Origin of the sequence: Pedobacter sp. MC2016-24 (genome assembly GCF_015223055.1) — a bacterium.
Classification (GTDB): domain Bacteria; phylum Bacteroidota; class Bacteroidia; order Sphingobacteriales; family Sphingobacteriaceae; genus Pedobacter.
The window spans coordinates 57,672-115,342 of sequence record NZ_JADFBX010000017.1 but is presented as its reverse complement, the minus strand read 5'-3'; the positions used below and the strand labels follow the sequence as shown (position 1 = coordinate 115,342).

Annotated in this window: 53 protein-coding genes (2 of these 53 cut by a window edge); 19 read left to right on the top strand and 34 right to left on the bottom strand. The window is 41.5% G+C overall.

The window, feature by feature from the left end; all coding sequences use genetic code 11:
* A protein-coding gene (locus tag IM797_RS24910) for a bifunctional alpha,alpha-trehalose-phosphate synthase (UDP-forming)/trehalose-phosphatase (protein WP_194129934.1) crosses the window boundary here: on the top strand, nt 1-333 show its final stretch. The gene continues 1,851 nt to the left of window position 1, outside the view; the window shows 333 of its 2,184 coding nt (coding positions 1,852-2,184); the start codon falls outside the window, past its left edge; it ends in the stop codon at nt 331-333.
* Between the two features lie 189 nt (nt 334-522).
* Here IM797_RS24910 and IM797_RS24905 read toward each other — a convergent pair whose 3' ends face one another.
* Nucleotides 523-2,307, bottom strand: coding sequence for a glycoside hydrolase family 15 protein (locus tag IM797_RS24905; RefSeq protein ID WP_194129933.1), 1,785 nt, complete (start codon nt 2,305-2,307; stop codon nt 523-525).
* 133 nt (nt 2,308-2,440) lie between these two features.
* On the opposite strand from IM797_RS24905, the gene IM797_RS24900 reads away from it, so the two are divergent.
* The gene (locus IM797_RS24900) at nt 2,441-3,688 is read left to right on the top strand and encodes a sodium:proton antiporter (protein ID WP_194129932.1); all 1,248 of its coding nucleotides are present in this window, start codon (nt 2,441-2,443) and stop codon (nt 3,686-3,688) included.
* A 48-nt stretch (nt 3,689-3,736) separates the two neighbouring features.
* On the opposite strand, the gene IM797_RS24895 is transcribed toward IM797_RS24900, so the two are convergent.
* Nucleotides 3,737-3,997 (bottom strand): hypothetical protein, encoded by a 261-nt coding sequence (locus IM797_RS24895; RefSeq protein ID WP_194129931.1) that lies wholly within the window; start codon nt 3,995-3,997, stop codon nt 3,737-3,739.
* 185 nt (nt 3,998-4,182) lie between these two features.
* Here IM797_RS24895 and IM797_RS24890 point away from each other — a divergent pair, with 185 nt between their 5' ends.
* Nucleotides 4,183-4,707, top strand: a complete 525-nt coding sequence (locus IM797_RS24890; RefSeq protein WP_194129930.1) for a GAF domain-containing protein — start codon at nt 4,183-4,185, stop codon at nt 4,705-4,707.
* A 72-nt stretch (nt 4,708-4,779) separates the two neighbouring features.
* On the opposite strand, the gene IM797_RS24885 is transcribed toward IM797_RS24890, so the two are convergent.
* A complete protein-coding gene (locus IM797_RS24885) occupies nt 4,780-5,568 on the bottom strand; it encodes a DUF6515 family protein (RefSeq protein ID WP_228099112.1) in 789 nt (262 codons plus the stop codon).
* A 35-nt stretch (nt 5,569-5,603) separates the two neighbouring features.
* Between IM797_RS24885 and IM797_RS24880 the strand changes: the two genes are divergently transcribed.
* Both IM797_RS24880 and IM797_RS24875 read left to right on the top strand, forming a co-directional pair.
* Complete coding sequence (locus tag IM797_RS24880) at nt 5,604-6,470, top strand: SDR family oxidoreductase (RefSeq protein WP_228099110.1); 867 nt, start codon at nt 5,604-5,606, stop codon at nt 6,468-6,470.
* A 247-nt stretch (nt 6,471-6,717) separates the two neighbouring features.
* Complete coding sequence (locus IM797_RS24875) at nt 6,718-7,524, top strand: phytanoyl-CoA dioxygenase family protein (protein WP_194129929.1); 807 nt, start codon at nt 6,718-6,720, stop codon at nt 7,522-7,524.
* A 158-nt stretch (nt 7,525-7,682) separates the two neighbouring features.
* Here the strand turns inward: IM797_RS24875 and IM797_RS24870 are convergent, their stop codons facing one another.
* The 12 genes from IM797_RS24870 to IM797_RS24815 all read right to left on the bottom strand — a co-directional run bounded on the left by IM797_RS24870 (nt 7,683) and on the right by IM797_RS24815 (nt 20,548).
* Nucleotides 7,683-8,120 carry a tail fiber domain-containing protein gene (locus tag IM797_RS24870; protein ID WP_194129928.1) on the bottom strand — a complete coding sequence of 146 codons (438 nt, stop codon included), beginning with the start codon at nt 8,118-8,120 and terminating at the stop codon, nt 7,683-7,685.
* Between the two features lie 79 nt (nt 8,121-8,199).
* Nucleotides 8,200-8,517, bottom strand: coding sequence for a hypothetical protein (locus tag IM797_RS24865; protein ID WP_194129927.1), 318 nt, complete (start codon nt 8,515-8,517; stop codon nt 8,200-8,202).
* A gap of 91 nt (nt 8,518-8,608) precedes the next feature.
* Nucleotides 8,609-8,800 (bottom strand): hypothetical protein, encoded by a 192-nt coding sequence (locus tag IM797_RS24860; RefSeq protein ID WP_194129926.1) that lies wholly within the window; start codon nt 8,798-8,800, stop codon nt 8,609-8,611.
* Nucleotide 8,801: 1 nt separating this feature from the next.
* On the bottom strand, nt 8,802-11,228 hold the full coding sequence (locus IM797_RS24855) for a TonB-dependent receptor (protein ID WP_194129925.1): 2,427 nt from the start codon (nt 11,226-11,228) through the stop codon (nt 8,802-8,804).
* Complete coding sequence (locus IM797_RS24850) at nt 11,225-12,364, bottom strand: PepSY domain-containing protein (protein ID WP_228099108.1); 1,140 nt, start codon at nt 12,362-12,364, stop codon at nt 11,225-11,227. Before IM797_RS24850 ends, IM797_RS24855 begins: the two co-directional genes overlap by 4 nt.
* 58 nt (nt 12,365-12,422) lie before the next feature.
* Nucleotides 12,423-13,649, bottom strand: a complete 1,227-nt coding sequence (locus IM797_RS24845; RefSeq protein WP_194129924.1) for a DUF4374 domain-containing protein — start codon at nt 13,647-13,649, stop codon at nt 12,423-12,425.
* 18 nt (nt 13,650-13,667) lie between these two features.
* Nucleotides 13,668-16,058, bottom strand: coding sequence for a TonB-dependent receptor (locus tag IM797_RS24840; RefSeq protein WP_194129923.1), 2,391 nt, complete (start codon nt 16,056-16,058; stop codon nt 13,668-13,670).
* Between the two features lie 255 nt (nt 16,059-16,313).
* Nucleotides 16,314-17,507: a hypothetical protein gene (locus tag IM797_RS24835; protein ID WP_194129922.1), complete on the bottom strand. Its 1,194-nt coding sequence runs from the start codon at nt 17,505-17,507 to the stop codon at nt 16,314-16,316.
* A gap of 3 nt (nt 17,508-17,510) precedes the next feature.
* Nucleotides 17,511-18,170: a hypothetical protein gene (locus IM797_RS24830; RefSeq protein WP_194129921.1), complete on the bottom strand. Its 660-nt coding sequence runs from the start codon at nt 18,168-18,170 to the stop codon at nt 17,511-17,513.
* Nucleotides 18,171-18,237: 67 nt separating this feature from the next.
* Complete coding sequence (locus IM797_RS24825; protein ID WP_194129920.1) at nt 18,238-18,873, bottom strand: RNA polymerase sigma-70 factor; 636 nt, start codon at nt 18,871-18,873, stop codon at nt 18,238-18,240.
* Nucleotides 18,873-20,201, bottom strand: coding sequence for a short-chain dehydrogenase (locus IM797_RS24820; RefSeq protein ID WP_194129919.1), 1,329 nt, complete (start codon nt 20,199-20,201; stop codon nt 18,873-18,875). The genes IM797_RS24825 and IM797_RS24820 overlap by 1 nt, the downstream gene beginning before the upstream one ends.
* Before the next feature lie 131 nt (nt 20,202-20,332).
* Nucleotides 20,333-20,548 carry a hypothetical protein gene (locus IM797_RS24815; protein WP_194129918.1) on the bottom strand — a complete coding sequence of 72 codons (216 nt, stop codon included), beginning with the start codon at nt 20,546-20,548 and terminating at the stop codon, nt 20,333-20,335.
* A 298-nt stretch (nt 20,549-20,846) separates the two neighbouring features.
* On the opposite strand from IM797_RS24815, the gene IM797_RS24810 reads away from it, so the two are divergent.
* Nucleotides 20,847-21,728, top strand: a complete 882-nt coding sequence (locus IM797_RS24810; RefSeq protein WP_194129917.1) for a DUF6694 family lipoprotein — start codon at nt 20,847-20,849, stop codon at nt 21,726-21,728.
* A 91-nt stretch (nt 21,729-21,819) separates the two neighbouring features.
* Here IM797_RS24810 and IM797_RS24805 read toward each other — a convergent pair whose 3' ends face one another.
* From IM797_RS24805 to IM797_RS24740, 14 genes are all read right to left on the bottom strand, one after another.
* Entirely contained in the window at nt 21,820-22,371 is a 552-nt protein-coding gene (locus IM797_RS24805; protein WP_194129916.1) for a TerD family protein, read from the bottom strand.
* Nucleotides 22,372-22,407: 36 nt separating this feature from the next.
* Nucleotides 22,408-23,454, bottom strand: a complete 1,047-nt coding sequence (locus IM797_RS24800) for an NAD(P)-dependent alcohol dehydrogenase (protein WP_194129915.1) — start codon at nt 23,452-23,454, stop codon at nt 22,408-22,410.
* A gap of 103 nt (nt 23,455-23,557) precedes the next feature.
* Complete coding sequence (locus IM797_RS24795) at nt 23,558-24,475, bottom strand: bestrophin family protein (RefSeq protein WP_194129914.1); 918 nt, start codon at nt 24,473-24,475, stop codon at nt 23,558-23,560.
* 42 nt (nt 24,476-24,517) lie between these two features.
* Nucleotides 24,518-25,714: a nicotinate phosphoribosyltransferase gene (gene pncB / locus IM797_RS24790; protein WP_194129913.1), complete on the bottom strand. Its 1,197-nt coding sequence runs from the start codon at nt 25,712-25,714 to the stop codon at nt 24,518-24,520.
* Nucleotides 25,715-25,798: 84 nt separating this feature from the next.
* The gene (locus IM797_RS24785; RefSeq protein WP_194129912.1) at nt 25,799-27,064 is read right to left on the bottom strand and encodes a YeiH family protein; all 1,266 of its coding nucleotides are present in this window, start codon (nt 27,062-27,064) and stop codon (nt 25,799-25,801) included.
* Between the two features lie 26 nt (nt 27,065-27,090).
* A complete protein-coding gene (locus tag IM797_RS24780) occupies nt 27,091-28,533 on the bottom strand; it encodes an NAD(P)/FAD-dependent oxidoreductase (RefSeq protein ID WP_194129911.1) in 1,443 nt (480 codons plus the stop codon).
* 4 nt (nt 28,534-28,537) lie between these two features.
* Entirely contained in the window at nt 28,538-30,049 is a 1,512-nt protein-coding gene (locus tag IM797_RS24775; protein WP_194129910.1) for a hypothetical protein, read from the bottom strand.
* 5 nt (nt 30,050-30,054) lie between these two features.
* On the bottom strand, nt 30,055-31,485 hold the full coding sequence (locus IM797_RS24770; RefSeq protein WP_194129909.1) for a hypothetical protein: 1,431 nt from the start codon (nt 31,483-31,485) through the stop codon (nt 30,055-30,057).
* Nucleotides 31,486-31,489: 4 nt separating this feature from the next.
* Nucleotides 31,490-32,815: a DoxX family protein gene (locus IM797_RS24765; RefSeq protein WP_194129908.1), complete on the bottom strand. Its 1,326-nt coding sequence runs from the start codon at nt 32,813-32,815 to the stop codon at nt 31,490-31,492.
* A 32-nt stretch (nt 32,816-32,847) separates the two neighbouring features.
* Entirely contained in the window at nt 32,848-34,236 is a 1,389-nt protein-coding gene (locus IM797_RS24760) for a RagB/SusD family nutrient uptake outer membrane protein (protein ID WP_194129907.1), read from the bottom strand.
* 12 nt (nt 34,237-34,248) lie between these two features.
* Nucleotides 34,249-37,335 (bottom strand): TonB-dependent receptor, encoded by a 3,087-nt coding sequence (locus IM797_RS24755; protein WP_194129906.1) that lies wholly within the window; start codon nt 37,333-37,335, stop codon nt 34,249-34,251.
* A 392-nt stretch (nt 37,336-37,727) separates the two neighbouring features.
* Nucleotides 37,728-38,381 (bottom strand): YceH family protein, encoded by a 654-nt coding sequence (locus IM797_RS24750; protein WP_194129905.1) that lies wholly within the window; start codon nt 38,379-38,381, stop codon nt 37,728-37,730.
* 44 nt (nt 38,382-38,425) lie between these two features.
* A complete protein-coding gene (gene mgrA, locus IM797_RS24745) occupies nt 38,426-39,421 on the bottom strand; it encodes an L-glyceraldehyde 3-phosphate reductase (protein ID WP_194129904.1) in 996 nt (331 codons plus the stop codon).
* Nucleotides 39,422-39,484: 63 nt separating this feature from the next.
* Nucleotides 39,485-39,664, bottom strand: coding sequence for a histone H1 (locus tag IM797_RS24740; RefSeq protein ID WP_194129903.1), 180 nt, complete (start codon nt 39,662-39,664; stop codon nt 39,485-39,487).
* 202 nt (nt 39,665-39,866) lie between these two features.
* Here IM797_RS24740 and IM797_RS24735 point away from each other — a divergent pair, with 202 nt between their 5' ends.
* The 4 genes from IM797_RS24735 (at nt 39,867) to IM797_RS24720 (ending at nt 41,977) form a co-directional block, all read left to right on the top strand.
* Nucleotides 39,867-40,247 (top strand): response regulator transcription factor, encoded by a 381-nt coding sequence (locus IM797_RS24735; RefSeq protein ID WP_194129902.1) that lies wholly within the window; start codon nt 39,867-39,869, stop codon nt 40,245-40,247.
* A 47-nt stretch (nt 40,248-40,294) separates the two neighbouring features.
* Entirely contained in the window at nt 40,295-40,780 is a 486-nt protein-coding gene (locus tag IM797_RS24730) for an antitoxin Xre/MbcA/ParS toxin-binding domain-containing protein (RefSeq protein WP_228099106.1), read from the top strand.
* A gap of 1 nt (nt 40,781) precedes the next feature.
* Nucleotides 40,782-41,231 (top strand): RES family NAD+ phosphorylase, encoded by a 450-nt coding sequence (locus tag IM797_RS24725; RefSeq protein ID WP_194129901.1) that lies wholly within the window; start codon nt 40,782-40,784, stop codon nt 41,229-41,231.
* Nucleotides 41,232-41,599: 368 nt separating this feature from the next.
* Nucleotides 41,600-41,977 (top strand): GreA/GreB family elongation factor, encoded by a 378-nt coding sequence (locus IM797_RS24720; RefSeq protein ID WP_194129900.1) that lies wholly within the window; start codon nt 41,600-41,602, stop codon nt 41,975-41,977.
* 43 nt (nt 41,978-42,020) lie between these two features.
* Here the strand turns inward: IM797_RS24720 and IM797_RS24715 are convergent, their stop codons facing one another.
* Nucleotides 42,021-42,791: a queuosine precursor transporter gene (locus IM797_RS24715; protein ID WP_194129899.1), complete on the bottom strand. Its 771-nt coding sequence runs from the start codon at nt 42,789-42,791 to the stop codon at nt 42,021-42,023.
* Nucleotides 42,792-42,859: 68 nt separating this feature from the next.
* On the opposite strand from IM797_RS24715, the gene IM797_RS24710 reads away from it, so the two are divergent.
* The 4 genes from IM797_RS24710 to IM797_RS24695 all read left to right on the top strand — a co-directional run bounded on the left by IM797_RS24710 (nt 42,860) and on the right by IM797_RS24695 (nt 47,651).
* Nucleotides 42,860-44,005: a methionine aminotransferase gene (locus tag IM797_RS24710; protein ID WP_194129898.1), complete on the top strand. Its 1,146-nt coding sequence runs from the start codon at nt 42,860-42,862 to the stop codon at nt 44,003-44,005.
* Nucleotides 44,006-44,029: 24 nt separating this feature from the next.
* On the top strand, nt 44,030-44,827 hold the full coding sequence (locus tag IM797_RS24705) for a nitrilase family protein (RefSeq protein ID WP_194129897.1): 798 nt from the start codon (nt 44,030-44,032) through the stop codon (nt 44,825-44,827).
* Between the two features lie 101 nt (nt 44,828-44,928).
* Nucleotides 44,929-46,716, top strand: coding sequence for a translation elongation factor 4 (gene lepA / locus IM797_RS24700; protein WP_194129896.1), 1,788 nt, complete (start codon nt 44,929-44,931; stop codon nt 46,714-46,716).
* Nucleotides 46,717-46,769: 53 nt separating this feature from the next.
* Nucleotides 46,770-47,651 (top strand): bifunctional 5,10-methylenetetrahydrofolate dehydrogenase/5,10-methenyltetrahydrofolate cyclohydrolase, encoded by an 882-nt coding sequence (locus IM797_RS24695; protein WP_194129895.1) that lies wholly within the window; start codon nt 46,770-46,772, stop codon nt 47,649-47,651.
* A gap of 7 nt (nt 47,652-47,658) precedes the next feature.
* Here the strand turns inward: IM797_RS24695 and IM797_RS24690 are convergent, their stop codons facing one another.
* Nucleotides 47,659-48,000, bottom strand: a complete 342-nt coding sequence (locus IM797_RS24690; protein ID WP_194129894.1) for a Rieske (2Fe-2S) protein — start codon at nt 47,998-48,000, stop codon at nt 47,659-47,661.
* A 78-nt stretch (nt 48,001-48,078) separates the two neighbouring features.
* Here IM797_RS24690 and IM797_RS24685 point away from each other — a divergent pair, with 78 nt between their 5' ends.
* Together IM797_RS24685 and IM797_RS24680 are read left to right on the top strand one after the other, a co-directional pair.
* On the top strand, nt 48,079-48,702 hold the full coding sequence (locus IM797_RS24685; RefSeq protein ID WP_194129893.1) for a 7-carboxy-7-deazaguanine synthase QueE: 624 nt from the start codon (nt 48,079-48,081) through the stop codon (nt 48,700-48,702).
* Between the two features lie 52 nt (nt 48,703-48,754).
* Nucleotides 48,755-50,650, top strand: coding sequence for an OmpA family protein (locus tag IM797_RS24680; RefSeq protein ID WP_194129892.1), 1,896 nt, complete (start codon nt 48,755-48,757; stop codon nt 50,648-50,650).
* A 13-nt stretch (nt 50,651-50,663) separates the two neighbouring features.
* Here IM797_RS24680 and kdsA read toward each other — a convergent pair whose 3' ends face one another.
* Both kdsA and recQ read right to left on the bottom strand, forming a co-directional pair.
* Nucleotides 50,664-51,479 carry a 3-deoxy-8-phosphooctulonate synthase gene (gene kdsA / locus IM797_RS24675; RefSeq protein WP_194129891.1) on the bottom strand — a complete coding sequence of 272 codons (816 nt, stop codon included), beginning with the start codon at nt 51,477-51,479 and terminating at the stop codon, nt 50,664-50,666.
* Nucleotides 51,480-51,492: 13 nt separating this feature from the next.
* Nucleotides 51,493-53,682 carry a DNA helicase RecQ gene (gene recQ, locus IM797_RS24670; RefSeq protein WP_194129890.1) on the bottom strand — a complete coding sequence of 730 codons (2,190 nt, stop codon included), beginning with the start codon at nt 53,680-53,682 and terminating at the stop codon, nt 51,493-51,495.
* Between the two features lie 89 nt (nt 53,683-53,771).
* Between recQ and IM797_RS24665 the strand changes: the two genes are divergently transcribed.
* The 3 genes from IM797_RS24665 (at nt 53,772) to IM797_RS24655 (ending at nt 57,205) form a co-directional block, all read left to right on the top strand.
* Complete coding sequence (locus IM797_RS24665; protein ID WP_194129889.1) at nt 53,772-54,737, top strand: SIS domain-containing protein; 966 nt, start codon at nt 53,772-53,774, stop codon at nt 54,735-54,737.
* A 16-nt stretch (nt 54,738-54,753) separates the two neighbouring features.
* Entirely contained in the window at nt 54,754-55,845 is a 1,092-nt protein-coding gene (locus IM797_RS24660) for a mannose-1-phosphate guanylyltransferase (protein ID WP_194129888.1), read from the top strand.
* 88 nt (nt 55,846-55,933) lie between these two features.
* Nucleotides 55,934-57,205, top strand: coding sequence for an Hsp70 family protein (locus tag IM797_RS24655; protein WP_194129887.1), 1,272 nt, complete (start codon nt 55,934-55,936; stop codon nt 57,203-57,205).
* 22 nt (nt 57,206-57,227) lie between these two features.
* Here the strand turns inward: IM797_RS24655 and rlmB are convergent, their stop codons facing one another.
* Nucleotides 57,228-57,671: the 3' portion of a 23S rRNA (guanosine(2251)-2'-O)-methyltransferase RlmB gene (rlmB, locus tag IM797_RS24650; protein ID WP_194129943.1), read on the bottom strand. The gene runs 321 nt beyond the window's last position; 444 of the gene's 765 nt are visible here — the last part of the coding sequence; the start codon falls outside the window, past its right edge; it ends in the stop codon at nt 57,228-57,230.

Here is a 57,671-nt window from a genome sequence, read left to right as displayed (position 1 = left end):
GAAGGACTTGGAGAATTGCGGGCCAATGAGATCATCAACCACCTGCGTGTATTTATTGCCGATAAGGGACTGCAAATGATGCCGGGAAATAAAGTGATCGAGTTCAAAAACATTGAGGTCAATAAAGGCAAAGCGGCGCAAAACTGGCTTTATGAAAACAATCCCGATTTCATACTTGCTTTAGGTGATGACCATACCGATGAAGATATATTTAAGGCTCTATCTCCGGAAGCCTACACCATCAAAGTTGGCAGCAACATTTCGGCAGCACGTTATTACCTGAAAGATTTTCGGGAAGTACGGGAATTATTGAAGGAACTGATCGGTAAATAGCTTAGTGATTATTGATTTTTGAAAATTTAATGAAGTAAACTATTCATGATCAAAAAGAGAAAGCTGAGAAAAGACCCTGGTTCTTTTCTCAGCTTTCTCTTTTTTACTGTAATCTTAGGGCTTTGCCAAGCCGCCGTATCAGTTCTCCTCCATACCAGGTACATCATTTTACAGCTACGCCACTTTCTTTTATAAAAATGCAGGCCTGTCTAGTTTAATTGCGATCCGGTGTGCTGCATTCATTAAGCCGACATGACTGTAAGCCTGAGGAAAATTACCCCACTGACTGCCATCTTTTTCATCAACATCTTCACTGAAAAGCAGTAAGTGATTGGCATATTTAATGATGGATTCGAACTCCCTTACTGCATCATCAATTCTGCCCACACAAGCCAGAGCTTCAATATACCAGAACGCGCAGATTAAGAACGTGGTTTTGGGTTTACCAAAATCATCAGTATGTAGATATCTGTAAAACAATCCTGTATCTGTCTTGAGCTCACTTTCTAATGCAGTTAAATGATCCTTCGCTTTTTGAGAGTTGGGATCAAGATAATTCATTAAAATTAACTGTAAGGTACTGGCATCCAGATGCGGGCTACCTACAGCATGTGTATACACTTTACGTACCGGATCATAACAGTCTTCGATGTGTTTACTGGCTTTATCAATTAAAACCTGTGCACGTTCTTCGTAGACTGTATTGCCGATTGTCTTTGCTATTTTTAGCGCCGCGTTTGCGCCTGCCCATTGGAATAAATTGGTATAACAATGGGTATTTGCAATATTCCTAAACTCCCAGATTCCAGCGTCTTTTTCATCAATGGTACGCTCGATTTTCTGAAGCAAATAATCCAGCCATTTTTCTGAGTCTTTTCGTTCAGAATAAATAAACCGGAAATCCGTATAAAGTGGCAGCATCGAAACCAGAACCTGACCATAAATATCGTTCTGAATGTGTTCATAAGCCTGATTACCTACACGTACCGGCTTATTACCAAGATAGCCATCGATATTGGTCAAAATACGTTCTGTAAGCACTTTCTCTCCGGCAATACCAAATAAAGGCTGGTAGCGCTCGTCATCCCTGAATGAAATGTCCGTGACATATCCAAAGTACTTCTCCATTTCTTCGAAATGTCCAATGTGGTTTAAGGCGGTAATGACGTAATACGTATCCCGCATCCAACAATAGCGATAATCCCAATTGCGGGTACTTCCAGGCGATTCAGGCAAACTCGTTGTGCTTGCTGCGATGATGGCGCCGGTATCTTCATACTGATGTATTTTAAGTGTTAGCGCAGAGCGGATGACCAGCGACTGGTAAAAACCAGCAATCGTACTATGTTTGATCCAGGTGCGCCAGTACCGGATGGTTTCAGTTAAAAAACGTTCCGCGGTACTTTCAATTGGCGCCCCCAACTCATGTCCGTAAGTCAAGATTAAATACTTAGGCTCATTTAAAGCAAAATACTTCTCATCTTCAATATAGCTTAAAGAAATATTGGTACTCAATTGCATGTCTTCATCTGCACCATCAAATTCTATGTGATTACTTCCGCGATGCCCTTTCTGTTCTATCTTGCCATAATCATAAACTGGCTTACAAATTACCCTTACCCTGGGTTCGCCTTCCAGTGGTTCGATTTTGCGGATCAGCATCAGGGGTTTAAAATACCGTTCATGCTGGCGAAATCGCGGTGCATAATCGATTACGCGATATTTGCCTTCATCATTACAAATCTCCGTACAGAGTATATTGGTATTCTCCAGATAATATTGACGGGATACATACTCACCATGTGGCAGGATCGAAAATTCTCCCCCTTGCTGTTTGTCCAACAAACCACCAAAAACAAAGCTGCTGTCAAATCTTGGCCAGCAAAGCCAATCAATATTCGTGTTTTTGTTCACATGGGCGAGAAATGCGCAATTGCCAATAATTCCGGTTTGATAGCTGTGTCTTTCTGTCATTTTAAATCAATTGTTGTATAAATTACAACAGGAAAGCAGGCTTTTTGTTCATTTTTTCATGTCATTTTTAGTATTTTAGGAGCATACCTTATTTATAAATACTTATTTCACATTTAATTTAGCCGTTGCTTATATGGAATTGTACTACTCCTTTTCAGTCTTAATTGTACTCGCTTCTTTCTTTTCGTATCTCAATCTTCGCTACCTCAAATTGCCCTCTACCATTGGGATTATGATCATTGCTATGATCACATCCATTCTGTTGGTTATTACCGGCAGTCTTTTTCCGAAAACATTTACACACTTCTCGACCCTACTCCAGGATGTTGATTTTACCGAGGTACTTATGGGTGCCATGCTTAACTTTTTACTATTTGCAGGAGCCATCCACATCAATTTGAAGGACCTGAGGGAACAACGCGGACCAGTGATCATTTTCTCAACTGTCAGCGTGGTGATATCCACTTTTGCTGTCGGATTTATGTTATTCTATATCGCGCCTTTACTTGGCTTAGATATTCCATTCATCTTCTGCCTCCTGTTTGGTGCTTTGATTTCGCCAACAGATCCCATTGCCGTAATGGGGGTATTGAAAGAAGCAAAGGTTAAAAAGTCGCTGGAGACAAAAGTGGCTGGTGAATCTCTTTTTAATGATGGTGTAGCCGTCGTGGTTTTTGCTGTTATCCTGCAATTGACAGAAGGTAGCAACATCGACATTTCTTTTACCACCATCTCCTGGCTATTGATTAAAGAAGCACTCGGCGGATTCCTGCTCGGAACACTGCTTGGAATTGGGGCATCCAATGCCATCCGCAAAATAGATGACTATAAAGTATCGGTACTGATCACACTTTCTGTAGTGATGGGCGGTTACCTGATTGCGCATGCCATGCACATATCCGGGCCATTAACCATGGTTGCCGCGGGTATTGTGATCGGGAATTACGGTAAGATGACAGCCATGTCAGAAACCACAAAAGATTACCTGAACAAGTTTTGGGAACTGATTGATGAAATTCTAAACGCCATTCTATTCCTGTTTATCGGATTTGAACTACTGATCATTAAAAACGTCACCTTTTACTGGCAAATTGGTATGGTTAGCATTCTAATTGTTCTATTCGCCAGGTTCATTTCCATTTACATTCCCGTACTCGTTATTCCTTTCAAAAACAAATTTAGCAACGGAACCATTAAAGTTCTGGTTTGGGGCGGCTTACGGGGCGGCGTTTCCATTGCCCTGGTATTATCGATGAACGAAGGTCCATACAAAGCAACCTTGGTAGCCATCACTTATTTCGTAGTGGTGTTCTCCATCATTGTCCAGGGCTTAACGGTTGGCAAAGTAGCCACCAGAGTCCTGTCTAAAGAAGAGGTATAATCCAGCAGGAGCGGAATAGATAGTCTGTTCCGCTCCTGCTGAATTGCATTATTCTTCCAGATAAATTTCATGCACCAGAAATTTCACTTTCTTTTGCTCCTCCAATAGCTCTGTTACATCTTCAGAATCGATGTTGTAAATGGTTTCACCAGAATCCGGTATTTCAGAATTTGGTACCAGTTCAAAAAACTGTACCGGAAGATCCGTTTCCAGTTGTACCAGTTTCACGTAATTCACACCGTTCGCTTTCCAGTCAGCTAAAATCTGCGCATTAAATTTTACATAAGGATTTCTGTTCTCATCTTCCATGCCCTAAAACTAAACTATTTCCTGCAAAGAAAACCACCAGCACATCATGTTTTACAACAAAATTGACGTATCTGATTCACAATCAACTGCCAGCGCAAATACTTTTAGCTAACAATTGATAAAAAGCTTAAAAGCAACACGTATATTTGCGTAACAAATTGGCGCTCTGTAAGTCTAAAATTGCAATGGTGGATAATACATTCGGAATAAATATTATTCCAGAAAATGATGAACAGCGTGTTGAAGCGCTTAGAAATTATAATATAATTGATGGCATTTCAGACACGGCCTTTGAGCCTGTCGTTAATCTCGCCTCCCAGATATTTGATGTACCTATTGCTATTATGTCACTAGTAGATGCAGAAAACGTATATGCCAAGGCTGGCATAGGGATGGCTGATACAAGAAATGCACCAAGAGGCACCAGTTTATGTTCCATAACGGTTCTTGAAGAAGGCATCACAGTTTTCGAAAATACAGAAATAGAACCTTGTTTGCTGGTCAATCCATGGGTAGCTGGCGAATTTGGACTCAGATTTTATGCTGGCGCACCATTGACTACACCACAGGGCCTTAGAATTGGTACCATTTGTTTACTGGATAAAAAATCAAGGTCATTTTCAGAGAAAGATAAATCTATGCTGCAACGCCTTGCGACAATCGTCATGAACCTGATTGAATTGGGTTGCGTAAAAATGGTACTTGTTTAAAGATGAGCCCAGAATCACAAAAGCCTGCAGTATGGATTAAACCAATACAGCAGGCTTTCTTATTTTTCCAGATTAATTTCCTAATCCAATGACCTTATAGCTGACCTTGTCATTAGTGATAACTTTTTCGTAATACACCCCGTCTTCGGAAACGTAATACTGCTCTCCCTTAATAAATACTTCACGATATCCATCAGGCAACTGATCTACCACATCGCCAACCTGCGGACCGACATTGTTATCTGTCGCATTGTTATCCGTATTCAGGACCCCGTCTTTTCCGGCAACCACATAAACGGTCTTACCATTGGCATCCTGAACCGAGTTGTAATAAACCCCTTTATACTCGTAAAAAGTCTGCCCATTGATCACCACTTCTTTTGCGTCCGAAGGAATACTTGGCACCTGTGCACCAACCGGTGGTACCACTACCTTATAGCTGTTGTCGTATTGTCTGTAAAACAGACCGCCAGAATAGTAAAACTGATCAGGTCCGAAATAAAATGGATAATAGCCATACGGCAACACATTGATGCTTAAACCCAGATAAGGTCTGTAAAAGTTATAATATCCGTAATACGGTCTATGGTAAGGCCTGTAGCCAGGACGATAATAACCAAAGCCCGGGCGTCCAATTACCGGTGGACGTCCGATATGGCCATGAGCAGGGCCTGAAGGTCTGGAAGGAGGTCTCATGCTCGGTCTGGAAGGTCCGTGACCACCACCACCCATTGATGGCCTGCCGCCCCCACCCCCATGACCTCTTGAAGGCCGTTGAGCCAGGGCCTCGTTTACCGAAAACAGACTCATGAGTACCATACATCCGGCAACTATAGACAATTTGAAATTTAAAGTTTTCATAATGTATTCCAATTTTAAAGTAAGACGGCAGATTGATGAAAAAGATTATTCTGTTTTTCAAAATGGCTCAAAGCTTACAAATTGATGATAATTTATTGTTAATTTACAAAAAAAACAGTTTACACATGGAGCAGTATGCTTTAATCACCGGAGCAAGTAAAGGTATCGGTAAATCAATGGCCATTCAGCTGGCAAAGTCAGGATACCAGCTTTTGTTGATTGCCCGCTCTGAAGCCGAACTCCAGTTGCTTTCCACCCAGCTTAAAACAGATTTTAAAATCAAAGTGGGTATCCTTGCGATTGATCTGTCCATAGCCGATTCAAGCAAGACTGTAGCGGACTGGTGTAAACAGGAGACCAGCCAGCTTTCTATATTGATCAATAATGCGGGTTTTGGCTTGTGGGGAGACTTTGAAAACCTGGAGCTACAGGAACAAATGAACATGCTGCGGTTAAATATTGACACAGTGCTTAGTCTGACACACCACCTTATACCGCTCTTAAAAACTCAAAAGCAAAGTTTTATCCTGAACATTGCCAGTACAGCTGCTTATCAGGCCGTACCCACCCTGGCGCTATACGCTGCAAGCAAAGCCTTTATACTCTCCTACAGCAGAGCCTTACGATATGAATTGAAAAACACCAGCATATCTGTCAGCTGCAGCTGCCCCGGGCCTACGAACACCGGCTTTGCCAGTCGCGCCGGACTCGATGTATTGGCCGATCTGGCGGAAAAGTTTAACATGTCGCCGGATCAGGTTGCCAAATTCAGTCTCCATGGGATGTTCCACAAAAAAGCTGAAATTATTCCGGGTTTCTTAAATAAGTTATCTGCCGTTGGTGTATGGATGCTACCTAAAGCTTTAATTGAATGCATCACAGCCGGTTTATACAAACGTTAAAAATTTATTTTAAAATATTCTTGTATTTCAAATATTTTCCTACTTTTGTAAAGTCTAGTAATTAAGTAGACTTTATTTAAATGAACATACACAACCATATCATATGCACATTCCCGATGCGCATGCCCCTGAACCAGGGGGCCGGTTGTTGCTGTTGTTGTTAATCACCATTTTTTCTGATTCTTCAATAATACCTGTTGCGTTACCTGCACAGGGGGTTTTTCTTCACAACTTTAATTTCATTACAATGAACTACGAATACACTAAATTCGACCTGGGTCGTACCATTACTGCCGAACAACAAGAATTTTTCAACGCCAATGGATTTATTCATTTTAAAAACTTTATTAAACCAGAAACAGTTAAAGATGTCATTGAAGCATCTTTAACTGTTCAGCAAGAGTGGTTAAAAAACAAAACCATCAAGGTGAACGGGGTTCCGGTGAAATACGGAAAAGACCTGGATGGCAGCGATATTGTACAACGTTTTGCTTTCATCAATCAACACCACCCGGTATTTTCCGAGCTTAGTCAGGACCCGCGATTGAACATTTTGTTAAATCTGATCGGGCCTCACGCGCGATTGGGAACGGAAGAGAAAGACGGCATGGTGCTCAACCATTATGTAAACGGGGCACAGAGCAAATTCACGCAAATGGGCTGGCATACCGATGGCCTGAGAGATATATTTCATGGTCAGCGGTTAAACCCAATGCTTAATGTTGGAATTCATTTAAGCAGCTTAAAACCTGAAAATGGTGGGTTAAGGCTCCTTGCGGGTACACATAAACAAAGCCTGTATCAAATGTTGTTCAGAAAAAAGTACTTTTTAGATAACAAAGCAGACCACAAAGAAATAGCCATTATACCTGAAGCCGGAGATTTAACCATTCACGATGGCCGCTTATGGCACCGGGTGGCACAATCATCTGTAATTGGGGAAACAAGTCGCAGAAGGGTGATTTATTTGCCGATTATTGCCGGCAAATACGAGCCTAAACATGAGCATAGCCCAACTGCTTTCTATCAACGTTTTGCTGAACTTGTCAAGTAAACTGGCTAGATGTTGATTGCCTTGCTCATCACTTATCTGGCCAGGTCGGGTAAGCTGGAACCTTTGCAAAAACGGTTGGACAAATACAGCTTTTATCAAACGATAAAAAGCCATCCGAAGATGGCCTTTCTTTCAAAACACTAAAACTAAAAAAACTATTATTTTGAACGCTCTTTTAAGAGCATCAATTCTTTTTTGAGACTTTCTATTTCTGCCTGTTGCTCTTTTACAGCAGCAACAAGTACAGGAATTAAGTCCTGTGATCTTACTTCGTCGTACTTGGCTACCCTGGAATTGTTTTTTCCGGCGTTATAGATTTTAGAAGCCTCGTAAACCATACCAGGATATTGCGACTGCAAATTACTCGCTAAAAAGCCATATTGGTTGCCATCAGGCAACTTTAAAGCTTTGTATTGATCCTGATTGTAACTAAAAGTAACTGGATCTAAATGTTGTAACTGTTGCAGTGGATTAGAAATCTTACTGACGTTTAATTTGAGTTTTTGCTCATCAATTTTCTGAGCATTAACGCTTAATGATGCACAAGCCAATATAATGGCAGGCACAGCAGCTTTGAATATCAAAGTGTATTCCATAACATTAAAATATATAATTGAACAAAGAGCCTGAAAGGCTAATGATTTACGCTGATGAAATCAGGCGTATACAAGAGGTTTATCCTACTAATGCGATACAGTCGGGAGGCGGATTAACCGACGAAATATAAATGGGCATCAACTGAAGCGCCGCGTCGTGATTGATTCTTTTGGCACTTTCAAAAGGAAGCAGCTCAAATGCATAATTTGGAAGAAAGTCATCATCGTGAAATTCAATGCACTTGCCGGACTTGTCACCTGCAGGCTTTTCTTCAGATTCCTGATCTGAAGTAAAATAACTTAGCGCATGTTTATCCTGATCAGTAATACATAACGAAGTACCTTTCACCAGCAAAAAAGCCATCAGGATAAAGATACTTGTTATTTTTCTACACATAGGATATTCGCTTCGTTTAACTCAATGTTTGCAAATATAGTAGATTCAGACTTTTTTTGGTCTGTCTAATCACATTTTTTTACAAATGCTGTCAACGCAACAAACCAAATAGGGCTTTCTTTTCCTCACCAACCTGCTTATCCAGGATGCCACAGCTATAAAACCTGTTCAGAATGAGCTGCACACTGGAGATGCTAATCTTTATATCCTGATTTCTCAATTTCACCCATAAGTCATCGATACTGATAAATGCGTATTCTTTATATAAATAATCATCACTCATATTACTTCAGCCTACCTTTTAAATCTTCGCTTCCGGTACTTCTTGTTTTTACCGCATTGGCATCGCCACCAAACCGGTAGCTGAAACTCAGGAGGATGGAACGACTATCTGGTCTGTACAGGTTACGGGTAACCATGCCACCGTAATTTGCATAGTGCTTGTATTGTTTACTTTTAAAGATATCGTTTACCAAGACACTCACATTGGCTCTGCCTTCCATCAATTCTTTTTGGACACCGGTCGAGATTACGTAATAGGCTTTGGTTTTAAACACTCCTGACCGTTCGTTTGATTTGTACAATCCGTTCAATTCCCCTTTCCAGCCTTTACCCATTTTAAAGGTATGCTGACTGTCAAATGTCAGTGTTGCCCCTTTGAAATGGCGCTTTACACCTTGTTCTTCAACTGCGAAATCATTGTTAAATAAATTTAAAAACTGTGTGCTGCTCCACCAGTTATTGTAATTGACCTTACCGGTCAGACTCATTCCGTAATTGTTGAATGTTGCCAGGTTTTCGGCGCGTTCTACACTTAAGTTTCCATCAGGAGACACGCCAACAACATTACTGATTACATCGCTGGTCCGGTTAAAGCTAAATGTCAGGTGATATTTAGACAGGTAGCTATAGCCCAATTCAAAAGCGTTGACCAATGCAGGTTGCAAATAAGGATTACCCTCCGAATAACTAAAAGGATCGTCATATATCCTAAAAGGATTTAAGTCCCAATATCCGGGCCTTTCAATACGCCTGCTATATCCCAATTGCATCTTGTGTTCTTCGTTGAGTTCCTGCCCCAGGAACAGGCTCGGAAACAACTTGGTATAATTGCGGCTCACCAAGGAATCTGTCGTTACCTGATGTCCTTCGGTATGCGTATATTCTACTCTTAATCCGGCTTGTACACTAAACTTACCAAAGTTCCTCTTTAGGTTAAGGTAGCCAGCCTGTATCTGTTCTTTATAGATAAAATGATTCCTGGCTTCCTGATCCGAAACAAAGACTTCATTCTGCAAAGTATCATATTTCAGGTTATTTTCCGTTCTCACATAACTTCCTTTCCATCCGGCTTCTAACTTTCCGAGTTTGCCTAATGGGAGCGTATAGTCCAATTTACCTACATAAATGTCGTTATTGGAGGGCAAGTCTCCCCTTCTCGAAGTGTTTGCCCTGCTTGTCAAACCAGGTTCAGCAATATAACGTGTATCCAGATGCTGATCCATTTTGGAAAAGTGGCTGACATAATCGAGGTCAAAATTAAGTTCATGCCCCTGATCATTGAAGCGGTGCTGATAATTCAGGTTATACAACATGTCTTCCCAGCGTTCCTTACCTGTATTTACAGTTCTCGCATCCCAAATGGGGTTGTGTTGAGCATCTGATCGTAAATTCTGTGTATGTTGTACGGAGGGGTATTTACCAATACCCCCGTTAATCAAAAAGCCAAGCGTATTCTTTTCATCGAGGAACCAATCTATACCCGCTCTGAAATTTTGGGAGCGCAATTTTGCAGTCTCCCTACTTTGCTGAACACTTTGATAAGCGAGTTCACCTTGTGTTGTGAAAAACTGACGATCGGCAGCATTGGTATATTTCAAATCCTGGTAAAAGTAATTGTAGCTTCCAAAAATATTGAACTGCTCATTTTTATAATTTAAAGAGCCACCACCGCCTAACCGGGCTGCCCGTCCGACACCACCATTACCTGTTAAGGTGCCGTTTAAACCCGTTTTAAGACTTTTCTTCATCACCATATTGATGATCCCACCTTTTCCGGCAGCATCATATCTGGATGATGGATTGGCCATAATCTCAATTTTAGAGATGTCATTTGAAGTCGTGCTTTTCAGTAAATTAGACAATTGGTTTTCGGACAAATAAGTCAGCTTTCCATTGATCATGATGGTAGTTCCGGACCTGCCTTTTAGACTAATGGCCCCACTTTCATTAACCGATACTCCAGGTGCTTTTGCTAAAAGTTCCAAGGCATTACTTCCCTGACTGAGCACGCTGTTTTCAACGTTGATGACCATTTTATCTAGCCCCTGAACAATCAGCGGTTTATTACCCGCAATTTCTACGGTATTTAAAGCACGGCTATCTTCTTTCAATTGAATATTGCCAATAGAAAAGATTGAACCTGCGTCATTCAATTCAAAAAAACTGCTCTTGTAACTCTGATAGCCGATATAGCGTACCTGGATGTGGTATTTTCCTTTTTGCGTTGCAGCCAAATGGAAATAACCCAGGCTATCGCTTTGCACTGCTTTTTTATGAACAGAATCGGTTTCAAAAAAAAGATAGATAGCGGCATAGCTTACCGGTTGATTTTGAACATCAACCAACCGACCGGTTACACGATGTGTGTTTTGCCCATGTACCTGCAGGCAAAAGGCTAAAAAACTCAGGACTATGATATTGAACTTCATATTACAGCTTGTATGCTTGGATTATTTTTCTTCTTCGTTTTCTTTTTCTTACCCCACCAGATATAAAACCCGGTAATTGGTAAACTGGCACAAACCAGACTGCATATAAAATAAATGATTTTGCTGGTCAGGCCTAAACTCGCCCCCACATGCAGGGAATAATTCAGTTTGCGTACCTGATCCGGAAAGGACAGATCTTCCAGACTTTTACCGCTTCTTGCCGAGAGCTCCAGTGTAGCTGGCTCAAAATAGAGATCGCGCCAAAAACCAGAGAACATATCTGTACAAGCATAAATAAGTTCGTCAGGTGCTTCAGGGATACTGACAATCACATCGTTTTTATTGTGTTTTGCAATTTCATTGCGCACCTTGTACCAGATATTATCGGCAATGACCAGGGCCGGATCAGTGGATGGAGCAACTACCATTTTAGGCTGTCTCCCCCTGCCGCCTTCTTTATATTCCCCACCAGTTGCCCAATATACTGTTCTGGAAAACCAGGAGAAGCTCATGACCAATCCAGTGATGGCCATCAATAAAGCAATAAGCAAAGTATAAAAGCCCAATACATTGTGCAAATCGTAATTGACCCGTTTAAACTTTGCCTTCCATTTGATCTTGAAACTCTTATGGCGGTTGCTTTTGTTCCAGCGTTTTGGCCACCACAAAATCAGCCCACTGATGAGCAGGAAGAAAAATATAAAGGTAGACCAGCCCACAATGGGCTTACCTATTTTTCTTCCCAGCATCAGGTTTCTATGCAGCTCATCTACTTCGTGGAAGAAATCTTCATGATCCTTAAAAGCAACAATTTCAGCAGTATATGGATTGACAAATACAGTAGAATCCGAATTCATGCTTACAGCAATGGTCTTTTCCAGCCCGTGATACCACATAGAATGGATCTCCTTACCCGGAATAGCCTTGGTTACTGCCTGGTGGATTACCGACGGCGGAAGCAGTTTATCTTCATGCTGCGCCACCACATTCAGATTGGCATTCATCAGGTCTTTAACTTCATGCTCAAAGACTAAAATGCAGCCTGTAATGCTGATGATAAAGACAATGATACCGGAACCTATTCCCAGCCATAAGTGCAGCCAGGCATTTATTTTGGATAATTTGGATTTCATCATTTAGAATAAGCTAAAGAGGCAGCACGACGGCTGCCCTTTAGTGATTATTGAGCCATTGTTAGTTTAATTTATAAAGAATTGGTGTATTGTCACTTCCGCCTTCGATTTTCAGGCCCTTTTTGAGCGTATCTGCAATCGGATCATATTCCCACACATAAATTGCGTCAGCGGTAGCGTCATTTACAGCGATGTAAGCCTTTCCATCATGCACAACTGCTGAGCGCGAGTTTAATAAAGGAGGGAAATTAAGTTTTCTAACCACTTGTTGCGTATTGATATCCACAATCAGGTATTCCCACATCGAAGCATACCACCAGTCATCTTTCGTTTTCACTTTGTTTGCAGCGTCATGAGCATTGATCATCAATACTTTTCCGTTGCCCAGATAACACACACCCAATTGGTTGTCCTTATCTTGTTTTGCAGATACGTTGAAGAAATAATTCTGATCCAGTTGCTCACTGTCATCTTTTACCCTGAAAAACCCTGTAGGCATATTCGGTTTACCACCACCCAGCATTGGCATAGGATTGGTCAACAGGTAAGTATATCCACCTTCGGTGAACTGGCTGAAATAGCCATTTCTAAGTGTACCCAGTGGTGCCGAGCGCTCATCTTCACTGGTCACCTTAAAATTGGTCAGACTTGGATAATCCAATGTAGCCAGGTAAGATCTGTCATAGTGTACCAGCGTCTTATCGTTGTACAAACCATATCCGATTAACAATTTACCGTTTCTTGGTGTTACCGAAAATACCCTTCTGGAATGATCTGCAGGAATAGATGTTTTATCAAATTCGCCGGATTTCACTAGCGTCATCGTAGCGGTGTTTACTATGGCATACAAATTACTGCTCCTTGGGCCAAACATGAGCTGATTTTCATCCAGCCATACATGCCATCCTAAATACGGACTTGGAAAAGAAGAAAAAGGAAATTCTTTTACTGTGGTTAATTTTTCATTTTCAAACAGATATTTACCGAATTTACCTTCATTCGGATCCAGGTGATAGAAATTACGACCTTTCTGGATCACGTTCTCACCCCAGGTAAAGATATTGGATACATTTACACCCTTCCCTACAATACCAATGGTACCAGAAGTCAGATCGCTGATGTTCAGCAGGTAATTGCTTTGTCCTACGGTGTAAATAACTGCATACTCACCGTTTGGAGTTTGTTTGTTATCAGAAGGTTCGCTGTTTTTTTTGCATGCGCTGAAGCTGAAAGTCAACGCAATAACAGTTGTTAAGACTAATAGTCTTCTTTGTAATTGATTAAACATATGATTTGTATTGATGAATTAATTTTGTTGAATGGCGTAACGTAATTTAATGAAGAACGACCTGCCCGGTTTTTGCAATTTAAACTGATCATATGCAATCCTATTGGTCAGGTTTCTGCTTTCCAGCGAGACATTGTATTTTCCGGATTCCATGGAGTAAGTAAGGGTTGCATTCTGGATCCACTGACGTGGGATGTAAGTATTGCTTTCCGGACTGCCCAGTTTGGACCAGTCGGTCGAATAATCATTCACAAATTGTGTGTACCAGTTGAACTGTAGTCTGGTATTCTTCCCAATCATATTGTCCTTGCCAATGTTGAAATCAAAGTTTCCGTAAAGCCATGGCTGATTGGGGATACGGCTTAAGTAGCGGCTATCTTCCCTTGTGGTACCCCTTGCATATTTTTGTCTGTTTACTGCATTTTGATAAGTCATGTTGACGATGACAGAGAAAAGCCTGTCATACTCATAGCGCAGTTCCGCATCAAGACCATTTACAATGATACCATCTGCATTAAACGATTGGGAGTAACTGCCATCACTACCGGCAGAAGATGGTGTAGAGGTAATAAAATCATTGGCATCGCGGTAATAAGTAGAAGCTTCAGCCCAGAATCTGCCTTTACCTATCGTTTTATTGAAAAAAAGTCCCAGATTATAATTGTCACTGCTTTCGGGCTTGAGGTTGGGATTGCCGAGAATTTCTACCCGGTTTCCGTAAAGCTCTATCAGTGAGGGTAAACGATAGGCATGTTCAAATGACGCTTTAACGCCGATGTTCTCGGTTAGCTTATAGCTGGAAGCAATTCCATATCCGTAATATTGTTTATTCTGTTTTGAAGGAACGTCGTTTTCATCGTAAACCTCTCCGCTCAGATGATAGGACTTGCCAAAAATATTGTTACTTAATCTGCCACTCCATAATGATTGTTGATAGCTCAGACCTGTAATGTTTTTATTCAGTGCATTTGACCGGTCGAAAGTCTGGTCATAAGGATCAATCTCATTATAACTTTCTCTATATGCCCTGTTGTAATTATGGTTTAAACTAAAAGTATGGTTCTCATTGATGGCATAGCCCAAATTCAGTTGTGCCAGTGCATTGTGGCCCGTTAGATGACTGATCGATTTCTTTTCGCCAGACAATTCACTGCCCATATTTACGTTGAGACCTGTTCTCGGAATTGCCCTACCGTCCCAGGCATACATGGCACCTGCGGTATCGGTCACAATGTTTTTATTCGCTGAAAAATTAGCAAATACACTAGCGGATAAGCCTTTGATGAATAAATTTTCTTTACGGTAACGAATGGAAGGGATCAGGTTATTCCCTTTTTCTGTTATTTTACCAATGACGCGTTCCTGATTTGCACCGGTCTGCCGCTCTTTAAAATTATTGGTGTAGGTCAGGCCAACAACCAAAACATCGGCCCATTTTTTCCCGTTTACACCGGATTCGATCTGTCCCATGTAGGCTTCGTATCCATCGTGAAAACGACGTATTTTGTCCAGGTTAATGTAGTCTTTCAGGTCTTCGGTAGGTACACGCAACTTCACATTCGCTTCCGGATTGTTATACATGTAGTAGTTGTTGTCGGAAAAGTTATAGTAGGAATTGACATTTGTAGTAATTCCTGTCTTTTTATCTGTGAAACTTCCTGTCAGCGCAGCTCTGTGGGTGTTGAATGAACCCAGGCTATAGCTTACATCCAATGATTTTCCTTTGTTCTTTTTCGTGACAATATTCACCGCACCGCCCAGGGCATCAGCGCCCAGAAAAGCAGGAACAACGCCCTTATATACATCCACGCGCTCTGCCAGGTTTACAGGGATATTGTTCAGTGTCATCCCACTTCCGTAGGATTCGAGTGGGATTCCATCGATAAAAAATTTGATGTGTCCACCAGATAAACCGTTGATCATAAACTGGAAATCAGAGCCTAGCCCTCCCTGTTCACGGACTTTAATGCCCGAAGACCTGTTTAAAATCTGGTTGAGGTCATTGGTAGTATTTGCATAATGTTTAAGCTCAATAGAATTTACGGCAAAGCCGGATTCTTTAATCTTAGCCACTTTTGTTTTGCCATTGATGGCTACATTTTTCAGTTCGTTCTGTGAATCTTTCAAGGAGAAATTCAGTGAAAGCGCTTCTGATTCTTTAAGGACGATTTTCTGTTCAGTTTTTCTAAAGCCTACTGCGCTGATTTGAATGATATAGCTTCCGGCCGACAAGCCGGTAAAATGATAATTGCCCTGCTGATCTGTAGCCACCGTTTTGTTCCCGGCAACCAGTTTCACCGTAGCGTATGGGATGGCTTTTTTTTGATCATCAGACACCTGTCCTTTGATGCTGCTTTTGTTTAGTTTCTGTCCTTGCGCACAAAATATACAGGCACATAGTATGCCCATTAGCAAGATTTTCTTAATTTGCATTGCTTTTAGATGATATACGATTTAGAAGTAAACCCTTTTTGGGCTGAGCCTGACAGGTGCGAACTGTCGGGCTCTTTTTTTGAAATACGGCAGGTAATGTTATGTCATCAGTTCTCGTCCTTTCTATTATGGTCAAGCAGATTTATTGTCGTGCTTTCATAATAGTATTATCACAACTGCGATCTTACCCCTACAATTATTTAGAATTAATTTAAATAATTTATAAACAACTTATAATGAATCAGATATTTTATCCAGGCGAATAATTTTCCCAACAATTTCTGCCCCCTCAGTAAGCGAAGCAGTTCTTAAGTTATAAATCCAGAATTTGGTATTGCCATTATCCATATCGACAGGCAGGTATACCAGGTCAGCATCAGCAACCACATCTTTAAAGAAGTCAAGCTCAATTTTAAGCCCGGGAATTTTGATGCGTTTTCGATTTCTGAGGTCAAGCAATTCGTAATGGCTGGTTTTGCTTTGAATGTAATCGTCAAATTTAGCGACCAGATCTGTATTCACGACTTTAGTGATGGCCAATCCATTTTTTACCGCCTGCAGCGAATACACCTCTTCATTTTTATGTCCACCTAAATCGAAGAAATAATCCGGATCAAATCCTTTCGCATCCGGCTTTACACGCAATACGGCGGGCCTGAGTCTGGGATGTACGGCCATCCGGCCTCCAGGTTGCCCCAGTACGTACACGGTATCCTGATCGGCTACCGCATTAGTAATCCAGATGCCATAACTTCCCGGCCAGGTGGTCCGCCCATCTTCATAAGTCCTGATGCGTTTCATCCCGGGATAATTAAATATCGCGGCATACATGAAATCCCCTGCAGGTGTAATGTGGGCGCGCATATATCCTTCCTGAAAAGTATAAAAGAACAGCAATTGATTGCGTACAAACTGAACCGATATCGAGGGATAGTTTAAGTTTTCTGCAGGCGGAGGCGGAACATCCATTGTTCCCCTTCGCAATACCTTCATTGCCACCACATCAATCTCTGTATAATAGAACACTTTCTGCTCCCTGCTCCCCAACATCATCTTATTGGGGCCAGTCCAGACCACCCAACCTGAATAAGCCTCAAAATGGTTGTCAGGCATGTTCAGTTTTTGCTTTAAATGAAGTCCATTGGCATCCGCTTTGTACTTCAGTAATGTCCGTTCAGGAAATTTTAAAAAATAGAAATCAGCACCTTTGTTGGTCAGCATAATTCCATCATTTAAATTACCGCCCTTTCCTTCCAGAAGTCCCTGACGCAGGTCGGCTGCCGGGATAAAACGATTGGCGTCTCTGATACTGTCGTACACCACGATACCAAAAGCCGGTTCCAATGCTGCCCTATTGCAGCCTGTGAAAAACAGCAAAGTAATCACAGCCCCGCATAAGGTAAGAACAGACAGGTATTTTAGCATGGGTTAAAGATAGTTAAAATCATTTGTGATGTTTAAAGCCAAAGCAGGTGGCATATTCATCAGGTCACGTTCTTCTACTATCATCAGATTTTCCGACTTAAACGGATAATAAGCTAAAAAATAAGTATGTCCCTTTCTAAGATTGACTTCTTTTTTAGTTTGCTTACCATCAGGCATGGTATATGAAATTTCCGTATACTGGTCGTAGGCAGATTTATTACTCAACATCATGTTTCCTGAAAAATGAATGGCAACCCGGTCGTCTGCTGCATTTTTCAACAAGGCTTCGCTATCGTTACCCAATCTGAAACGCAAACCTTGAAAAGTTTTTTCCTGGAAAATTTCATTTCCATCGTGCTTGACCGCCATCTCTTTAGTTGAATCGCGTTTATCGACACTGTATAAGCCAAGGCAAAACAGGCCAATGACTAAAGTTGCTGCTACAGCGATGCGACCCAACCAGCGTTTTCTAAAACGATTTAACTCAAATTGTGCATTCTCATCTTTAATGTGGGTCCATAGTCGCTGTTCCACCTCAGCTTCAATCTCGTATTCCTTATCAAATTCCTCCTCAGTACTCCCCTCAAGCCAATGGTGATAGGCTCGCATTTCTGCATTGCTGGCTTCGCCTGATAAACATTTTTTAAGTAATTCTGGATTCATCTATTTAAAGGGTTACTATTAATTATCATGAACTGAGCTTTCCCCCTACGTGTCCTGTTCATTTGGTTTAAATCGGATACTCTTTCAAACCTTTTCTAATGTAATTTAAGGCTTTGGTCAATTGGTTTTCTACTGTTTTTTCAGAAATCAGCAGGTTTCCGGCAATCTCCCTGTTGTTTAAGCCTTTATTCCGGCTCAGCTCATATACCGCTTTACAACGTTCCGGCAAATGGCTAACCAGTTTATCGACCTCTGATCTTAAAAAGCGATATAACACTTGCTGTTCCGTTTGATTTTCAGTCTCAGTTTGCCGGATATAAAGCTCCTCTATTTTTTTTGCTTTTCTAAGTTCATCCTGATAGCCTCTGGAAACCCGAAATCGAATTGCCCTGACCAGGTAATTTTCCACAGTATCTGCTTCCAGTTCCATTTGATCTTTGCGTTGCCAGAGTGAGGTAAATACTTCCTGCACCATACCTTCAGCCTTATACACATCCCCTACATATTTGTAGGCCATGTGGTATAATTTTTTCCAATAGGTCTCATATAGATGGAGAAAGCTTACCTCATCAATTTTCAGTGTTTTTTTAGAAGAATCTGAAAATATTCGCACGCAATTTTGTTTGATTGCCCAAAGGTAATATAATTTAGAATCATTCAAAACTACAAACTGCGATTGAGCAAAAGTTAGCCCTGTGCTCATTAGTTTAACAAACCTTTGGCCTTTTCCAGCAAATGACTTCCTTCTTTTTCCAACGTTTTTTTACCTGCTGAGATCGCTGATGGTTTACCATAGGCAGCTACCTGATCGGATATCTCCCTGAACCTGCGCAGCGTAGCAAAAAAGGTCTCGGTGTGCGGTACCTGGTTCTTTTTCAACAAAGCCTCCCAATCAATTTTTGCAGCGACAGAAAGCATATACCTGGAAGCGATTTTACCAATAAACACTTTATCGTATACGCCGCTTAAGGCAGATGCAGGTTTCCGGTCCTGAAGATAAACAATGGCCTGATCCAGTGCTTCTTTTTCACTATTGCTACATAAGGGACTTGTTTTCAATTTGGTTAAAGAAGCAATGGCCTGATCTGGCTTGTCCTTTTTCAGGGCTACAAAGGCCTCTGTAGCCCAGATCAACTCATTTTGAATTCCCAAATGCTGCATACTGGTCAAAAAGTTTTCAAAATCTTCCAATGCGCGCGCTTCATCTATTTCCCGTTCCATCATTAGGCGATCGAAACCTCTAAATGCGTAATTTAAACCAAGAAAGGCTGTATGGGTCTGTTCATCATTCAATTTACCCCAGTTAAAAAAAGCTTTGGTCAATGGTAACGGAATTTCTTTATTTTTATTTAGCCAGGTGATGTTTCTGCTGATTCCGTCCTCAGATAAATAATAAAGCTTGTTGCTAAAGAATAAAAGTCCACGTACATATTCCAGCAATGTTTTCTCTTCAGAATCGGCCAGGAGTTCAGGTTGCGTTTTCCCAGATTCATACAAAGCAAACTCCTTTCCCAAATCCCTTGTCGTGAGCACCAGCATACTCAATACCGCATGCTCTAAATTTTGCAAATAAATCTTGTCTGCTTTCGAGGTGTTCAATTTTAGTCCGCTTGTACCTCCATACATACCGGATAAGCCTTCTGTGAGCAAGGGAAAAATATCTTCGTCCGTTTCCTTCACAAATTTTTTGACCGAACGGTAATCGTTATACATCAATAAAGCATCAATTACACCAGGACTTTTACCACTATCGACATTGACCTTACTCAGGCTCTGCAATAAATGGCCTGATTTTTCAGCAAATAACAGGTAATCCGGATTTAAGGTATCCTTTACCGCCGAGGAGCGAATGGCAATTTTGGTAAATTTATAAAAAGTGATTTTTTCGTAATTGATGTTTTGAGCCAGTGTTTTCTTATCTTGTTCCAACAGGAACTCATCGGTTTCGGGATCACTACAGCCTGCCGCAGATACAGCAAGCAAGCCCAGGATAGATAAGGGCCTAAGAAGCGTTAGTACTTTTCTTTTCATTAGAATATCGTTTGTTTTTCAATTTAAGGTGGCTTAAAATAAAGAAAGACCTCATGAATACCAAATTCAAGAGATCTTTCCATTCGTCTGCAAGACGAATTATTGCTCATTTTTGTTTTTTTAACCCACCGTTATTTTTTTACACGGATCGGTTGTAATTTCTTTGCGGGAGGCATCAAGCTGATCAAGCCCACTGTACCCAGGCTAAACGTTGCTGCCATGTATAAAATGGAAGTTAATGCCAAATTCATTTCAGCACCACCGGTGATCAATATCATCATAGATACGATTGCTGTTAACACAGCCAATGAAAGGATTATATTTTTTTGAAATGTTGACTTTTTCATAATCTTGATTTACATGTATTTTAAATATATACTTTTTTATTGTTAATCTACGCTTGGCGTATAAATGTTACAATAAAAGGTGTAATTGATACACTTACTTAATGAAACGAAAAAATGTATCATTTGTTTTACTGGTATTCAATTAGCTGGGATGAACTATAGTTATTGACTAAGGAATGACATCTGGTTACTGAAAAAATCACACATCCATAGATTTCATGAATTATTATGATATTTTTAGCAAAAAAACACTGATCACGATCAGCATGTTTAACCCATAAACCAAATACATATTCCTATGAAAAGACTATCCCTGATTTGCGGCGTAATGCTCTTATTTTTTGCCAGCTGTGCTGAGAAAATTGACGGCAGCTCTGAAGCCGCATTTAAGGCCTCGACAGAAAAGATCAAAAACAAGCTGAGTAAAGAAGAACAAAATACATTTGATGTAGCTATGCGGGTTATTATCGCATCGGCCATGAAACATAAGTTTGACGACGCGGCTGCAGACCAAGGCAAATCCTTTGATGAAATTACAAGGCAAATGGTAAGCGGCAAAAGTTATGGAGACCTGACCGAAATGGCGGAAGAGTTTATCAAGACAGACCATCAACATAAAATTGACGAACTGAAAAAAGATATGGTAGATTTAACCGCCAGAAAAGCTCAGGAACTTGCCCTAAAAAAGCAATTGGACATGCTGAAGGGCAAATTGCTTAAAATTGACCTGGTCAATGGCGAGCCGACAATTTTTGCTGAATTTAAAAATCTTTCCAAAGATACCCTGTACCGCTTTACCTGTTCGGTTTATTTAAAAACGGATTCGGGCAAATATATCACTTCTTCGACCTCAAATTCGCATACCGGAAAAAACAGCGCTTTGGGTACGGTAAATCCCAATGACACTTTTGTTGCGACTGCTGGTATCAGCCAGAATGTGATGAAAGATTATCCTCAGGTACCCTGGAAAAGCCTGAAATATCCGGTTGAAAGTTTAACTTATTACCACCTGATTGCGGGCGGCATGACCAAGCAACTGCGGATGTATGAACAGGTATATGATCTGGATGAAGTGAAATGGGAATACTGGGACGAGCAAAAACTAAATGAAATGACCGCAGCATTGAAAAAGCTGCAGGCTTTTAAGCCAACGCTGGATGATCTGGAAATCAAGAAATAAAAGTGTGTAACATCAATGGGATCATCGTACTTAACATTATCCGATGCTATAATGTCATCCTGAAATAAATTCAGGATGACATATCGTATAACTACTGGTATTTATTGACGTAATCTTGTAAGCCGCCTCGCATACCAACGCCTACTGCTTCAAATTTCCATTCTCCATTGCGTCTGTAAATGCGGCCAAATTCGACTGCAGTTTCAATAGAAAAATCTTCTTCAAGCTCATATTTCATAATTTCGACACCATCGGTATCAACAATACGTACGAATGAATTTTTGACCTGACCAAAGTTTTGCCTTCTGTTATTGGCTTCATGAATGGTTACCACAATGCAAAGCTCAGAAACTTGCGGGTTAACGATAGACAGGTCGACATTGATTGCTTCGTCATCCCCATCTCCTTCGCCGGTCAGGTTATCACCGGTATGTACCAGTGCTCCGTCAGGCGAGCTCAAATTGTTGTAAAAAACAAAGTATTCGTCTGCAATCAATTTTTTATGCTCACCCAGCATAAATACAGATGCATCGAGGTCAAAATCGGCCCCGCTTAATGAACTGTTGGTATCCCAACCTAATCCTATAGTGAATTTAGGGGCTTTGAGGTTTTCACGCTGCCCTTTTTGTAAGTTAATAGCCATGTTGTTTATTTCTGCTAATTATATAAAAAGTATCTGCTAATTTAATGATGCCATGTCAATTACAAACCGATAATGTACATCACCTGTCAGGGTGCGCTCATAAGCTTCGTTGATCTGATCGATGTTAATCAATTCTATGTCAGAGGTGATGTTATGTTCAGCACAGTAATCCAGCATTTCCTGAGTTTCTTTAATACCGCCAACCAACGAGCCAACCAGACTTCTGCGACCACCGATTAAACGGGATGCAGATACAGCCGATGGTGTAGGTGGAACCCCAAGGAGTACCATCACACCATTGGTACGCAGAAGGGCCAGATAGTCATTGTAATCGTGCTCTGCCGAAACGGTGTCGATAATGAAATTGAAGCTACTTTTCAATCTGTCCATATTTTCCTTTTCGGTGGTGAGCTCAAAATGATGCGCTCCCAATTCCTGTGCATCCTTTTCCTTGCTTTTAGAGCGACTTAAAACGGTAACTTCGGCACCCATAGATGCGGCAATTTTAACGGCCATATGCCCTAATCCGCCTAGTCCAACTACAGCAACCTTATCGCCAGCTTTAACGTTCCAATGTTTTAAAGGCGAATATGTAGTGATGCCAGCACATAATAATGGTGCAACTTTTTCTAAAGGAAGTTTATCAGATACGCTCAATACAAATTTCTGAGTAACGACAATGTGTGAGGAATAACCCCCGTAAGTGATGGTTTTCTTGTCTTGTAAGTGGGAATTATAGGTTTGTGACGATCCATTTTCACAGTATTGTTCAAGATGTTCTTCGCAGTTCTGGCAATGTCCGCAAGAATCTACAAAACAACCCACACCTACCGTATCGCCAATTTTAAAACGGCTTACATTTTGTCCCACACGGGTTACTTTACCTACAATTTCATGACCTGGCACAACCGGGTACATGGTGCCACCCCATTCATTTCTGGCGGTGTGGATATCGGAGTGGCATACGCCACAATATAAGATCTTGATTTCGACATCATCCGCTCCCGGTTCGCGACGATTAAGTTGAAAGGGAGCCAATGGTTTTTCTGCACTTTGCGCAGCATAAGATTTTACTGTTGTCATTTTTCAAGTATTAATGTGATAACAAATGTAAAACAATAATTATGCGCAGATGTTTAGCAACATTAGTTTTACTTTGCTTGCTTAAATTATTGCAAACAGCTGATTAATCCAAATACCAGTGTGCAGACTGATTTGTTGCCGGCAAAGGCTGTTCTGCCAGTTCAAGAAGCGTGCTCTCGATCATTTCACTCATGGCATTTAAGGCCAAATCATTTGGCTCAGTACCAAAAGGATCAGCAATTTCATCTGCGATAGCTTCCAGGGCAACAAAGGTATAGGCAATGAAAATGACAATAAACGGGGTTATCCAGCCCAGGCTGTCAACGAAACCAAAAGGTAACAAAAAACAATACAAATATACCGTGCGGTGTAACAAAACCCGGTAGGTGTATGGAATTGGCGTTGAAGCAATTCTTTCACAGCCCCCAACAATGTCTGACAGTTTATTGAAGTTTTCATCAAAAGAAGTTTGTATAATGGTATCGATATGCCCCTTTGTACGCGCCTCTTGTACCCATAATCCCATTTGTTTCATGATCATGATGGGTTTAAACCTGGCTAACTTCAAGCTACCAGCCAAATCAGGGCCGAGTCTTTTCTGGAGATCTGCTGCAGGATCTGTATGCCTGAGCTGATGTTTTAAAGCATAGGTAAAAGCAATCAGGTAATTGATGAAAGTTTTAATCTCTTTGCTGTCTTTCGGATAAGCAGTTAAAGTCAGCGCTTGCCGTGCCAGCGACCGCGTATCGTTAAGCAGAGCTCCCCATAGTTTGCGGCCCTCCCAGAACCGATCGTAACTCACTGTATTCCTAAAGCCCAGAAATAAGGCCAGCGCAACGCCAAATATGGTAAAAGGTGCCGGGTTGAGTGCTACTTTATAATCAAATATTTTACCTTTCAGAAATACAATGGCCACAGATAACAGGAAGAGCAGGATTAAACGGGGAAGGATTTGTGGCAATACAGATCCCTTCCAGATGAAGAGCATTTTAAACCAATTTTCGTTCTTTCTAATAATCATAACCTTGATCAATTCAGGTAAGCGCAACAAAGTAAGACAGAATTATTGAGTTTGTTGAGGAATACTCAGAATAACTTTTGCCAGTTTGATGGTGGCTTCGGTACCGGTATGTTTACCCGGCTCGTCAGATAGCTTTACCACTTCTGTCCATTCACCATCTTTAGGTTGTGCCTCGGTCATTTTAATCACGATGTTCATAGCTTTGGGCCCGGCATCATTGGTAAAATTGGTACCAATGCCAAATGACATGCCAACCCTATTACGGCAGTACCTAGCTATGCGGGCAACTTTTTCATAATCCAGTCCATCAGAAAAGATGATGGTCTTGCTTTTTGGATCTATGCCCATGTGTTCATAATGTGCGATGACCTGATCTGCAAAATCCAGGGGATCACCACTGTCATGTCTTACACCATCAAAGAGTTTAGAGAACATTTTATCAAACTGCCGGAAGAATACATCAGTGGTATAGGTGTCCGACAGCGCGATTCCGAGATCACCGCGATACACCTGCACCCAATGCTCCAGTCCCATGGCATTGGCCATTTTAAAACCATACTGTGCAGCATGAAACATAAACCATTCATGTGCGTGGGTGCCAATTGGCTTGGTTTGGTGCAACATAGCCAGGTGTACATTGCTGGTACCGATAAAAGAGCCCGCACCATAATCCGTTAAAGCCTGTAATACCAGGCGTTGAACCTGATATGAATGACGCCTGCGTGTACCGAACTCTGCTACGGTGATGCCAAGTTCCCGGTATTTCTCAATTTTCTCCCGGGTTCTGTTCACAACCTCTTCATTGCTGATGCGTTCTGCATGATTCATCGTATAAAAAAGTTCACAGATCAGGCTCATCAGCGGAACTTCCCATAAAATGGTTCGGTACCATAAACCTTCAATGTGTACAATGAGTTCTTCTCCCGTTTGTTCGATATGCACTTCATCGGGATTGAAACGGTAACCCGCTAAAAAATCCAGGTATACCGGATCCAGATAAGGACAGGTAACCTTCAGAAATTGTTTTTCTTCTTTACTGAGTTTGAGCAGTGCCATTTCATTAACCGCCTGTCGAAGTGCGGCAGAAAAGCCCTCCGGGAAAGCATGTTTACCACGGTTGATGAACTTATATTTTGCCTTAGCAGCAGGGAATAAACGAATTACGCCCTGCTGCATCGTGATTTTGTAAAAGTCGTTGTCGAGAATTGAATATATCAGGGCCTTCGGCGTAGTTTGCATAAGCGTCTATTAGGTTCTTTGAAGATAAAAAGTATATCCATGTAAACAAAGAATGTGCCCAAAGCAATTTCATTCGGGTATCTTCTATTGCTGATTCCTGAACAACAGAAAAGCAATGATTAAGGTGATGATGACATTAAATCCCTGTGCAATCAGGAAAGCATAAAATGGCGTTTTACTGTTTTTGCCAAAAAGCTCTTTAAAATTGGTCTCCAGACCAATGCTGGTAAATGCCAGGGCGAACCATAATCCCTGTAGGTTCTTTAAGCTGCCTTTTACCTGGGCATTGGTTTCCGGACTGATAAAAAATGAAAACAAGAGGGATGCTGCGATAAAACCGATTACAAATTTTGGAAAGCGTTCCCAGATTACCTTGAGTGTAGGTTTGGTAGCTTTATCCTGTCCCGCGGGATGTTTGGTATAAGTCCAGTACACAGAAATCGCAAATGCAGCGATACCGAGTAATACATTCTGTGAAAACTTGACGATGGTACTGATTTTCAGGGCTTCCTCTCCGACCAAACTGCCGGAGGCTACCACCGCACCCGTGGTATCAATACTGCCACCAAGCCAGGCACCGGTAACTGCCTGTGGGAAATTGAAATAATGGGCAATGTAAGGCATAAAGATCATCATCGGAATTGCGGTGATGAGTACCATAGAAATGACATAAGAAAGCTTTTTGGAATCGCCTTTAATGGCTCCTGAAGTTGCGATGGCAGCAGATACACCACAAATAGAAACTGCACTGGAAATCATCATGGTCAGTTCATCGTCTACCTTTAGCTTTTTACATAACCAGAAAGCAAAATACCAAACAGACAAAACGACGACCAATGCCTGAATGAGTCCCAATGAACCGGCTTTAAGTACATCGGCAAAAATGACGGTTGTGCCCAGCAGCACCAATCCGATCTTAACAAAAAGTTCGGTAGACAGTGCAGATTTAAACCAGTCTGGCAGTTTAAAAAAATTGCTGATGAACAAGCCGATCCCCAGACTGAAGATCACCGCTTCGAGGTTTAAAGACTTCACCTGGCTGTTACCAGCAAGTATGAGTGCAATAATGGTCAGTGCATATACTGCGGGAAAAGTAAATAATGCATTTTTGATAGACTTTCCGGTCAATACCGCACCTAAGATTGCGATAAAGATGGTAAATATAAACTGAATGATGATGTGCTCAAAATTACGGAATGACAACACGTTACTGAACAGATCTGAAGTGTTGGTCCAGCTGAAGCCTGGCACAGGAAATAGCATCCCGGACAGTGATAGGACAATGCTTAACCCACCCAGGATGACGACCGCCCAATCCTCGTGAATGCTTAATTTTTTAATTGTTGACATGGAGTTAATGTGTAAGTATTTTTGGTTTAGGGTATTTGAATCGAGAATATATCTTTTAAAGCTCTTTTAGCAGCATGATAGCCGCACATGCCATGGACGCCACCACCGGGAGGTGTAGATGAAGAACAAATGTATAATCCTTTGGCAGAAGTACGATATGGAGAACTTCGGAGTGCTGGTCGCGTAAAAATCTGCCCGATGTCGATAACGCCGCCATTGATGTCGCCACCAATATAATTTGGGTTGTAAGCTTCAATCTGAGCGGTATTCATGGTCCGTTTGGCTAAAATCCGATCCTTAAATCCCGGTGCGAAACGTTCCACCTGTTGTTCAATGATGTGGGTCATGTCCTGAGTTGATCCGGCAGGTACATGACAGTACGCCCATGCCGTATGTTTTCCTGCTGGTGCACGGCTGTCATCAAACAAACTTTGCTGAGCCAGCAATACAAAGGGCTTCTCTGCATGTTTACCTTGCCAGCTCAACTGCTCTGACAAGGCAATTTCGGCTATGGTATTACCAAGGTGTACTGTACCGGCTTTACGGGCTTCGGGGTTGCTGAATGGAACCTGTCCGTCCAGAGCCCAGTCGATTTTGAAAACCCCTACTCCGTACCGGTACCGCTCCAATTGCCATTTGTAAATGCTGGAAAATTTATGTCCGGCAATCTGGAGCAGTTGTTTAGGTGTTACATCAAACAAAACGGTTTTTGCTGTAGGCAGTTCGTCCAGTGATTTAATATAGCGACCAGTTTCAATTTTACCACCAAGGGAAATGAAATAAGAAGCCAGAGCGTTGGCAATTTCCTTTGAGCCACCTATGGGTATCGGCCATCCTTTAAGGTGGGCAGCAGTCATGAGTACCAAACCTATGGCCGAGGTACTTAAATTGGTTAAAGGCTGTATGGAATGTGCGGCCATGCCTGCCCACAGGCCTTTTGCGGCTTTGGTTTTAAAGCGCTTGGCCAGGTAGCTGGCAGAGGTTAGTGCGTTTAGTCCAAACTTAGCCATAGCAACCGGGTGTTTCGGAAAATGCAAAGGCCCGAGCACGTCGGCTGCAATGTTTGGCCAGTCGCGAACCAGTGGTTCAAATAAGTTGAGGTAAGTTTGCTGATCCGCACCAAGTGCTGCAGCCGTTTCGGCAAGAGATGATTTTAACACTGCTGCCGTACCATCATCAAAGGGATGTGCCGCAGCGATATCCGAAAACGCATAATGCAATCCATGTTGCTCCAGTGGCAATGTATTGAAAAAAGGCGAACCAATTGCCAGGGGGTGAATTGCGGAGCAAATGTCATGTACAAAACCTGGCAGGGTAAGCTCAGCCGATCTTAAACCACCCCCAATTTCAGCTTTTCCTTCGATAAGCAATACCGAAAGACCTTGTTGTTGCATGGCAATTGCTGCGGCAAGGCCGTTTGGGCCTGAGCCGACTACTACCGCGTCGAAATCTGTTTTTTCTAAAATCATATTTTTAGGGCTGCGCATCGTTTGCTTGTGAAGGTAGGAAATGTAATGGATATTTCTTTTTTGAGCGGTCTAATATCACCTCGATGCTGTCGTGAAATTCATTAGTCCCTTTAAGTACAATCCGGTCTGGGCCTGGTCTGCTGAACTGCAATACCTGTCGTTGAGCCCGATTGTGTTTGTTCTTATTCTGAAGATATAAAATGTGGTTCAACGTATCTGCCCGATAAAAATACCATTGCCTGCCAGCCATACCAGATGCTTCCCAGGTAATATTGAGGTCTCTTTGATCCGGACCGGACTTTTTACGTTTATGAGATTTTCCATACCTGCGGACATCTCCTTTCCAGTCAAAATGCCACTTACCATCATAAACTTCCTCGTCCCGTGGGTAACTGCCAGCTGCAAACATTTCAATATGTTGGGGGCGATTGGCCACCTGGTAACTGAAGGATGACCAGTTTTCAAAATTTGCATTTTGCCACCTGATGGAATCCAGAGGTGAATATGGGAGTACCTGATGGTTTAGCTTAAACTGCGTTACATGGTAGAAACCTTTGGCTCCGGCAAGTCCCGGTGTATTGGGAATTTTATAGAAATCATTGTGGGTATATCCATAAACTTCATAAATAAAAAACAGCACTACAAATATAAAATTGGCCGTGTATTTAATCAGCCATCGGGTATATCTTTGCCATTTTATATTGAATTTAGGATAGTAATACCGGATTTTTGTGTCACGCTCCTTAATGATGAGGTTCCAGATCCCGGGGATGTCATACCAGATGATGAAAGCAGAAAGCATGGCCATACAGGCACTGGGTACTTGTTCGCCAATGTCATAAGCGTGATTGGATATGGCAATGTTCCCGAAAACGACGAAGGTAATGATTGCACCAATGCCGGTTGTACGTCTGAAGAGCAGTAAAAATCCACTGATAAATTCAGCAAATCCGAGAAAGACCTCATATCTGGGTACCACACTAATGGCTTCCCAGTACAGTCGTTTTGCGAAGAAGTCAATCAGCTCGGTATTCCATAAACCTTCATTTTGTACAGGCATTTGCATGACAAACAGTTTTTTATAACCCCAACCGATTCCTGCATAGGCTACCCTATAGCGAGCCAATACCCGCAGCCAGTAGTATAGCTTATCATAATGCGTTCGGTTTACATCCAGCTTTTTCCAGACAAAAGCACCAAGTACTGCAATGAGCAATACGAGTGGCAGATTGACATAACTTGCCGGACCAAAAAAGCCACTTTCAGAAAAGACATTGATGAATTGTGGATTGAAAAATGCGACCACCTCAGTTAGGTGGCGGTAATTCAGGTTGGGGTAATCAAAATGATAAATCATTTGATAAAAGCCAACATCAAGCGGGATGCAAAAGACACCAAAAAAGATAAATGCAATGCGGAAAGCTGTCTTTTCTGTTTCGCTCCAATCGTGCCTGCAATGGTATACTCCTGGCTGATCTGCCGGATCCGCGGCTATTACGGTTAATTCTTCTGCCATGTGATTTAATTTTCGGATAGTAACGGATATGTTTTATCACGTTTATCCAGTACAACGTAAATGGAATCTTGCTGGTCATTTTTGCCCCAGAGCACAATTCTGGAAGGAATGGGTCTGGCGTAGTTCAGGTCAAATTTATGCGCCTGGTAGACTTTGTTCTTATTTTGTAAGTGAAGGATGTGGGCTAGCGTATCGGCTTCATAATAATAATGCCTTCGCCCTCCACCTGTACCTGCAGATTCAAAGGTTCTGTCGACGTCTTTATATTGTTTTCCCCTTCCTGCCTCGCCATGGATCATAAAGGTATTGAAAACACTAAAAGAAAGGGTCGACCATTTTTCGAAGGTTACATTTTGCCATCTTATGGAATCTGTACCTGCATACGGTATGGTACGGGCATTTAATTTAAATTCACTGACGCGGTATAAGCCCTGTGACTTTGCCAGTCCTGGTCTGGAAGGAACTTTATAAGAATCGAATTTATAATTCTGCCAATGCAGGTAGGCACTGGTGATAAAGAAAAACCCAAAGATAAGCATCTTCAAAGCCAGGCGGCTCCACCGTTCCCAGGGCCTGGCAAAAGGATATTGGTAAACTGGAAACTGGGTGTCTTTTTCCCGAACAATTAATTTCCATATTGCGGGCAGGTATGCCCAAAGTACAAAAGCACCACCCAATGCGTAGAAGGCTGCAGCTAAATGAATACCGCCATCATATGCATGGTTAGCAATGGCAATATTTCCGATCATGGCAATGGCCAATGCTGCGCCGAAAGCCCGCGTTGGTCTGAAAAATAGAAAAAGCATGATCAGCAATTCTGCGAGGCCTGCAAATATTTCGTATTTGTGTACAAAACTAAATTGTATGCAATACAGTTTCTGTGCCGTAAAGTCGCCAAATGGTGTATTCAACTGGGTATAGGCCAGCGCCGGCATTTGCGTTGGAAAAACCTTGGAAAAGGTAAGGCCCTGCAATTGAATCAGCATGGCATAGCTGACCATAACGGTTAAAAAGTAGTACATTCCTCGGTAATGCTTTCTTTTCCTGTCCAGGAAGGTCCAGATGAGCCCCGCGACAAGGCCAATCACCAGGGCCAAACCCCAATTGACATAACTCGCTAAGCCGAATTCGCCACCTGGCACATCAATTTTTAACAAAGAAGATTTGGTAGCTGGTATGGCACCGATATCACCGGCACCGGCGAACTTTTGATTGAGCTTAATCGGGTTAAAAGACGAGCCACTTAGTTTCCCAATGTCCCTGATGTGAAGGTGTTTCCAGTCTGTACTGAACCATTGTTTGTAATAATCGCTGGTTAGCGGTACGATGAGCAGGAAGAAGAAAATGAACGCCACCCTGAAGCTGTACTTCTCATATCCTTTCCAATCGGAATAGTGCTTGTAAATACCCCTTTGATTTATGATTTCCTGAGCCATAATCCTACAGTTTAATGGGTTTTCTGCGACCTTCTAAAAGCATATATTTTCTATTGATTTTTTCAAGTACCGCGTATACTGAATCTTTTTTTTCATTCACACCATTTAAGATAATGGTTGAATCGTTAGGCCTTTGATAGCTTAAACGATAGCGTTCGCTGCTGTATTTTTTATTTTTATTGATCAGGCTGATCAGATGTCTGGTGCTATCCTGTTCGTAGGAAAAGTAACGCCTGTCGCCAACCCCGGCAGATTCATAATTGCGATCCAGATCATCTGCATGAAATCCATCTCCTCTGCTCCGATCAATGTCAATGTGTCTGGCGGTTTTTATACTGATTGTGGCCCATTTTTCAAATACCACATTTTGCCAGCGCGTCGTATCCACATCAGAATATGGAAGTATTCGTCCGTTTAAGCGAAACTCACGTACATTGTAAAACCCATATGCTTTGGATAAGCCAGGCTTCTGGGGAATTTTATAGGCTGCGTTGTGATAATTGGCGTAAGTGCTGATGGCGAGTCCGAGTAAAAATACCACGAAGGTAATTTGAAATGCCGACTTCAACTTTGCGCAACGCTGATCCAGTGAAAGCCGGAATGGATTGGCCAGGGTATATCGTTGTAATACCAGCAGGTTGTAAAGCCTGGGCAGGTCATAAATAAATAAGAAGAGGGCAATGACAGTAAGATAAGCAGTGTATACCTGTTCTCCGATCTGGTAGGCCAGGTTGGCACCAAAAGCGTTTCCGATAAACCCAATGATGATGCCGGCTCCAAATGTTGTGGTCCTCCTGAATAGCAACAGCAAACCGGCAAAAACCTCTACAGCACCAAGAAAAGATTCATAAGGTTGCGCAATGCCCAGGGTATGGAAATAGATTTTCCAGGGTAAAAAATCACCGTAATTGGTATGTAGATTACTTAAGGAAGGATATGGCATCTGTAAAGGGAACAATTTGATCAGGCCATAGGCGATGACCCCGGCAGCCAGTCGGTAGCGCAATATAGCACGTAAGAGGTAATAGATTTTATTGTCATCAGGTTCGGTCTTTTTTGGCACAAAACTGTAAGCCACAGTTGCCAGTAAGGCAATCAATGCGGCAATGGCCCAGTTGGCGTAACCTGTAAAAGAGAAAAATACCGGAGAATACCTGGTTAAACTAAACAGGTCGTAAAAGTTGAGCGCTGACCATTTGATGGAAAACAGTTCGCGATAGAACTTCCAGTCGAGCGGCACAACCTGTATGATGAAATAAAAGGTAAAAAAACGAAGCAGTAATTTCTGATTCTTGGTCCAGTGTGGATCATTGGTATTAAAGAAACTCATATCCTGTGCTTTAATCTTGCTTTGAAATTTGATTAGTTGCCCGCATAACCCGGGTTCTGCTCCAGGCTATGATCCAATTGTATTTGTGTGATGGGAATGGGAAAAAGGTATTCGTAGTCGGCCACTTTAGTATTTTGATCCAGTGCTTCCAAGACCGTTTTTGCCCTCCCGGTCCTTGCCAGATCAAACCAGCGGTGTGCTTCGAAAGCGAATTCCAGTCGGCGCTCATTTTCTATAGCCAGAAGGATGTCGTTTTTGGTTGTGGCGGCGGATGGAGCAAGCTCTGCGCGTTCACGGACTTTGTTCAAATCGTACAGGGCACCGGTACTTGCCGACAGGTTCTCTAACTGTGCCCGGGCTTCTGCCCTGATCAGATATAATTCTGCAATCCTGAGAATATATGCAGGATCGGTAGCAGGTAACCGGTAATATAAATTACCAAACCAAATGGTTGTTCCACCCTGGGTTACACTACCGATCAGCGCTTTACGCCCGCCAGATACATTGGGATCGTTGAGTAACTGCACAAAGCGGTCGTTTGGTGCGTAGCGATACGTTCCGCCATTTGTTGGGTGTTGCATTTGCGCACGAATGGCGCTTGGGTTAATGGCGCTGTATTCCAATTCAAAAACTGATTCTGAGGTGCCTACCGCGTTTCCTGCAAACCAGGCGCTATATGGCTTGACGAGTGTATAATCAGCAGAAAGGCTGATCAGTTTGCTTGCATATTCTTCTGCCAGTGCCCATTGTTTTCGGTACAGGTGTAACCTGGCGCGCAAAGCCCATACGGTACGTTTGGTTGCCCTGATGCGGTTCAGGGTATTGGGTAATAAAGTTTCTGCATCTTCCAGATCTTTCAATACCTGGTCGTACGTCTGATCTAATGTACTTCTTTTAACCGCAGGCCGTTGCTCCAGGGAAGTTGTGGGTTCCAGGATAATCTGCACGCCTCCCCAGGCCCGGGCCAGATCGAAATAAGCCAGTGCCCTGATCAATTTTGCTTCTCCAACGTACTGGTCTTTCAATTGTTGGGTAAGCGATGGGTCCTGCACTTTAGGTACCTTAGTGATCACATTGTTAGCCCTGTTGATGGCGATATAAATGGCGGACCAGGCGGTGTTAAAATTGGTGTCATCTGCTCTGAAGTTCACATTAACCAAATTGGCTGCGCCACCAGTGGTTAAATTTTTAATATCACCGCTCGGAAAATAGCCCAGGGTAACATAACCTTCGCCATAATAACCTGCAGATGCCAATTGTCTATACACCCCTCTCAAAGCAGTTTCACTGGATCCTTTGTCAAAAATTGGATTTTCATCAGATACTGCATTCACCGACTCAATGTTCAAGAATTTCTTGCATGAACTGATGGAGATGCTGATGATTAATAAGCTCAGTATCGTATGTTTAAGTGTTTTCATGAGTAATAAATTTTAAAGTGTAAGATTTAGGCCAAGCTGAATGGTTCTGGGTTGCGGAGGAGTTCCATAATCGTAGCCCTGGATATTTCCGGTTCCTAAATTTGACTCTGGGTCTGCACCGGTATACCTGGTAAACAACAATAAATTGCTACCTGTGAGATACACTCTTAATTTTTCGATCCTGGCTTTTCTACTGATCGATTTAGGGATGACATAACCCAGGCTGAGTGCTCTTAACCGGAGAAATGAGCCATCCTCAAGGAACCGGCTGTTTTCTTGACGCGAATAATTGGCTGCGGTTAATTTAGGTGTACTGGTTTCTTGCCCGGGTGTTGTCCATCGATCCAGCTGACTGGCTAATAGCACCCGGTTGGCATCCAAAGTACCACCTGTTTCACCCAGCATCCTGTTGTGGTTCCAGATTTGATTTCCATAAGAATAGGTAAAGAACACCCCCAGATCAAATCCCTTGTAGCTTAAGGTGTTGTTGAAACCACCAAAAAATTTAGGCCAGGTATTGCCCACAATCTGTCGGTCTTCAGCCGTAATTTTACCGTCCCCATTGATGTCTTCGAATACAGCATCACCGGTATTTTTGTCTACATACAGCTGTTTATAAACCCAATACGAATAAAGCGGGCTTCCTTGTTGCAGGCGGATCAGATCCCGACCGGCAAAAGGAATATCTGCTGGAATTTTTTCGATCCTGTTGATGTTTTTGGAAATGTTGAAATCCGTTTTCCAGCTAAATTCTCCGTTTTGAATATTAACTGAATTGATGGCGAATTCAAAGCCTTTGTTGCTGATCTCCCCATAATTGGTCAGGTAGGATGCAAATCCGCTGGTGGCTGGTGTAGCTACCTGCAGCAATACATCGCTGGTATATTTGTTGTAATAATTGATTTCAAAAGAAAGGCGGTCTTTAAATAAGCCAACATCAAGTCCGGTGCTAAACTGGGCTGTTTTTTCCCACTTTAAATTTGGATTGGCAATTTGTAATGGCGCAATGCCTGGGCCTTCTGTACTTCCTAATTTATCGGCATATCCGTATCCCCCGTTCCACAAGCCCTGGGAAGCAAAATCATCTATTCCGCTTTGGTTACCCGTAATTCCGTAGCTGATTCTGAATTTCAGGTTGCTGATCTTACTGATATCTTTTAAAAAATCTTCCTGACTGATGCGCCAGGATGCGCCAACGGCAGGAAAATATCCCCACTTATTGTTTTTACCAAATCTGGATGAACCATCTGCCCTGATGGTAAATTCGGCATAATATTTTTTATCGTAATTGTAGTTTAACCGGGAAAAGAAAGACGCCAGGGCACTTTTATTTTGATATTGTGCCGCTGTTTGTGTGGCCGCTGATGAAATTTGGGTATAGGAATTATTTGGAAAATTGGTTCCTGTTGCAGAAACATTTTTAAGCTCAACGCCCTGCAGTGTATTTCCTATTAATGCGCCGATGGCATGTTTACCCAATAATGCATTGTAGGATAACGTTTGTTCGTTGATCAGTGTGGTCGATTGCGTGATACTTTGGGTGCCTTTTCCACCAGACGCCCCCAAAATGGTTCGTGTATCCCAATATTCATTTTCCTCGTAATTGTTGTAATCTATGCCAACACTGGAATGAAACTTTAAGTTTTTAAGGATATCGATGTCCAGATAAGCATTTCCGATGTAGTGATAGCTATTTGACCAGAGGTTAACTGTACTGGTAAGCACGTCAATATTGTCAAAATTCACCCATTTGAGTGGCGTTCCATCTGCAGCAAAAATGGGCAGATAGGTAGGGATATTCAGAGAAGCCTGTAATAGTGTGCCATTACCACCATTCGCAGGTCTTGCCTGGTCTCTGTGGCTTTTAGTTAGCGTATTGCTGGTTCCGATATTAACCTTACTGTTAATCTTCTGATCAAGATTGGCTTTGAAGCTGGCCCGGTCAAAGGACATGGGTTTCCAAATGGACTCCTGATAAGTATAGCCGCCTCCTAAATAATACCTTGTCTTTTCAGAGCCACCCTGAACCGAGAGATCATAATTGCGCAAATCAGCTGTTCTGTTCAGATAACTCATCCGATCGTAAGTCGGTTGATCCTGAGGCAGGCCTCGTCCCGGCACACCGTTAACAAGTTGATCAACTGGTCTGAAAGGCAATGGATTTCCCATATTCTGGTTGTATTCATTGACCAGCTCTGCATGCTGAACACCTGTAGTTGTTTTCCAAACCCGGTCCGCCGGTGCCCAGCCCCGCCCTTCCGAAGAATTGAATTCAATTTTAGATTTGCGTCCATATTCCCCATGTTTTGTAGTCACAATAATTACCCCATTCGCTCCCCTGGATCCATAAATGGCAATGGCGCTGGCATCTTTGAGCACTTCGATACTTTCTATATCGGCTGGATTGATGTCAGCCAAAGGAGATGTTCCCCTGTCCTGGGCAATGTTTTGAAGACTGGCATTATTGATAAATACACCGTCAACAACATACAGAGGATCATTGCTGGCATTGATTGAAGTTGCTCCCCGAACGCGAACGAAAACATCTGAACCTGGTACACCAGTATTGGTATTGATTTGAACGCCTGCTGCCTTTCCCTGAAGCTGGGCGTCAAAGCTGGCTTCAGGAATTGTTTTGGTGCCGGCCAGATCAATTTTTGAAACCGAGCCGACCAGATCTTTACGATCTTGTTTGCCATAGCCCACAATGACAACGTCGTTGAGCTGACTTGAAGTTTCCTTCAATTCTACCAAAACCGGGCTACCATTGGCAACAAGCGATTTCTTTTCATAACCGATATACCTGATTTCTAAAGTATAGGGAAATTTTTGTCCGGTTACAAAGTCGAACTTACCATCCTGATCCGTTTGAACGGTATGTGTTGTACCAACGATGTGTACGCTCGCACCTGGTATGCCTTGCCTTGTGGTTTGATCAACAACCTGGCCCCTAAGGGTTGAATTGATTAAGGGTTGGTTTTGAGCAGACGAAATGATTGGAATGAAGAGCAGCACGGCTACGATATGCCATAGCCGGGCTGCACTTTTAATAAAGGCGATGGTCACAGAAAAGTGCCTCCCCTTTTTAAAATTTTGCATAACTTTAAAAAGTTTTAATTAAAAATTGGTTGATTGAAACTGAGGCTTTCAGTAAGTGATTGGCGTTGCATACTGATTGCCCGAATAAAGGCAGGATCTGATCCTGTCTTTATTCTTTTAATAATAGTTAGGGAATGCGTTATTGCATGGGACAGCAACAACAACGGATGTTGAAAGTCATCTTAATTTGAGCGCTTATTCTGTTTGGCGTGTTGTGGTGTAAACGTCTTTCCATTTGCTTAATTCAAAATAATCTTATGATGCGTTTGTTTGAACAAAGCTAAGTGCATTTTGGTTAAAAACAAATATATTCTACCTATTTAGTAGATTATTATTAAAAAAGCAAAAAAAACACCCTTAAGGTGCTTTAAATAATCATATTTACAATTAAATCAGGTCAATTCTTTCATCAATTGATCAAAAGCAGCTTTTAACTCAGCAAGTTCCTGTTCAACTTTAGTTAGGCGGGACTCCAATTCAGAGGAGGGTTTGCCTGGACTTAGCTCCTCTTGAAACTCTTCTGAAGTCAGGTCCGGAACACCAGCCAGTAAGTGGGTATAACGCGTTTCTTTTTGACCAGCGCGTCTGGGTAATTGCATGACATAAGGCATCTCCGGATCGGCGAGCCTTTCCAATACGGACTGGACTTCATCCAGAGATTCGAACTCATACAATCTTCCGGAATTGGTATTCAGTTCGCCGGGAGTTTGGGGGCCACGTAAGATCAGCAGACAAAGGATGGCTACTTCCTGTGGCGTGACAGGGAACACAATGGCAAAATTGTGTTTATATTTAATACTTCGGCTGGATCCACCTGTAGCAGTAGAGATTAAACCTTTCTTTTTAAGTCGGTCCAGTGTAAGCACCACGGTTTGCTCATCATACTGCACAACTGGTTTTCTGGAAGTTTTTTGGTTACATGCAATGGTTATTGCATTGACAGTCATCGGGTAATACTCTGGAGTGGTTTTTGATTTCTCCATAAGTACACCTAAAATGCGCAGCTCAGTACGATCTAGTATCGGTAAGGTTTGTGAGGATTCCATGCCTAAAGATATAAATCATCAGGTACAAATGAAATATATCTGATTTAAGAATTGGATAAGATCTGGTCGATGTCATTTAATTCCTCAGCACTGAAAGCTGTATTATCCAGACATTTTAAAGAATCAGCCAATTGCTCAGGCTTACTTGCACCTACCAGTACCGAGGTTACACGGTTATCGCGCAAAATCCAGGCTAAAGCCATTTGCGCCAGTTTTTGTCCACGGTTTTCAGCTATGGCATTCAATTTCGTCAATTGTGCCAGTACCTGCGGGGTAATCTGATCCTTTTGTAAAAAGCCATGGGCTTTTGCAGCTCTTGAATCATCAGGGATTCCTTTAAGGTATTTATCCGTTAACAGACCTTGCGCCAATGGAGAGAATGGGATACAACCCACGCCTTGCTGACCTAAGAGATCTAACAACCCGCCTTCTATCCAACGTTCATACATGGAGTATTTTGGTTGGTGAATAATACAGGGTGTTCCTAAATCCTTTAAAATTTGTATGGCACGGGCAGCTTCGGCGGGTTTATAATTGGAAATGCCGACATAAAGTGCTTTACCCTGGCGGACGATCAGATCCAGGGCAGACATGGTTTCTTCTAAAGGTGTTTCAGGATCCGGACGGTGGTGATAAAATATATCAACATAGTCTAGTTTCATTCTTTTCAGACTCTGGTCCAGACTGGACACCAGGTATTTTTTAGAGCCCCAATCTCCATAAGGTCCTGGCCACATCGTATATCCGGCTTTTGAAGAAATGACCATCTCATCTCTATATCCCGAAAAATCTCTTTTTAAGAGGCGGCCGAAGTTTTCCTCAGCAGATCCAGGGGGAGGTCCGTAATTATTTGCCAAATCAAAATGGGTAATCCCACTGTCAAAAGCCAGTTTAAGAATATCGCTGCAATTTTGCAATTGATCTACATGGCCGAAATTATGCCATAAGCCTAGAGAAATGGCAGAAAGCTTCAATCCACTGTTGCCACAACGGCGGTACTGCATTTGACTGTATCTATTTTGATTGGGAATGTAGGACATAATATAAAATAAAAAATACCAGTAAGTGACTAAGCCGCTTACTGGTATTGAAATCGTCTGATCTTATTTAGCAGCGTTTTTTTTCTCTGTAACTTCAGTACGGATGTCTTGAGCTAAAACTTTTAAGTCTTGCATCGCTTTACGTACTCTTGTTCCAGCAGCGCTGTTACCTGCACTATAAAACTTCTCTACATCAGCTTCTACAGAAGCTAACAATTCTTTAACTTGTGAAAATTTTTCCATTTTTTTTGATTTTTCTTTTAGTAAACTTGAAAGCTACACAGGCAGCTTCCATGCTTTGATTCTTAATTCAAGGCCAAATATATATTATTTTGCAAATAAACGTACATAAACTAGCTGCTATTGCACTTTTTATCAACACAATTTGATTTTTATCAAAACCTTTTGATCGCGGACCGGGTTGTTATCCATAGATATTTAAACTATGGCGAAGCTTATACATGTAATTGAGGACGATGATGACATCAGGTTTATTTTAGAGTATATCTTATTGGAGGCCAATTACAATGTGATGCTATTTCCCACGGCAAGTGCTTTTGAAGCAGCCATTATAGCCGATAAACCAGACTTGATTATCTTGGATGTGATGCTGCCTGATGGCAACGGCATAGAAATATGCAGGCGATTGAAAATAAATCCGGAAACTTTTCATATCCCAGTGCTGATTATGTCTGCACATGCAGCGCAACATGCCATTTTGGAAGAAGCCTGCGCAGATGATTTCATCAGTAAGCCTTTTGACCTGGACCATTTCATTGATCGGGTAAATCAAATTTTAAAGCCGGTTGAAGATAAAGGACATTGATTTTGGAAAAATTTCTTTAAATCATGGAAATTTTTCCTATATTTACAATGAAATATAAACAGCACATCATGGCTACTACTCCAAAACCATATAAAACAAAAACAGCAGTTCCTGTCCTTGCCGAAGCTGCATTGATAGCACCCTATCAGTCTTTATACGGCAATGCAATTAGTGTGCTTACCAATTCTAAAAATGGTCTGGCGGCAAAAGCTGCCCTTGATTTTTTAAATCTGTCGGGTTTCAGCAAGGAAGAATTCCAGGATACCTTTAAAACGAATGTAAAAACCATACAAAATTATGTTTCTAGTTCTTCTAAACTGGATGCAGCATTGAGTGAAAAGCTTTTAAAATCATTCTCTTTATTTGATAAAGGCATTTCTATTTTTGGTTCTGCAAAAGTTTTCCACCAATGGTTAAACACGCCTGCTTATGGGTTGGGCAATCAAACTCCTTTTGATCTGATGGATACCATTACAGGTATTTCTTTAATAGAAGAAGAATTGATCAGAATCGAGTACGGAGATCTGGCCTGATATGCTTGTATTTAGAATTGCTTTATCAAAATATGCGAATTCATTGGTTTGTTCGGGCAGGGCTGCACGCTGGAATCCGAATGAAACAGACGTAATTTATACCGCTTGCTCCAGATCCCTGGCTTGTTTGGAAAATGTAGTGCACAGAAACCAGCTTGGTTTAAATCAAGCTTTTAAGGTGATGACCATTGAAATTCCAGACGACATCAGGATCACCAATCTGGACCCGCGAAAACTTCCCGAATCGTGGACAGCATTTCAAAACATGCCCCTAACTCAGGCCATAGGCGCAGATTGGATCAATGACAATAAATCTGCAGTACTTAAAGTGCCTTCAGCCATCATCAATGCCGAGTACAATTACCTGATCAACCCCTTACATGTAGATTTCAAATCGATAAAACTCTTAAAATCTGAGACTTTCATATTCGACCGGAGAATTAAAGTTTAATTTTTCAAAATAGGTCTGAGCGGTGTCAAATCACATCATGCGGGATTAAAAATTAGAATTTCTCTTTGAAATCCAGAAAAAGCTTACGACATTAGCAATAATGGAACAAAGAGGGATATATAAAAAGGTAATGCTGACTTATAATAAAAGTCAATTGCAGGCCTGTACTCTTTTTAAAAGATTCTTCAGAGAAAACTATCCATTAGGATTTACTTTTCAAATCAGCAGTAAAGACTTTATTATCTAAGCCCCGAATCATTTTCAAACCTTCTTCCGATTCAGGGGCCCCCACACCTTCTGATATTTTCACCATTTCATTTTTTTGAAAACTCCGTTTTCAAATCATCTATTATTTAATTCATTTTAACATGGAAACAAAAACACTATCTCTCTCAAAGAGTGATTTCAAACTCTTAAAAGAACATTTAGAGAAATCGAACATGAGCGCTTACAACAAGGAAAAGCTACAAACAGAGCTAAAAGAGGCCACCATTTACAGTGAAGAAGAATTGCCTTCAGATGTGGTTTGCTTAAAATCGGAAGCGCGTATTGCCAATATCAAAACAGGCAAAGAATTCACCTTTAAACTCGTGATGCCGGATGAAGCCAATATTAAAGTGCAAAAGGTATCTGTATTTGCACCCATAGGCATCGCACTTTTTGGCTATAGAACCGGTGATAGCATCAGCTGGGAAATGCCAGATGGTATACAGGAGTTTAAAATTTTAGAAGTAAACAGGCTGTAAAGCTAACATACAAATACATCAATAGGGGCTTTTAACCAGGCCCCTACTCTTTTCCGGCCATTTTGATCAAACGATGCGCCAGGTCTTTGCCCAAATAACCGTCAATGATTCCATGTACGAGATACAATATTGGCGTCATCAAAATGGCAACGACAAATTTATACGTATAATTGACCAGACCGATGGCTGCAACCATTTGCCAGCTCCAATGGTATTGCGGATTTAAATAGAAGGCAATGAAAATGACTACAAAACTATCTATACATTGTGAGATCAAGGTAGATCCGGTTGCCCTAAGCCATAAAGCCTTTTCACCGGTAAATTTTTTAATCTTGTGAAAGATGAGCACATCTGCCATTTGCCCAACCAAAAAGGCGATGATCGATCCGACAATAATCCACATTCCCTGTCCGAATATTCCTGCAAAAGCATCATTCATATTCAAATTTCGACCGTTAATCTCCTGATTTATCCAGAAATCTGAAGGTTTGAGCATCATGGCACCACCAACGATGAAAAAGGCGTAGGCGATCAATATGGCAGTGAGTATCGACAGGTAGCGCACCTGCTTCACACCAAAATATTCATTGATAATATCCGTTAATATAAAGATAAACGGCCAGGTCAGCACCCCGGCAGACATGTGAAAAGACAGGTTTGGTACACCCAAAAGGCTGATGTCAAATTGCCTGATGCCAAGCGTACCTTCTACCGTAAAAATTTTTACACCGATAAACTCTGATAAAATGGCATTAGCAACAAAAAATGCACCTAAAACAAGCAATAAACGGCTCTCCTTAGTTTTAAAACTCATAGCAGGTTGAAATTATTAAATAAATCTGAATAAGCTGATAAAAATATTATTTCTATTTTCGTTGATACATGATAGCTATACAATCTAAACTACCACATACAGGCACAACCATTTTTACAGTGATGTCAAAACTTGCTGAGGAACACCAGGCCATTAACCTTTCGCAGGGATTTCCTGACTATGAATGCGATGAAAAACTTATCGGCTTTGTTTCGGAAGCGATGCGCAAAGGATTTAATCAATATGCACCAATGTCAGGACTTGCAGAATTAAGATCGGTTATTGCAGAAAAAGTAAACCTGCTTTATGGGGCAAATTATCATCCTGAATCGGAGGTTACTGTGACCGCCGGTGGTACGCAAGCCATATTTACTGCGCTAAGCGCTTGCATTCATCCCGGAGACGAGGTGATCATATTTGAACCCGCATACGACTCCTATGCACCTGCAGTAAAGCTACTCGGTGGCCTGGTCAAATCTTACGAGCTTGCCCCTCCCAATTATGATATAGACTGGGAAATGGTCAAAAAGCTATTTACAGTGAAAACCAAAATGATCATTTTAAATAGTCCGCAAAACCCTACCGGCTGCATACTCTCGGAAAAAGACATCAAAGCACTCATTAAACTGACTAAAAATACCGACGTCCTGATTTTAAGCGACGAGGTGTATGAACACATCATTTTTGATGGTCATAAACACCAGAGCGTTGCTTTGTACCCTGAATTATATGAACGGAGTTTCATCGTTGCATCTTTCGGGAAGCTACTGCACACCACCGGATGGAAACTGGGCTATTGCCTGGCACCTGAAAACCTGATGAAAGAATTTAGAAAGGTACATCAATACAATGTATTCAGCGTCAATACCCCGATGCAGATTGGCATTGCCAGATACCTGAAAGATCCGGAGACCTATCAACACCTGTCCTCTTTTTTCCAGCAAAAAAGAGATCTGTTCAGAACACTTATGGCAGAAACAAAATTTAAATTGCTACCTTGTCACGGCTCATATTTTCAATGCGTTAGTTATGAACACATTAATCAGGAAAAAGACACCGATATGGCTGTTAAGCTAATCAAGGAGTATGGAGTGGCCAGCATCCCGGTATCCGCCTTCTATATGAGAAATAACGACCACCATGTATTACGTTTTTGTTTTGCTAAAAAACAAGAAACACTGGAAAAAGCCGTTGAAAGATTAACGAAGTTGTAATTCACCCCTATTCATACCAACACCATGACCAGTTCAGATCATATCAATAATTTAAAAGTGACCATTTTCCAGGCTTACCTGTTCTGGGAAAATATAGATAAAAACTTACAAAACCTTTCACTCCGACTTTCCTTAGGGGTTAAAGAAAAAACAGATTTAATTGTCCTTCCGGAAATGTTCAATACCGGTTTCAGCATGAATGCTGCTGAACTTGCAGAAGACATGAACGGGAAAACGATGCAATGGATGGTTAAAACGGCCAGCAACTATGATTGTGTGGTGACCGGCAGTCTCATCATCAGGGAAAACGGAAAATATTATAACCGCCTGATCTGGATGTTACCCAGTGGAGCATTCAGTTATTACGATAAACGGCATTTATTTGGCTTAGGAGAAGAAGATAAGACGTATACAGCTGGTGAGGAGAAGGTGATTGTGGAACTTAAAGGATGGAAAATAAGGCTGGCCATTTGTTATGACCTTCGATTTCCGGTATGGTTGCGCAATCAAAACCTGGAATACGACATCTTATTGCTCATTGCCAGCTGGCCCGATAAGCGCTCGGCACATTGGAAAGCCTTAATTCCGGCGAGGGCCATTGAGAACCAAAGTTACGTAATTGCGGCAAATCGTGTTGGCCATGATGGAAAAGAGGTATACCATAGCGGACATTCGATGTGCATAGATCCAATGGGAAAAACCGTATATTATAAGCCCGAGGATGAAGACCTGTACACCTTCAGCATTGGATATGAAGAACTTGTCAAAACCAGGACTGCCTTTCCCTTTCTGAAAGACGCTGATAATTTTAACATTTTATAAAACAAGAACTTAACTGGTTTAGGTTTATAAAAGAGGTGCAAATTTGAATTAGAAAAATTACGACAAAATAATCGAGTCAAAATCCTATATTTGCGCCACTGATGAAGCACATACGTAATTTTTGCATAATTGCACATATTGATCACGGTAAAAGCACTTTAGCTGACCGTTTATTAGAATACACAAAAACCATTAGCCAGCGCGAGTCTCAGGCTCAGCTACTGGACAATATGGATTTGGAGCGTGAACGTGGGATAACCATAAAAAGTCACGCCATACAAATGAATTATAAGGTTGGTGATATAGAATACAATTTCAACCTGATCGATACACCGGGACACGTAGATTTTTCTTACGAAGTATCCCGCTCCATTGCCGCTTGTGAAGGTGCGCTACTGATTGTGGATGCCTCGCAAGGAATTCAGGCACAAACCATTTCTAACCTGTACCTGGCTTTAGAGCACGACCTGGAGATTATCCCCATTTTAAATAAAATGGATCTACCGGGCGCTATGCCTGAAGAGGTAAAAGACCAGATTATTGATTTAATTGGTTGTAAACGTGAAGACATCATTCCTGCTTCGGGTAAAACCGGATTGGGTATTCCAGAGATCATTCAGGCTATTGTAGACCGCGTTCCAGCTCCGGTTGGGAATCCGGATGCACCATTGCAGGCTTTAATCTTTGATTCTGTTTTTAATCCATTCAGAGGTATTATCGCTTATTATAAAGTTGTAAACGGAGAGATTAAAAAAGGTGATAAAGTAAAATTCATCAATACAGGTAAACAATATCTAGCTGATGAGGTGGGAATTCTGAAACTGGATATGGCACCCCGACCGATTGTGAAAACCGGTGATGTGGGTTATATCATTTCTGGTATTAAAGAGGCCCGTGAAGTAAAAGTTGGTGATACGATTACTACTGTTGACAGACCTTCATTGGATTCTATCCAGGGTTTTGAAGAAGTAAAACCAATGGTTTTTGCAGGAATATATCCGGTAGATACGGATGAATTTGAGGAATTACGAGAGGCCATGCACAAATTGCAACTGAACGATGCCTCTATTGTTTTTGAACCTGAAAGTTCTGCAGCTTTAGGCTTTGGTTTCCGTTGCGGATTCCTGGGTATGTTGCACATGGAGATCATCCAGGAACGTCTGGAGCGCGAATTCAACATGACCGTGATCACCACTGTTCCCAACGTATCTTATATTGCACGCACAACAAGGGGCGTTGAAGTGATTGTCAACAATCCATCTGATTTGCCTGACCCAAGTAAACTGGATTCGGTAGAAGAGCCTTATATCAAAGCGAACATCATTACCAAGGCAGAATTTGTTGGGCCTGTCATGTCACTTTGTATCCAAAAAAGAGGAATCATTGTGAACCAATCGTACCTGACTTCAGATCGCGTAGAGCTTGTTTTTGAAATGCCTATGGGAGAAATTGTTTTTGATTTTTACGATAAACTCAAAACGATCTCTAAAGGTTATGCTTCATTTGATTATCATCAGGTTGGTTATCGTAAATCAGACCTGGTTAGACTTGACATGTTGTTAAACGAAGAACCTGTAGATGCTTTGTCTTCATTGATCCACCGCAGCAATGCTTATGACTTTGGAAAGAAAATCTGTGAGAAATTAAGAGAGCTCATTCCGCGTCAGCAATTTGAGATTAAAATACAGGCCTCTATTGGTGCAAAAGTTATTGCCCGTGAAACGCTGAGTGCTTTACGTAAAGATGTTACGGCCAAATGTTACGGTGGTGATATTTCACGTAAACGTAAATTGCTTGAAAAACAAAAACAAGGAAAGAAACGTATGCGCCAGGTTGGAAACGTAGAAATACCGCAAACCGCATTTATGGCTGTACTTAAACTGGATTAAGCATCGGCTTTCAATTTCACCTAAATTTTTAACCAAAACAAGAAGATCATTACATGCAATTACTTGACGGAAAATTCGCATCAGAAAAAATAAAACAGGAAATAGCAGCAGAAGCAGCCGCTTTTTTAGCAGATAGTGGAAGAAAGCCACATTTAATTGCAATTTTAGTGGGTAATGATGGCGGTAGCGAAACTTATGTAGCCAGCAAAATGAAAAACTGCGAGAAAGTAGGTTTTCAATCTTCATTAATTCGTTATGATGAAACGGTTACAGAGGCAGAGTTACTGCAAAAGATTGAAGAAATTAATCAGGACCAGGGCGTAGACGGACTTATTGTACAGCTGCCCCTACCTAAACATATCGATCCGGAGAAAGTAACAGAAACTATTGATTACCGTAAAGATGTAGATGGCTTCCATCCGGTTAACCTCGGTAGAATGATGCGCAACCTGCCGTGCTTTATTCCGGCAACGCCTTATGGTATCCTGCTGATGTTACAGGCTTATCAAATTGATACGGTAGGAAAACATTGTGTAGTTGTTGGCAGAAGTAATATTGTAGGAAGTCCGATGAGCATTTTAATGGCCCGGAATGCCAATCCAGGTAACTGCACGGTAACGCTGACCCACAGCAGAACGGCCAATCTTAAAGAGATGGTGTTACAAGGTGATATCATTGTTGCTGCTATTGGCAAAAAGAACTTTGTCACTGCTGACATGGTTAAACCTGGTGCCATCATCATTGACGTAGGCATCAACAGAGAAACTTCAACCGAGACCAAATCGGGTTATAAATTATATGGTGATGTTGATTTTGAAAATGTTGCCCCTAAAGCTTCCTGGATTACACCCGTACCCGGAGGCGTTGGTTTAATGACCATTGTTGGCTTGCTCAAAAACACATTGGCTTCCGCCAAAAAAGAGATTTACGGTTAATTCGGATTTATCTTTTAAATAAGCGCTTTAACCAGCGCTCTTTAAATCCAATATATAGCCCATCGGGTCTGACATCCAGGGGATAAGTGTCGATATAATCGCCTTGTCCCTCTGCTCCTCTCCCTGTTTTTAAGTTGTACTCCCAGCGATGGATCGGGCAGATCAAGTATCCATTTCTACAGGTTCCCCCGCTCAATATCCCGCCTGCATGCGGACAAGTGTTTTGAACGGCAAAAATTTCTGCCTGGTGCCTGAGCAAACAAAGTTTCTTTCCATTAATGCTAACTTGCTGTATGAAATCACCCTCGGGAATGTTGACATCCAACTTATGCCATATTAAATTATTCATTTATCAGTCATATCTCGGCCTTAAGATACATATAATCTGATTTTAAGCAGATATTTATTTACCTTTGCGCCTCATAATATGGCACATCAAATACCAGCAGACGGCACATTACTTCCTTTAATGGAAGAATTTTACACCATACAAGGCGAAGGATTCAATACAGGAAAAGCGGCATACTTCATTCGTTTGGGTGGTTGCGATGTGGGCTGTCATTGGTGCGATGTTAAAGAAAGCTGGGACGCTGAACTGCATCCGCTGACTTTATCGGATGATATCGCGGACAAAGCAGATACTTTCCCCGGAAAGGCTGTGGTCATCACAGGCGGTGAGCCCCTGATCTATAACCTGGATTATTTAACACAAAAATTGCAGGACAAAGGTATACTGACCTTTATTGAAACCTCTGGTGCTTACCCACTTTCAGGAAAATGGGATTGGATTTGTTTGTCCCCGAAAAAATTCAAAGCACCGCGCCCGGACATCACTCCTTTCGCCAATGAGCTGAAAGTGATTGTTTTTAATAAAAGTGACTTTGAATGGGCTGAGAAATATGCAGAGACCGTTTCTGAAACCTGCAAGCTTTATCTGCAGCCGGAGTGGTCAAAGTCTAAAGAAATTACCCCCCTCATTATTGACTATGTGATGGCCAATCCAAAATGGGAGATTTCTTTGCAAACGCATAAGTTTTTGAATATACCTTAGGTTTAAGCTTTCTTTTTTTGCTACATTTAAGCCAACCTTAAAAGCAGCATTGATGAAGAACACATTGGTCTTACTGTTATTATGTGTCATAATTAATGGCGTATACGCACAAAGTTCTACTGTAAAAAAGGCCCAGGTTCATTTTGATCAAGCACAGCTTCAACTCAAATCAGACCATTATGATCTGGCCATTGCCAGTCTGAATGAAGCGGTGAAACAGGATCCAAATTTTCAATTCGCCTATATACAACTCGCTGACCTGCAAAGAAGAACCAAAGCATTTGAACTGGCTAAATCCAATTATGCAAAAGCGATAGCCCTGGGAGGAACAATTGATCCGCGCAGCTATTATGGTTTTGCCGAGTCTGAGATTTATACAGGGGATTATGTCAATGCACGGAAACACATCAGCCTTTTCATTTCAGAATATAAAGGCAAAGATGCTGACTTCCTCAACCGGGCAAAAAAGTACCTCAGGGACTGTGAATTTTCAATCGAAGCCATCAAATCCCCGGTAAAATATGAGCCTCAAAACATGGGTCCTAAAATCAATTCCAATTACAGGGATTATTTCCCATCCATTACCGCCGATCAGGAACAACTAATTTTTAGCAGAAACCTGGATGGAAATGAAGATTTTTTCATTTCGAAAAAAGATAAAGGGGAATGGACTATTCCTGTTCCGCTAAGCGCTAAAATCAACACATCAAATTACAATGAAGGTGCGCAATCTCTGTCACCGGATGGAAAGTATTTGTTCTTTACAGGCTGTAACCGTCCCGATGGCCTGGGCAGATGCGATATTTATGTGAGCCACCAGGATGGTAAGGACTGGTCCGAACCATTTAATCTGGGTGCTCCAGTCAATTCCATATACTGGGATTCCCAACCTGCCATCAGTCCGGATGGTACCACCTTATATTTTGTCAGTAACCGTCCAGGGGGCATCGGTGGCTACGATCTATGGAAAAGTCATTTGAAAGATGATGGTTACTGGACCGAACCGGAAAACCTGGGACCGGAAATTAATACGGCGTATGATGAAAATACGCCTTTTATTCATCCCGATGGAAAAACCCTTTACTTTTCTTCTGACGGTTGGCCCGGCCTGGGCAATAAAGATATCTTCATGAGTCGCATGGACCAACATGGTAAATGGACTAAGCCTCAAAATCTAGGTTATCCCATCAATACTTTCAATGAGGAAACGGGTTTGATTGTAACCACAGATGGAAAAAAAGGTATATTTTCATCCAATTTAAACGGCGGTTATGGAGACATGGATATTTACGAATTCAATATGCCTGAAACCAGCCGTCCGCAATCGGTAACCTATGTAAAAGGCATTGTAAAAGACAAAAAAACAGGGGCTTTTTTAGAAGCACAGGTACAAGTGCTGGATTTAAAATCTGGTCAAAACGTATTTAAGGATTATACTGCCAGGGAAAATGGTGAGTTTTTAGCTGTGATGCCGGTTGGCAGTGACTATGCTTTTAATGCCAGTGCAGCGGGTTACGCTTTCTATTCGGAGCATTATGAACTGAATCAGGCAGGAACTGCTGCACCTTTTCAAATTGAGATTGCGCTTGAAAAGCTGGTATTGGGACAACAGGTGATCATGAAAAACATATTTTTCAATACCAATGAATACACCTTGTTGCCAAGTTCTTTATCGGAAATTGAAACATTAACGAACTTACTAAACAGCAATAAAAATATTCATATTGAAATTCAAGGTCATACCGACAATACGGGTTCAAATACTACGAATCAAAAGCTTTCTATTGATCGGGCCAAAGCAGTTTACGACCGTTTAATTTCAAATGGTATTGCTACCGAAAGACTCAGTTATAAAGGTTATGGGCAAACACAGCCTGTTACGGCAAACGATACCGAAGAACACAGAAAACTGAATCGGAGAACTTCTTTCCTAGTGACCAGTCTTTAAATAAGAAAAGCGGTTAAATAACCGCTTTTCTTATTCTAATCAATTTAACGAGTAAGTCTTCCAGCAAATCCAGATGCAACATATTCGCACCATCAGATTTTGCATTTGCAGGATCAGGATGCGTTTCAATAAATAGTCCATCAGCGCCAACGGCAATAGCTGCCTTAGCGATGGTTTCTATCAATTCAGGCTTCCCTCCTGTAACTCCGGAGTTCTGATTTGGCTGTTGCAGTGAATGTGTACAATCCATTACTACAGGAACACCAAAACTTTGCATTTCAGGTAAACCCCTGTAATCTACGATCAGGTCCTGGTAACCAAAAGTATTTCCCCGGTCTGTCAACACCACTTTATTGTTGCCCGATTCTATAATTTTCTCTACCGCAAACTTCATGGAACCCGCGGATAAAAATTGTCCTTTTTTAACGTTTACAACTTTATTTGTTTTTGCCGCAGCGATGAGCAAATCTGTTTGTCTGCATAAAAATGCCGGTATCTGCAAAACATCTACATAAGCTGCAGCCATGGCAGCTTCAGCACTTTCGTGAATATCAGTCACGGTTGGCACGCCAAACTCCTTACCTACTTTTTCCAGTATTTTTAAAGCCTTCTCATCTCCGATTCCAGTGAAGGAACTACCTTTTGAGCGATTTGCTTTACGGTAAGAGCCTTTAAAAATATAAGGTATTTCTAATTTATCAGTGATTTTAACTATTTTTTCGGCTATTCTAAGTGCGATTTCCTCGCCTTCAATGGCGCAAGGTCCGGCCATTAAAAAGAAATTGCCCGACTGCTGGTGTTTAAGTTGTTCCAGATGTAAATTAATCATTCTTGATTTTCTGTTAATTGCCTAATTCAGACATAAATTTAATACGCATCAATTGAATCTCTTCTCTTGAATAATCTGTTTCGCCCAATTCCCTAAGCGCTTCATCTATTGAGTCATTTTCTGCAGACTGGAAGTAATCGAATACTTCATCCTGGCGGTCTTCGTCAATCACCTCGTCCACAAAATAACTTAAATTGAGCTTCGTACCCGAATTTACAATGGCTTCAATTTCTTTAAGTATATCGTCGTAGGTAATCCCTTTTGAACGGGCAATATCTTCCAGACCAATCTTACGATCAATATTTTGAATGATGGAAACCTTTAACTGTGACTTATTTGCCTGTGTTTTGATGATCAGATCGATCGGACGTTCCACATCATTGTCTTCGACGTACTTTTTGATCAATTCTAAGAACGGTGCACCAAATTTCAATGCTTTTCCATTACCAACGCCGGAGATCTGTTTCAATTCATCCATGGCAATCGGATAATGCGTACACATTTCTTCCAGTGAAGGATCTTGAAACACCACAAATGGCGGAACATTTTTTTGCTTGGCTATTTTCTTACGCAGGTCTTTTAACAATTGTAATAACTGTGTATCCAATGTACCGGAGCCGTGTTTTACATCATCTTCATCATCATCCGCTGCGTTTTCTATCGGTTCGTTCAGAATAAACTTCAGGCCATATGGATTTTCGATGAAATCGCGGCCAGAATTTGTCAGTCTGAGTAAACCATAATTGTCTATATCCTTAGAAAGGAAATTATTCAATACGGCTTGTCTGACCAGGGATTTCCAGTAATTTTCACCTTCAACTGCCCCAATACCAAATTCAGCCAGCTTACTATGCTCATAAGCGATTGTTTGCGCAGTTTCCAGTCCCATAACCACATTGATGATGTGGGTATCGTCAAACTTCTCACCAATGTTTTTAATCAATTTTAACAGCACCAGCAGCGATTCCTCAGCTTCAAAATGTTTTTTAGGCTTTTTGCAATTGTCGCACATGCAGTTACATCCCGTTTCATTGAAGTTCTCACCAAAATAGTGTAAGATCTGTTTCCTCCGGCATACGCCAGATTCTGCATAATCAATTACTTCTTTTAAAATCTGGGTGCCAATCTCGCGTTCAGAAACTGGCTTGTCCTTCATGAATTTAGCCAGCTTATCTACGTCTTTTTGCGCATAAAATGCAATACAAACTCCTTCACCACCATCTCTTCCGGCACGTCCGGTTTCCTGATAATAGCCTTCCATACTTTTCGGAATGTCGTGGTGGATGACGAAACGTACATCCGGTTTGTCGATTCCCATTCCGAAAGCAATAGTAGCCACAATCACTTCTACATCTTCCATCAGGAACTTATCTTGTGTGTCAGCCCGTACTTTTGGTTCCAGGCCAGCGTGATATGGCAATGCTTTTATACCGTTCAGGTTCAAAGATTCAGCTACTTCCTCTACCTTTTTACGGCTTAAGCAATAAATGATTCCTGACTTACCAGTATTGTATTTAATGTATCGGATGATTTCTTTCAGTACATCACGCTTAGGTCTGATTTCATAAAACAGGTTTGGCCTGTTAAATGAAGACTTAAACAAGGTGGCGTCAGACATCTGGAGGTTTTTGATGATGTCCTGCTGCACTTTAGGTGTAGCGGTTGCGGTTAAAGCAATAATTGGAATACCCTCACCAAGACCAGTAATGACCTGTCTGATCTTACGGTATTCCGGCCGGAAGTCATGTCCCCATTCAGAGATACAATGCGCTTCATCAACCGCAACAAAAGAAATCTTGATCAATTTTAGAAAATCGATATTGTCCTGTTTGGAAAGTGATTCAGGCGCAACATACAATAACTTGGTTTGTCCGCTCAACAAATCGCTCTTCACCTGCGTGATCTCCGTCTTATTTAAAGACGAGTTTAAAAAATGTGCGATACTATCGCTACCGCCAAAAGCCCTCAGCTGATCGACCTGATTTTTCATCAGCGCGATTAACGGAGAAATAACGATTGCGGTACCCTCATTCATCAATGCGGGCAATTGGTAACATATGGATTTTCCACCACCGGTAGGCATAATTACAAACGTGTTCTTTTTTTCCAGAACATTGGTTATAATCGATTCCTGATCACCCTTAAAATTGTCAAAACCAAAAAAGGTTTGTAAGTTGTCAAACAACGACTTTTTCACATCCATTTCGTGTATAAAATATTCAGTGCTATATTTACTTCAAAATAACATAATTTTGCACTAATTCAAAGCATCAATATACTAATTAATTCTGTTTGAAAAGTAAAAAATCTATTATCGAGGACGCAGTGAGCACGTTACAGCTCGAATCGCAGGCTATTTTAGGCTTAATTAAAAATATAAACGATGATTTTGTAGACATCATCACCTTAATTATCGAGAGTAAAGGAAGAGTTATTGTCACCGGAATTGGAAAAAGCGCAATTATCGCTCAAAAAATTGTTGCAACTTTCAACTCAACCGGTACGCCATCTATATTTATGCATGCCGCTGATGCGGTGCATGGCGACCTGGGAATGATACAGAAAGATGACATTGTCATCTGCATTTCCAAGAGTGGAAACACCCCGGAAATTAAAGTACTGGCACCCCTATTGAAACAATCCGGAAACCTCATGATTGGCATGGTTGGCCGATTGGATTCAGATTTAGCCTTACAGGCCGATTTCATTTTAAACACTTCAGTAGAAAAAGAGGCTTGTCCGCATAACCTTGCCCCAACCACAAGTACAACAGCGCAACTTGCCATGGGTGATGCCCTGGCGATCTGCCTGCTGAATGCCCGTAATTTTAACGAGCAGGATTTTGCCCGCTACCATCCCGGAGGAGCTTTAGGTAAAAGGCTCTACCTGAAAAGTTCCGATCTGGCAATTAAAAACGAAAAGCCAAGCATACATCCCGATGCTGCCGTAAAAGATGTGATTATCGAAATTAGTAAAAACCGTTTGGGCGCTGTTGTTGTTATTGAGGATGATTTGATTCAAGGCATTGTGACCGATGGGGACATCAGGAGAATGCTGGAAAAACATTCCGATTTAACCAATATTAAAGCGCGAGATCTGATGAATACCAAGCCCAAGCTGATTGAAAAAGATGTACTTGCTTTGCACGCACTTGAAATCATTAAGGAAAATAACATTACGCAATTACTAGTCACAGACAATGGTACCTATTTCGGTATCATTCATTTACATGACCTTCTTCAGGAAGGTATTATATAACCGCTTTCTAAACAACATGAACAAAAACAATTACGCATTAATCATGGCCGGCGGTGTCGGCAGCCGCTTCTGGCCAGTGAGCAGAACAGAATTTCCTAAACAGTTTATCGATTTCTTTGGTGTAGGAAAAACTTTGATTCAAAGCACTTACGACCGTTTTCTAAAAATATGCCCACCGGAGAATATTTTTGTGGTGACCAATGAAATTTACATCGACATCATCAAGGAGCAATTGCCTGAGCTGGCCGATAACCAGATTCTTGCTGAACCTATTATGCGCAATACAGCCCCATGTATTTCTTACGGGTCGATGAAAATTGCCAATCTTAATCCAAATGCAACCATTGTAGTTGCGCCATCCGATCATACCATCACCAATCAAGACGCCTTTGTTGCCGCTATCGAGCAATCGCTGAAAGCAGCTTCAGAAAATGACTGCTTAATCACGCTGGGTATCAAGCCAAGCCGCCCTGACACCGGTTACGGATATATTCAATATGTAGACAATACTTTAGAAACAGACGATCAGATCCATAAAGTGAAGATATTCACGGAGAAACCAAACCTTGATCTTGCCAAATCTTTCCTGCAAAGCGGCGACTTCTTATGGAATGCCGGAATCTTTATCTGGTCGGCCGAATCCATCAATAAAGCTTTCTCCAAACACCTGCCGGAAATGCATGAGATCTTTTCTCAGGGCAGCGCAATCTTTAATACCAATGCTGAGACCGAATTTATTGGCAATGCTTACCAGCAGTGTACCAATATCTCGATTGACTTTGGCATTATGGAAAAGGCGGATAACGTTTATGTGCTTCCTGCCGATTTCGGTTGGTCTGATTTAGGAACCTGGGCTTCCATTTACGACATTGCAGAACACGATTACGTTGGGAACGCGGTTATACCAGCTAAGCAGGTGATGATGTTTGATTCGTCGAATTGCATGGTTAATGTTCCGCACGATAAACTGGTCATCCTGCAAGGTTTACATGATTACATCGTGGTGGAATCGAACAATACCCTGCTCATTTGTCCTAGAACAGAAGAACAAAGCATTAAACAAATTGTGGCCGATGTAAAAGCCAAATTCGGAACTAAATTCATTTAATTTTATCACACACGATTACGCACATCCGAACCGGGTAAAAACCTGGTCCGGATGTGTTTTTTTATAACCTTTCAATACTGCCCGTTAAATGAGTAAGTTTTTATATGGAATTGACTTTGGAACAACCAATTCTGCCCTATCCATCTATGATGAAGAGAAAAAAGAAATCATAGATACTGTTATTGTTCCCTCTATTCTATATTTTCAAATTGAACAAAGTACTACAGAACCTTTAAAATATGTAGTTGGAAATGATGCCATTGATGCCTATATCAGCGATGGTATGAAAGGACGTTTCATGAAATCGATAAAACGCATTTTACCGCGGAGCAGTTTTATAGAGACTCGGATACACAACAAAAGATACAATGCCTCAGACCTGGTCACCTTAATTTTAAAAGAACTTAAAATGAAAGCCGATCAGATTACCGGTGTAGACTGTAGAAAGGCAGTTATCGGCCGACCTGTGTTTTTTGATGATGACAATGCGACTAAAGATGCTTTAGCTCAAAAACGCTTAAACAAGGCAGCTGAAGATGCGGGTTTTACAGAAGTCCGCTTTCAATTTGAGCCAATCGGTGCGGCATTCGCCTATGAAAAAACCATTGCTAAGAAAGAGCGCGTGCTGGTAGCCGACTTAGGGGGTGGTACAACCGATTTTACGTATCTGGAACTGGATCCTGCTAAAATTGGCAGCAAAGACCGCCGAAAAGATATCCTGGCAACAGGCGGTATTTACATTGGCGGTGATAGCTTCGATTCTGCATTTATGTGGGACAAGGGCACTCCATATTTTGGAAAAAATACGATGTATGAGGCGGCACCGGGAAAAATGCTTAAAGTTCCCGTGTCTTTATTTGCGAACATTTGTTCTTGGGAACAGATGAACTTTTTTAACGGACAAAAAGTTAAAAATGACCTGCAAACCTATTACCATTATGCCAAACAGGATCGATTGTTTAAAAATCTGATTACGCTGACCGATCACAACCTTGGCTACTCGGTTTTTCAATCCATAGAGAAAGCAAAAATTGAGTTATCTAAACAAGAAACCACCCGCTTTTACTATTCAAAAATGGAGATTGACATTGATGAAAACATATCCATAGCACAATACAATGAACTGATCCAAAAAGACATGAATAAAATCAGCGTCTACCTGGATACCTTTTTATCGGCCAATAAAATCAATATCGAAGAAATCGACAGTTTGTTTTTAACCGGTGGAACCTCTATGGTATCTGCGGTAAAAACCATGTTTGAAACTAAATTTCCAAATGTTCCGATACATGCCGGCGACAACTTTATCAGTGTTGCTAAAGGACTGGCGTACAGCGGATATTTATTTGAAGACAATTAAAATAAGCAACAATCAGCGGCGACTATTGTCGCTGTCTGATTGCTTCGTAAAGAATGATACCAGCTGAAACGGACACGTTCAGGGAACTGATTTCTCCAATCATTGGTATTTTTGCCAGGTGATTGGCCATTCTCATAATGTCATTAGAAATTCCTTCATCTTCCGCCCCCATGACAATTGCTGTCGGCGCTGTATAATCCGGCGCATAAATCAAGTCCTCAGTTTTCTCTGTACAAGCTACAATTTGCAAACCGCACTCCTGTAAATACAAAGCAACTTTGTGCAAATTATGGTGCCTGCAAACCGGTATACTAAATAAAGCACCTGCTGAGGTTTTAATGGCATCCGCATTGATCTGAGCGGAATTCTTTGTCGGCACAATAATCGCATGAACGCCGGCACAAGCAGCTGTCCTTGCAATAGCCCCCATATTTCTAACGTCGGTAATCCCGTCCAGGATCAACAC

Coding starts and splice junctions, on each gene's coding strand:
- IM797_RS24905 (WP_194129933.1), bottom strand. CDS start 2,307: ATGACAGAAAGACACAGCTATCAAACCGGAATTATTGGCAATTGCGCA.
- IM797_RS24900 (WP_194129932.1), top strand. CDS start 2,441: ATGGAATTGTACTACTCCTTTTCAGTCTTAATTGTACTCGCTTCTTTC.
- IM797_RS24895 (WP_194129931.1), bottom strand. CDS start 3,997: ATGGAAGATGAGAACAGAAATCCTTATGTAAAATTTAATGCGCAGATT.
- IM797_RS24890 (WP_194129930.1), top strand. CDS start 4,183: ATGGTGGATAATACATTCGGAATAAATATTATTCCAGAAAATGATGAA.
- IM797_RS24885 (WP_228099112.1), bottom strand. CDS start 5,568: ATGAAAACTTTAAATTTCAAATTGTCTATAGTTGCCGGATGTATGGTA.
- IM797_RS24880 (WP_228099110.1), top strand. CDS start 5,604: ATGAAAAAGATTATTCTGTTTTTCAAAATGGCTCAAAGCTTACAAATT.
- IM797_RS24875 (WP_194129929.1), top strand. CDS start 6,718: ATGAACTACGAATACACTAAATTCGACCTGGGTCGTACCATTACTGCC.
- IM797_RS24870 (WP_194129928.1), bottom strand. CDS start 8,120: ATGGAATACACTTTGATATTCAAAGCTGCTGTGCCTGCCATTATATTG.
- IM797_RS24865 (WP_194129927.1), bottom strand. CDS start 8,517: ATGTGTAGAAAAATAACAAGTATCTTTATCCTGATGGCTTTTTTGCTG.
- IM797_RS24860 (WP_194129926.1), bottom strand. CDS start 8,800: ATGAGTGATGATTATTTATATAAAGAATACGCATTTATCAGTATCGAT.
- IM797_RS24855 (WP_194129925.1), bottom strand. CDS start 11,228: ATGAAGTTCAATATCATAGTCCTGAGTTTTTTAGCCTTTTGCCTGCAG.
- IM797_RS24850 (WP_228099108.1), bottom strand. CDS start 12,364: ATGATGAAATCCAAATTATCCAAAATAAATGCCTGGCTGCACTTATGG.
- IM797_RS24845 (WP_194129924.1), bottom strand. CDS start 13,649: ATGTTTAATCAATTACAAAGAAGACTATTAGTCTTAACAACTGTTATT.
- IM797_RS24840 (WP_194129923.1), bottom strand. CDS start 16,058: ATGGGCATACTATGTGCCTGTATATTTTGTGCGCAAGGACAGAAACTA.
- IM797_RS24835 (WP_194129922.1), bottom strand. CDS start 17,507: ATGCTAAAATACCTGTCTGTTCTTACCTTATGCGGGGCTGTGATTACT.
- IM797_RS24830 (WP_194129921.1), bottom strand. CDS start 18,170: ATGAATCCAGAATTACTTAAAAAATGTTTATCAGGCGAAGCCAGCAAT.
- IM797_RS24825 (WP_194129920.1), bottom strand. CDS start 18,873: ATGAGCACAGGGCTAACTTTTGCTCAATCGCAGTTTGTAGTTTTGAAT.
- IM797_RS24820 (WP_194129919.1), bottom strand. CDS start 20,201: ATGAAAAGAAAAGTACTAACGCTTCTTAGGCCCTTATCTATCCTGGGC.
- IM797_RS24815 (WP_194129918.1), bottom strand. CDS start 20,548: ATGAAAAAGTCAACATTTCAAAAAAATATAATCCTTTCATTGGCTGTG.
- IM797_RS24810 (WP_194129917.1), top strand. CDS start 20,847: ATGAAAAGACTATCCCTGATTTGCGGCGTAATGCTCTTATTTTTTGCC.
- IM797_RS24805 (WP_194129916.1), bottom strand. CDS start 22,371: ATGGCTATTAACTTACAAAAAGGGCAGCGTGAAAACCTCAAAGCCCCT.
- IM797_RS24800 (WP_194129915.1), bottom strand. CDS start 23,454: ATGACAACAGTAAAATCTTATGCTGCGCAAAGTGCAGAAAAACCATTG.
- IM797_RS24795 (WP_194129914.1), bottom strand. CDS start 24,475: ATGATTATTAGAAAGAACGAAAATTGGTTTAAAATGCTCTTCATCTGG.
- pncB (WP_194129913.1), bottom strand. CDS start 25,714: ATGCAAACTACGCCGAAGGCCCTGATATATTCAATTCTCGACAACGAC.
- IM797_RS24785 (WP_194129912.1), bottom strand. CDS start 27,064: ATGTCAACAATTAAAAAATTAAGCATTCACGAGGATTGGGCGGTCGTC.
- IM797_RS24780 (WP_194129911.1), bottom strand. CDS start 28,533: ATGATTTTAGAAAAAACAGATTTCGACGCGGTAGTAGTCGGCTCAGGC.
- IM797_RS24775 (WP_194129910.1), bottom strand. CDS start 30,049: ATGGCAGAAGAATTAACCGTAATAGCCGCGGATCCGGCAGATCAGCCA.
- IM797_RS24770 (WP_194129909.1), bottom strand. CDS start 31,485: ATGGCTCAGGAAATCATAAATCAAAGGGGTATTTACAAGCACTATTCC.
- IM797_RS24765 (WP_194129908.1), bottom strand. CDS start 32,815: ATGAGTTTCTTTAATACCAATGATCCACACTGGACCAAGAATCAGAAA.
- IM797_RS24760 (WP_194129907.1), bottom strand. CDS start 34,236: ATGAAAACACTTAAACATACGATACTGAGCTTATTAATCATCAGCATC.
- IM797_RS24755 (WP_194129906.1), bottom strand. CDS start 37,335: ATGCAAAATTTTAAAAAGGGGAGGCACTTTTCTGTGACCATCGCCTTT.
- IM797_RS24750 (WP_194129905.1), bottom strand. CDS start 38,381: ATGGAATCCTCACAAACCTTACCGATACTAGATCGTACTGAGCTGCGC.
- mgrA (WP_194129904.1), bottom strand. CDS start 39,421: ATGTCCTACATTCCCAATCAAAATAGATACAGTCAAATGCAGTACCGC.
- IM797_RS24740 (WP_194129903.1), bottom strand. CDS start 39,664: ATGGAAAAATTTTCACAAGTTAAAGAATTGTTAGCTTCTGTAGAAGCT.
- IM797_RS24735 (WP_194129902.1), top strand. CDS start 39,867: ATGGCGAAGCTTATACATGTAATTGAGGACGATGATGACATCAGGTTT.
- IM797_RS24730 (WP_228099106.1), top strand. CDS start 40,295: ATGAAATATAAACAGCACATCATGGCTACTACTCCAAAACCATATAAA.
- IM797_RS24725 (WP_194129901.1), top strand. CDS start 40,782: ATGCTTGTATTTAGAATTGCTTTATCAAAATATGCGAATTCATTGGTT.
- IM797_RS24720 (WP_194129900.1), top strand. CDS start 41,600: ATGGAAACAAAAACACTATCTCTCTCAAAGAGTGATTTCAAACTCTTA.
- IM797_RS24715 (WP_194129899.1), bottom strand. CDS start 42,791: ATGAGTTTTAAAACTAAGGAGAGCCGTTTATTGCTTGTTTTAGGTGCA.
- IM797_RS24710 (WP_194129898.1), top strand. CDS start 42,860: ATGATAGCTATACAATCTAAACTACCACATACAGGCACAACCATTTTT.
- IM797_RS24705 (WP_194129897.1), top strand. CDS start 44,030: ATGACCAGTTCAGATCATATCAATAATTTAAAAGTGACCATTTTCCAG.
- lepA (WP_194129896.1), top strand. CDS start 44,929: ATGAAGCACATACGTAATTTTTGCATAATTGCACATATTGATCACGGT.
- IM797_RS24695 (WP_194129895.1), top strand. CDS start 46,770: ATGCAATTACTTGACGGAAAATTCGCATCAGAAAAAATAAAACAGGAA.
- IM797_RS24690 (WP_194129894.1), bottom strand. CDS start 48,000: ATGAATAATTTAATATGGCATAAGTTGGATGTCAACATTCCCGAGGGT.
- IM797_RS24685 (WP_194129893.1), top strand. CDS start 48,079: ATGGCACATCAAATACCAGCAGACGGCACATTACTTCCTTTAATGGAA.
- IM797_RS24680 (WP_194129892.1), top strand. CDS start 48,755: ATGAAGAACACATTGGTCTTACTGTTATTATGTGTCATAATTAATGGC.
- kdsA (WP_194129891.1), bottom strand. CDS start 51,479: ATGATTAATTTACATCTGGAACAACTTAAACACCAGCAGTCGGGCAAT.
- recQ (WP_194129890.1), bottom strand. CDS start 53,682: ATGGATGTGAAAAAGTCGTTGTTTGACAACTTACAAACCTTTTTTGGT.
- IM797_RS24660 (WP_194129888.1), top strand. CDS start 54,754: ATGAACAAAAACAATTACGCATTAATCATGGCCGGCGGTGTCGGCAGC.
- IM797_RS24655 (WP_194129887.1), top strand. CDS start 55,934: ATGAGTAAGTTTTTATATGGAATTGACTTTGGAACAACCAATTCTGCC.